At 43.1% G+C, this 57,671-nt stretch carries 41 protein-coding genes and 1 pseudogene (2 of these 42 cut by a window edge); 20 read left to right on the plus strand and 22 right to left on the minus strand.

The features are described from left to right. From DXA54_RS01955 to DXA54_RS01975, 5 genes are all read right to left on the minus strand, one after another. Positions 1 to 1,212, minus strand: partial view of a DUF4980 domain-containing protein gene (locus DXA54_RS01955; RefSeq protein WP_120078871.1) — the 5' portion only. Its footprint begins 624 nt before the window's first position; the window shows 1,212 of its 1,836 coding nt (coding positions 1-1,212); the start codon lies at positions 1,210 to 1,212; its stop codon lies beyond the left edge, outside the window. 100 nt (positions 1,213 to 1,312) lie between these two features. Further along, complete coding sequence (locus DXA54_RS01960; protein WP_165863209.1) at positions 1,313 to 2,881, minus strand: glycoside hydrolase family 32 protein; 1,569 nt, start codon at positions 2,879 to 2,881, stop codon at positions 1,313 to 1,315. Positions 2,882 to 2,898: 17 nt separating this feature from the next. Further along, positions 2,899 to 4,284 (minus strand): DUF4960 domain-containing protein, encoded by a 1,386-nt coding sequence (locus DXA54_RS01965; protein ID WP_120078873.1) that lies wholly within the window; start codon positions 4,282 to 4,284, stop codon positions 2,899 to 2,901. Between the two features lie 26 nt (positions 4,285 to 4,310). Continuing rightward, the gene (locus DXA54_RS01970) at positions 4,311 to 6,023 is read right to left on the minus strand and encodes a RagB/SusD family nutrient uptake outer membrane protein (RefSeq protein ID WP_120078874.1); all 1,713 of its coding nucleotides are present in this window, start codon (positions 6,021 to 6,023) and stop codon (positions 4,311 to 4,313) included. 27 nt (positions 6,024 to 6,050) lie between these two features. Continuing rightward, a complete protein-coding gene (locus DXA54_RS01975; RefSeq protein WP_165863210.1) occupies positions 6,051 to 9,164 on the minus strand; it encodes a SusC/RagA family TonB-linked outer membrane protein in 3,114 nt (1,037 codons plus the stop codon). A 291-nt stretch (positions 9,165 to 9,455) separates the two neighbouring features. On the opposite strand from DXA54_RS01975, the gene DXA54_RS01980 reads away from it, so the two are divergent. Both DXA54_RS01980 and DXA54_RS01985 read left to right on the plus strand, forming a co-directional pair. Further along, the gene (locus DXA54_RS01980; RefSeq protein WP_120078876.1) at positions 9,456 to 10,328 is read left to right on the plus strand and encodes a Bro-N domain-containing protein; all 873 of its coding nucleotides are present in this window, start codon (positions 9,456 to 9,458) and stop codon (positions 10,326 to 10,328) included. Positions 10,329 to 10,356: 28 nt separating this feature from the next. Beyond that, on the plus strand, positions 10,357 to 11,229 hold the full coding sequence (locus DXA54_RS01985; protein WP_120078877.1) for an aldose 1-epimerase family protein: 873 nt from the start codon (positions 10,357 to 10,359) through the stop codon (positions 11,227 to 11,229). A gap of 75 nt (positions 11,230 to 11,304) precedes the next feature. Here DXA54_RS01985 and DXA54_RS01990 read toward each other — a convergent pair whose 3' ends face one another. The 4 genes from DXA54_RS01990 to DXA54_RS02005 form a co-directional block, all read right to left on the minus strand. Beyond that, the gene (locus DXA54_RS01990; RefSeq protein WP_120078878.1) at positions 11,305 to 13,185 is read right to left on the minus strand and encodes a GH32 C-terminal domain-containing protein; all 1,881 of its coding nucleotides are present in this window, start codon (positions 13,183 to 13,185) and stop codon (positions 11,305 to 11,307) included. Positions 13,186 to 13,325: 140 nt separating this feature from the next. Then, positions 13,326 to 14,099 carry a class I SAM-dependent methyltransferase gene (locus DXA54_RS01995; RefSeq protein WP_120078879.1) on the minus strand — a complete coding sequence of 258 codons (774 nt, stop codon included), beginning with the start codon at positions 14,097 to 14,099 and terminating at the stop codon, positions 13,326 to 13,328. Between the two features lie 220 nt (positions 14,100 to 14,319). Then, the gene (locus DXA54_RS02000) at positions 14,320 to 14,958 is read right to left on the minus strand and encodes a carbohydrate-binding protein (protein WP_120078880.1); all 639 of its coding nucleotides are present in this window, start codon (positions 14,956 to 14,958) and stop codon (positions 14,320 to 14,322) included. Then, the gene (locus DXA54_RS02005; protein WP_243647627.1) at positions 14,915 to 17,266 is read right to left on the minus strand and encodes a family 43 glycosylhydrolase; all 2,352 of its coding nucleotides are present in this window, start codon (positions 17,264 to 17,266) and stop codon (positions 14,915 to 14,917) included. Before DXA54_RS02005 ends, DXA54_RS02000 begins: the two co-directional genes overlap by 44 nt. A gap of 255 nt (positions 17,267 to 17,521) precedes the next feature. Between DXA54_RS02005 and DXA54_RS02010 the strand changes: the two genes are divergently transcribed. Further along, a complete protein-coding gene (locus tag DXA54_RS02010) occupies positions 17,522 to 18,544 on the plus strand; it encodes a helix-turn-helix transcriptional regulator (protein ID WP_120078881.1) in 1,023 nt (340 codons plus the stop codon). Here the strand turns inward: DXA54_RS02010 and DXA54_RS02015 are convergent. Further along, positions 18,536 to 19,381, minus strand: a complete 846-nt coding sequence (locus DXA54_RS02015; RefSeq protein ID WP_120078882.1) for a patatin family protein — start codon at positions 19,379 to 19,381, stop codon at positions 18,536 to 18,538. The two genes, DXA54_RS02010 and DXA54_RS02015, sit on opposite strands and share 9 nt — an antisense overlap. 226 nt (positions 19,382 to 19,607) lie before the next feature. Between DXA54_RS02015 and DXA54_RS02020 the strand changes: the two genes are divergently transcribed. Continuing rightward, the gene (locus DXA54_RS02020; protein ID WP_004307123.1) at positions 19,608 to 20,135 is read left to right on the plus strand and encodes a hypothetical protein; all 528 of its coding nucleotides are present in this window, start codon (positions 19,608 to 19,610) and stop codon (positions 20,133 to 20,135) included. A 105-nt stretch (positions 20,136 to 20,240) separates the two neighbouring features. On the opposite strand, the gene DXA54_RS02025 is transcribed toward DXA54_RS02020, so the two are convergent. Both DXA54_RS02025 and DXA54_RS02030 read right to left on the minus strand, forming a co-directional pair. Further along, positions 20,241 to 20,570: a DUF4907 domain-containing protein gene (locus DXA54_RS02025; protein WP_004321609.1), complete on the minus strand. Its 330-nt coding sequence runs from the start codon at positions 20,568 to 20,570 to the stop codon at positions 20,241 to 20,243. After that, the gene (locus tag DXA54_RS02030) at positions 20,551 to 21,609 is read right to left on the minus strand and encodes a Kelch repeat-containing protein (RefSeq protein WP_008651935.1); all 1,059 of its coding nucleotides are present in this window, start codon (positions 21,607 to 21,609) and stop codon (positions 20,551 to 20,553) included. The genes DXA54_RS02025 and DXA54_RS02030 overlap by 20 nt, the downstream gene beginning before the upstream one ends. 191 nt (positions 21,610 to 21,800) lie before the next feature. Between DXA54_RS02030 and DXA54_RS02035 the strand changes: the two genes are divergently transcribed. The 3 genes from DXA54_RS02035 to DXA54_RS02045 all read left to right on the plus strand — a co-directional run bounded on the left by DXA54_RS02035 (position 21,801) and on the right by DXA54_RS02045 (position 25,647). Beyond that, the gene (locus tag DXA54_RS02035) at positions 21,801 to 23,126 is read left to right on the plus strand and encodes a DUF4270 family protein (protein WP_004301005.1); all 1,326 of its coding nucleotides are present in this window, start codon (positions 21,801 to 21,803) and stop codon (positions 23,124 to 23,126) included. Next, positions 23,123 to 24,328, plus strand: a complete 1,206-nt coding sequence (locus tag DXA54_RS02040; protein WP_004307127.1) for a hypothetical protein — start codon at positions 23,123 to 23,125, stop codon at positions 24,326 to 24,328. Before DXA54_RS02035 ends, DXA54_RS02040 begins: the two co-directional genes overlap by 4 nt. Before the next feature lie 134 nt (positions 24,329 to 24,462). After that, entirely contained in the window at positions 24,463 to 25,647 is a 1,185-nt protein-coding gene (locus DXA54_RS02045) for an aminopeptidase C (protein WP_004301007.1), read from the plus strand. A gap of 4 nt (positions 25,648 to 25,651) precedes the next feature. Here the strand turns inward: DXA54_RS02045 and DXA54_RS02050 are convergent, their stop codons facing one another. From DXA54_RS02050 to DXA54_RS02065, 4 genes and pseudogenes are all read right to left on the minus strand, one after another. Next, positions 25,652 to 26,380 (minus strand): LytR/AlgR family response regulator transcription factor, encoded by a 729-nt coding sequence (locus tag DXA54_RS02050; protein WP_120078883.1) that lies wholly within the window; start codon positions 26,378 to 26,380, stop codon positions 25,652 to 25,654. After that, positions 26,377 to 27,591, minus strand: coding sequence for a sensor histidine kinase (locus DXA54_RS02055; protein ID WP_004301009.1), 1,215 nt, complete (start codon positions 27,589 to 27,591; stop codon positions 26,377 to 26,379). Before DXA54_RS02055 ends, DXA54_RS02050 begins: the two co-directional genes overlap by 4 nt. A 98-nt stretch (positions 27,592 to 27,689) precedes the next feature. After that, positions 27,690 to 29,684: a carbohydrate-binding domain-containing protein gene (locus DXA54_RS02060; RefSeq protein WP_120078884.1), complete on the minus strand. Its 1,995-nt coding sequence runs from the start codon at positions 29,682 to 29,684 to the stop codon at positions 27,690 to 27,692. 168 nt (positions 29,685 to 29,852) lie between these two features. Further along, positions 29,853 to 30,182: pseudogene (locus DXA54_RS02065) on the minus strand (VTC domain-containing protein); the annotation flags it as partial. Positions 30,183 to 31,236: 1,054 nt separating this feature from the next. On the opposite strand from DXA54_RS02065, the gene DXA54_RS02080 reads away from it, so the two are divergent. From DXA54_RS02080 to DXA54_RS02140, 13 genes are all read left to right on the plus strand, one after another. Further along, positions 31,237 to 32,439, plus strand: a complete 1,203-nt coding sequence (locus tag DXA54_RS02080) for a DUF4925 domain-containing protein (protein WP_004311756.1) — start codon at positions 31,237 to 31,239, stop codon at positions 32,437 to 32,439. A gap of 30 nt (positions 32,440 to 32,469) precedes the next feature. Further along, positions 32,470 to 33,783, plus strand: coding sequence for a DUF4925 domain-containing protein (locus DXA54_RS02085; protein ID WP_120078885.1), 1,314 nt, complete (start codon positions 32,470 to 32,472; stop codon positions 33,781 to 33,783). An 11-nt stretch (positions 33,784 to 33,794) separates the two neighbouring features. After that, positions 33,795 to 36,641 carry a TonB-dependent receptor gene (locus DXA54_RS02090; protein WP_120078886.1) on the plus strand — a complete coding sequence of 949 codons (2,847 nt, stop codon included), beginning with the start codon at positions 33,795 to 33,797 and terminating at the stop codon, positions 36,639 to 36,641. 136 nt (positions 36,642 to 36,777) lie between these two features. Beyond that, on the plus strand, positions 36,778 to 37,458 hold the full coding sequence (locus DXA54_RS02095) for a hypothetical protein (RefSeq protein ID WP_120078887.1): 681 nt from the start codon (positions 36,778 to 36,780) through the stop codon (positions 37,456 to 37,458). 39 nt (positions 37,459 to 37,497) lie between these two features. Beyond that, positions 37,498 to 39,372 (plus strand): alpha-L-fucosidase, encoded by a 1,875-nt coding sequence (locus DXA54_RS02100; RefSeq protein ID WP_120078888.1) that lies wholly within the window; start codon positions 37,498 to 37,500, stop codon positions 39,370 to 39,372. Positions 39,373 to 39,380: 8 nt separating this feature from the next. Then, positions 39,381 to 39,911 (plus strand): GNAT family N-acetyltransferase, encoded by a 531-nt coding sequence (locus tag DXA54_RS02105; protein WP_004301027.1) that lies wholly within the window; start codon positions 39,381 to 39,383, stop codon positions 39,909 to 39,911. Positions 39,912 to 40,173: 262 nt separating this feature from the next. Further along, positions 40,174 to 41,046, plus strand: coding sequence for an electron transfer flavoprotein subunit beta/FixA family protein (locus tag DXA54_RS02110; protein WP_004301028.1), 873 nt, complete (start codon positions 40,174 to 40,176; stop codon positions 41,044 to 41,046). A 2-nt stretch (positions 41,047 to 41,048) separates the two neighbouring features. Next, the gene (locus DXA54_RS02115; RefSeq protein ID WP_004301029.1) at positions 41,049 to 42,068 is read left to right on the plus strand and encodes an electron transfer flavoprotein subunit alpha/FixB family protein; all 1,020 of its coding nucleotides are present in this window, start codon (positions 41,049 to 41,051) and stop codon (positions 42,066 to 42,068) included. Between the two features lie 6 nt (positions 42,069 to 42,074). Further along, a complete protein-coding gene (locus DXA54_RS02120; protein WP_004301030.1) occupies positions 42,075 to 43,781 on the plus strand; it encodes an acyl-CoA dehydrogenase family protein in 1,707 nt (568 codons plus the stop codon). Between the two features lie 153 nt (positions 43,782 to 43,934). Further along, positions 43,935 to 45,689 carry a rhomboid family intramembrane serine protease gene (locus DXA54_RS02125; protein ID WP_117514598.1) on the plus strand — a complete coding sequence of 585 codons (1,755 nt, stop codon included), beginning with the start codon at positions 43,935 to 43,937 and terminating at the stop codon, positions 45,687 to 45,689. Between the two features lie 7 nt (positions 45,690 to 45,696). Continuing rightward, positions 45,697 to 46,116, plus strand: coding sequence for a hypothetical protein (locus tag DXA54_RS02130; RefSeq protein ID WP_004301032.1), 420 nt, complete (start codon positions 45,697 to 45,699; stop codon positions 46,114 to 46,116). 38 nt (positions 46,117 to 46,154) lie between these two features. Then, a complete protein-coding gene (locus tag DXA54_RS02135) occupies positions 46,155 to 51,215 on the plus strand; it encodes a DUF4132 domain-containing protein (protein ID WP_008651959.1) in 5,061 nt (1,686 codons plus the stop codon). 7 nt (positions 51,216 to 51,222) lie between these two features. Then, positions 51,223 to 51,696: a GAF domain-containing protein gene (locus tag DXA54_RS02140; protein ID WP_120078889.1), complete on the plus strand. Its 474-nt coding sequence runs from the start codon at positions 51,223 to 51,225 to the stop codon at positions 51,694 to 51,696. Positions 51,697 to 51,805: 109 nt separating this feature from the next. Here DXA54_RS02140 and DXA54_RS02145 read toward each other — a convergent pair whose 3' ends face one another. The 6 genes from DXA54_RS02145 to DXA54_RS02170 all read right to left on the minus strand — a co-directional run. Next, entirely contained in the window at positions 51,806 to 52,120 is a 315-nt protein-coding gene (locus DXA54_RS02145; RefSeq protein WP_004307142.1) for a chaperone modulator CbpM, read from the minus strand. Positions 52,121 to 52,134: 14 nt separating this feature from the next. After that, positions 52,135 to 53,100 carry a DnaJ C-terminal domain-containing protein gene (locus tag DXA54_RS02150; RefSeq protein WP_004327076.1) on the minus strand — a complete coding sequence of 322 codons (966 nt, stop codon included), beginning with the start codon at positions 53,098 to 53,100 and terminating at the stop codon, positions 52,135 to 52,137. A gap of 94 nt (positions 53,101 to 53,194) precedes the next feature. Continuing rightward, on the minus strand, positions 53,195 to 54,898 hold the full coding sequence (locus DXA54_RS02155) for a phosphoethanolamine transferase (protein ID WP_004307144.1): 1,704 nt from the start codon (positions 54,896 to 54,898) through the stop codon (positions 53,195 to 53,197). Further along, positions 54,885 to 56,084 (minus strand): BamA/TamA family outer membrane protein, encoded by a 1,200-nt coding sequence (locus DXA54_RS02160; RefSeq protein WP_004301038.1) that lies wholly within the window; start codon positions 56,082 to 56,084, stop codon positions 54,885 to 54,887. The genes DXA54_RS02155 and DXA54_RS02160 overlap by 14 nt, the downstream gene beginning before the upstream one ends. A gap of 148 nt (positions 56,085 to 56,232) precedes the next feature. Then, a complete protein-coding gene (locus tag DXA54_RS02165; protein ID WP_004301039.1) occupies positions 56,233 to 57,141 on the minus strand; it encodes a hypothetical protein in 909 nt (302 codons plus the stop codon). A gap of 10 nt (positions 57,142 to 57,151) precedes the next feature. Next, positions 57,152 to 57,671: the 3' portion of a hypothetical protein gene (locus tag DXA54_RS02170; protein WP_120078890.1), read on the minus strand. The gene runs 491 nt beyond the window's last position; 520 of the gene's 1,011 nt are visible here — the last part of the coding sequence; its start codon lies beyond the right edge, outside the window; the stop codon is at positions 57,152 to 57,154.

Raw genomic sequence — 57,671 nt, forward strand, 5'->3', positions numbered from 1 at the left:
GTCGGGAGCATCACTCCAAGTTACAGTGGCGTAATGGTCTTTTCCCCAGTCCATCCATTTGGTTTTGGAGGGTGATTCATTTACAAATTCTTTTCCGTTGAAGGAGCCTACAAAATATTGAGTAGCCGAGTCACCGAAAGGACCGTCGCCGAGGCTGCAAAGCAGTACCCATTTCTTTTCATTCGTTCCTTCTACCGGGAGTTCGAATAAATCGGGACATTCCCAAACGTTTCCGTGTGCGCCGTGTCCTTTGCCAAAGCTGCTTTCAAATGTCCAGTCTTTCAAGTTGGGGGAAGAGAAGAATTGCATTTCCTGCCCTACTGCCAATACCATGATCCAGCGTTTGGTGCCTTCGTACCAGAATACTTTCGGGTCGCGGAAGTCACGTGCTTCGGATACTAATACAGGATTGTTTTCGTATTTGGTAAAGGTACGTCCGTTGTCGGTGCTGTAAGCAATGCTTTGCACCTGACGGTCGCCGTTTTGTGTATAGATGGCGACGATGGCGCCTGCACCGAAGCCGGCGGTATTATGATGATCTATCACGGCGGATCCACTGAAGATAGTGCCGAATGCATCCGGGGCGATTGCTACGGGGCGATGTTCCCAGTTTACAAGGTCTTTGCTGATGGCATGTCCCCAGTTCATATTTCCCCATTTGGAGCCGTAAGGGTTATATTGGTAGAAAAGGTGGTATTCGCCGTCTTTGTATACCATTCCGTTCGGGTCGTTCATCCATCCGTAGAGGGGAGAAAAGTGATAGGTGGGACGGAACTTTTCACGGTTGCTTGTATCGAACGTATCGGACAATTTCATTTCCTTGCAGCAAGCAGTGTTGTCCGGTGAAAGGTTGACACGCACCGGGTCGTTGGAGTTCATTTTAAATTTGAAAGAGATTAGTTTGCCGGAATAGTCGGAAAGGTCTACCGGAACAAAGTAATCGACTTTATGGATGGCCAGACGGACATCGAAGTTCTTTACCTCTTTATTATTAACAATCATGCTGATACGCACATCGGGCGATGCATCTTCTACGGGCAACAACAGATACTTCTGGTTAGTGTTGACACGTACGAGGCAATGTCCTTCTCCTAAATCTTTAATTAATAGAGGAGAGTTGTCCGCACGGGCGGATAGAGAGATATTCATCACAATCATACAAAATAAAACCGCGAAGGTTTGAATTTGTTTGGAAGAGAGTCTTAAATTCATGCTTTATGGTATTAAGGTTGTTACAGTGCAAAGATAGGCGCTCCGGGATGAAACGCCTATCACTTTTGTTTCAAACACTGTAAAAGATGTTACTTTTCTATTAATAGGTGCTCACTTGAATATCTGATACAGTGATTTCGCCTTTATAACAACAGAGTGACCACGGATTCTTCTGCATTTGATAGATGCGGTTCGTGAAAGATAACTGGTCGTTGATGTAAGTCACACAAACCGACTGATCACTGTAAATCGTCACACGGTATTCATTATCCGCCGGGATATTGAATTTGTTATCAAACAAGTATTTGGCATTGTCACCGTCTTTCTCGAAGTTGGCTTTACCCTCGTCAGCGTTGACGTGGATGCTATACCATGATTTGGAGTCCGTTCCACGGACGAAAGAGATTCCAAAACGATCTGTATTCGAGGATGCTTTTACGGTAAAGGAAATCTTGTTGTGCACTTTCAACCGGTTGAAGATGACGGAAGCTCCTTCGGCCAACGTATAGGTTTTACCGCTTTCTGTTACGTTTCCGTCTTTAGCCATCACTTTTACCTCTTGTGCGGAAGTGTATTTACGGTCGATTGCATCGGGAACTCCAAGGGTTAACGTACCGTCTTCGTGCTGAATGAGGCGTTGTGCCACCAAGTTGCCAGCCCATTCGGGTTCTACATCCCCTACGTTTCCATTATCATTACCGGCACGGGTAGGACACCAGCCCCAGATGTAACGGTTGGTTCCATCAGAAGCAGTCTTGCCTGCATAGAATGCACGGCTGTCCAACATACCTTCCCGATTGTCCGGCCATATTCCGTCATCATTGGCGGTGGTTGCTTTCAGTTCTTCAAGTGTTCTGCCTTTGAAGTATTGTACCTTGCGCATGAAGGAAGCTTGTTCCGAATAGACCAGATACCACCAGTCTCCCATCTTGAATACGTCCGGACATTCATAGAAACGGTCCCACATCATGGTCATAAATGTGCCGGCAGACGCCCACTCTTTCAGGTTAGTAGAGGTGAATTCGGCAATGTGTCCTTTTCCGTTTTTACGGGTGGCAATCAGCATGTGATAAACGCCGTCTTCAGTCTGGAACAGGAACGGATCGCGGAAGTCATTCTTGTCATAGCCGTACGTATCTCCTTTCAGATAGAAAGTGCGGTTCTTGGTCCATGTTTTAAAGTCGGGAGAGGTAGCTACCATAACTACCTGGGCATTCTGGTCGGAAGAAGGTTTGAATTTATTGCCGGTGTAGAAGGTGTAGTAGAGTTTATCAACCGGATTATAGATGGTACCTCCTGTACCGATGGCAGCATCCTGTTCGTCACGACCTCCACACGGAATCAGTTCGCCGAGAGATTCATAAGTAGCACCATCTTTGGTGGCCACCCCGAAAATGGGGTGGTAAGTAGCTTCGGGGTTCGGACGGTAGTCTTGCAGGTACATCACTTTAAAGTCTTTGGCAACCGGATCATAGAATGGCATCGGGTCACCAACAAAGCCTACCTGCGGTTTATAGTACATCGAGAAGCCATGCTCGTCGGTCGATTGGAAGTAAGTGGCTGTACCGTCCCAGTCTCTTTGAGTCAATACGGGATCCATCTCATCACTGCAAGCGCTCATTGAGGCCAACAGCGTGGTGATTGCTATATGTAAGATCATATTTTTCATAATTATTGCTTATTCTTTTATTTACATAAGTAGTTGATTGCATTCAGAGTCATTTGCTCTACGTTGTAGTGGTAGTAGTCGGCAGAAGCGTCTACGCCTTTACCGTACCAGTCGTAACAACCGGAGCCGATACAGATCGTGCGTCCGCTATTGGCGCGCGGCTCGAATTCGGCTATGATTACTGCACCGTCGTCTCCGCATGCCACATCGATTCCTCCTGTCAAGCTACGCCATGCGTTTAGATCCTCATAACCTCCCCAGTCTGTTCCGATATGCCATTGTGCCGTACTATTGGTAGTCGCGTAACCAGCATCAAAGGTATAGACTCTTGTTTTGTCACCATCTTTCCATCTTAAATCCTGAAATAACGGATGCGACTCGTTGCCGACAATTGGAAAGCTCCATGCCCCATCAACGACTTCGGGTGAGTCTTCACTTCTTCCCCAACTGTTGTTGGGTACACGCTCGTCTTTTGCAATGCTAAGGTCCTTAATATAGAAAGTTGCATAGCGGGTCAGCAACAGGTTACCACCGTTTTGATAGTAGACTTTAAATTTCTCTACGGCAGCTTTCGCATCATCCGGCAAAGGAGGATTATCGCCATTGTCTGCATGGAAATGCCACCAGATTGCAGTATATTTACCTAAATCTACTTTTCCGTCTACTACATCTTTGAATGAGATGTATTCGGACATGGATATATTATCCATCATCCACTGGGCAGCGGCTTTTTCTTCAGGACTTGTCAGTTGGCTCACAGAAGAAGCTGTGCCGATAAAGGCAGTCGGAATTACATTTCCTTGAGTAACTGTTACTACATAAGGAGTCACTGCCGAACGGTAAGTTGCCGTATAAGTGACAGGGTTGGTAAAGTCCTGGATGCTGCCGGATGCCGGAGTCACAGTGACTCCATCTGATCCGGTGAATGTACCTTTCAACTGGGTGATATCCACTGTCAGTGGAACAACTACAGAGATTGTTTTTGATAGCTGGTCTACTTTTCCTACATAAGTATCATTCAACTTAAAGGTCAGTATCTTTGCTTCGTCTCTCTTCACGGTAATCGTATAGCTCATCTGTACGTCGCCATTCTTCACGGTCAAAGATACGGGAAGAGAAAAGTCGATTGTTTCACCAATAGCGATGCTCGCCGTAGTACCTTCGGAAAGATTGATTTCACTGACGGCCATCCGGGTAACGTCATAATCGTAAGGTACTCCTACTACGATTGTCTTATTCTGGTAATCGATCGTTCCTGCGTATTCATCCAGTTTGATAGAGTTTACCCATACATCTCCGTCCAGACGAAGATTGGATTTGAAGTCATCGTTACATCCCGCAACTGTCAGGCATGCTACAGTCACCAACAGGATGGTATAGAGTTGTTTTATGATTGATTTCATTTTATTCTTTGTTTTAAGATTGATGATTACCAACCGAAATTCTGTGTATAATTTCCGTTACTGGCACTGATCTGTTCGAATGGAATTGGAAGGTATTCGTTCTTATTTTCCGTAAAACCTGCATTCTTGTAAATAGAACAACGGGCTGCTTCGGTCACATAATAAGCATTGATAACGTCTTTGGCTTCTCCCCATCTTACGAGGTCAAAGAAACGTGAGCTTTCCATACCGAACTCTATACGGCGTTCCCATTTCAGCATTTTCATGGCTTCGTCCTGTGTATATGCTTTCAGTTCATAAGGAGTTACTTTGAAGTTTACTCCGTACTCTTCTTTGTAATTGAAGATCAGCATTGTACTTCCGGCTGCACGGCTGCGTACATCATTGATGAGTGAAATGGCGTCGGCAATACGTCCGTCGTTCAACTGTATCAGGGCCTCGGCACGCATCAGCAATACATCTGCATAACGGATGACGATATGATTCAGGGAACTTGCCCAATAAGAACCTTTCTTCAGGCAGTCACAGTCCGGGTCTACATTCTCTTTGAGCGAAACATAATATCCGTAAAGTCCCTTGCTACGGCTCCAGTCATCATTCTTCTGAATCAGGTAGCCTTCGTTGTATTTATAAGGGAAGCCCGGCATACCTACCGTGTGGAATAAACGGGGGTCTACATTGTCCGTTGTAACCTCGTAGTTTTCGTTATCGTAGGTATTGAACAACGGTTTTCCCTGCGAGTCGGTTTTGAAAGCGTTTACCAGATTCTGGCTCGGTTTGTGGAAATCACAGCAGCCTAGTATCTGCGGAGTTGTCAGTCCCATTCCCCAGTTCAGGTTACCGTTGTATGTTCCGTCGTTGATAGAATATTGAATCGCCCATACAGACTCCGCGCCATTTTCGTATTGAGGCAGGAAGTTCATGCTATAATCATTTTCCAATCCGTAACCAGCTTTAGCCATGATGAGAGGATCGGTATATTTCACTACCTGTTTCAAGTCTTCTTCGTTGATACCGGTAAGATTGTTGTTCGCTCCATCCTGACGGTAAGCCTTATACAGGTAAGTCTTTGCCAGGTAAGCAGCAGCCGCAGCCTGTGTAGGACGTCCTTTTTCTATTTGCACTTCCAGCAGGTTGTCGTAGGCAAACTGAAAGTCGTCTGCTATCTTTTGCCATTGTTCGTTATTGGTATAGGTGGTATTCGAAAGCTTGTTGTAAGCATCCGGTTCCATGTTTTCATCGTCTACTATAACGATCTTCTTAAACAGTTGCTTCAACATGAAGTGAGCATGTCCGCGCAGGAACCTCATTTCAGCAATGCGCTGGTTCTTCAACGGATAAGTCTTTTCATCCATCAGATCGAGTGATTGCAAGGCTGTGTTGGCACGGGTGATGCATTGATACAGTCTTTTCCATATATCGTTGATGTTCCAGTCGGTAGTGTTGATACCTTTAGAAATCTCCAGTGCGTTGAACACACCACCGTCTTCCGTACCGGAACCGCCCTTATAACAATCGTCGGAACGTACGTCATAATTCCAAAGCGAGAAGGAAGAGTTGATGTCGTCACCTGTTGCCCAAATGGCGTAGGCTGAAATTACGAGGTTGTCCACGTATTCGGGAGAAGCGATCTGATCGCCGGTCACAATACCCTGCGGAACCTGACGATCCAAAAAATCGTTGCAACTGCTTGTCAGCAAGGTTAATCCGATGGTTGCTATGTATAGTATCTTTTTCATGATAGTTCGTTTTATAAATGAAGTGAATTAAAATCCGATGTTAAGTCCGAAGGTGATATTCACAGGGATCGGATAAGAGAAGTTCGGGTTTTCGGGGTCTTCTCCCGTAAAGTCTTTACTCTTGATCGTCAGCAGATTTTGTGCGCTGCAATAGAAACGTAAACGTTCCATTCTCAACTTCTTGGAGATTACTGCCGGAACTGTATAGCCTAATTGGATATTACGCAGTTTCAGGAAAGAACCGTTTTCAACAAAGTAAGTGGAGACGCGTTGTTCATTGTTTGTATCGCTGCGGGTCAATGCCGGAATCGTAGAGTTCGGATTAGTAGGCGACCAGGCATTGAGCAGGCGGGTTCCCTTATTCAGGAAGCCGACGTTGGATGCACTCCAGAAGTCACTTTTCTTCTTCACGTCACTGATGATATCTACTCCCTGAACGCCTTGCCAGAACATAGTCAGATCGAAGTTCTTATATTCCAGGTAGATATTCAATCCGTAGCTGAAAGCAGGAGTCGGATCGTAAATCCATTCCTGGTCTTTTTCATCAATCACACCGTTATGGTCGATGTCGCGGTAGCGGATACGGCCAACGGCTGCACCTTCCTGCGTAGCGTGATTATCCACTTCTTCTTGTGATTTGAAGATACCATCGGCAATGTAGCCCACTTGTGAGTTGTATGTATGACCGACTACACTTTTTACTCCATTACCACCAAACTTTCCATTGGCAGCCACTGTCTCCGGCAGTTCAAGAATTTCATTCCGGTAAGTGGAGATGTTTCCGTTCAGGTCGTAAGTCAGTCCGAAGGCAGTCTTATTGCGGTAGCCCAAATTGAATTCAAAACCCTGGTTTTTCATTGCGCCCGAATTAATCCAACGGTTGCCACCTTCTCCCAATACTCCCACACCTGCCATTTCAGTCAGGATATCGGTTGTTTTCTTGTAATAGTATTCCAATGAACCGTACAAGGATTGCTTGAACAGGCTGAAGTCGATACCGACGTTCGTCTGTGTGGTTGTCTCCCACTTGATATTGTCATTACCGATCTGGTTACGTTTGAATCCGGAAGGCAGAGTACCGCCTCCGTTAGAACCTGTAATATCGTATGCCGTACCGTAGCTTTGACCGCCAAATGAATCTGTTGTTCCATAATTAGGAGCGTAGATAGTGTAACGGGCAAGGTTGGAGATTTCCTGATTACCGGTCTGTCCCCATGAAGCACGCAGTTTCAGATCGTCCAACCAAGTCAGTTCCTTCATAAAGCTCTCCTGTGTGATGCGCCATCCCAAAGAAACGGAAGGGAAAGTGGCATAACGATGGTTTTTACCGAAGCGGGAAGAACCGTCACGACGGAGCGTCAATGAAAGCAGATATTTGTCAGCGTAAGAATAGTTCATTTTACCGAAGAAAGAGACAAGCGAGTAACCCTCACCGGCACCGTAAGCCTGTGCTGTGCCGCTACCTGCATCGGGCCACATATAGTCGGGAGTAAGGATAGAGAAATCTTCTTTATAGCCGGAGAAATGACTGTCGTCTTCCCGGTTCAGCTCCATACCTGCCATAACGTCTCCACGATGTTTGCCTATTTCCAACTGGTAAGTGGCAATGGCATTCCACATCCATTTGGTCCAGTGTTCCTGTTTGGCTTCCACTGCACTCTTGCCGTTGTTGGTCTGTGTTCCTTCCTGATAAGGATAGGTGAAGTAACGGGCTTGCTTATTTGCGTAGTCCAGACCAAAAGTAGAACGAACATTGAATCCTTTGAAGAGGCTTAGATTCACATAAGCATCACCGAACATACGCCAGTAAGTGTATCGGTTGTCTTTGTTGTATTCGAGTACGGCGCGAGGATTACGACGGTCCGGCCATCCGCCTACCGGTCCTCCCCATGAACCATCCGAAGCATAAACGGGGATAGCGGAAGGAATGTCCAAAGCAGTTTCAATAATTCCGCCGGGAGCTTGTACTTCCGAAGTACGGTTTAAGGTGAAATGCTGGCCGATAGTCAATATATCATCAATTAATTTATAATCGCTGTTCATACGGGCGGAGAAACGGTCGAAGTCTGTATCTTTGATTACACCCAGGTTTTTGTAATATCCCAGAGAAAAGAAGGAAGAACCTTTCTCCGAACCGTTGCTGACAGAGAGATTGTATTGCTGGATAACACCTGTACGGGTAATTTCATCAAACCAGTCGGTATCTGCCACAGGCATTGTATTCTTCGAATCCAGGTATTTGGAAAGACTCATACCATATAGTACCGGATTTCCGTTGGCATCGTAACCCCAATTGTAGTTATATCCCAAGGCATTGCCGTTCGGGTTCTCACCATCGTTTACATAGGCTTGCCACATGGCACGTCCGTACTGTTCCGTATTCAACACGCCCATCTTACTTTGATACATGGAAGCTGAAACCGAAGCATCAAAATTGATTTTAATCTGGCCTTTCTTTCCTTGTTTGGTAGTAATGACGATAACTCCATTTGCAGCACGCGAACCGTAGATGGATGCTGAAGCAGCATCTTTCAGTACTTGAATGGATTCAATGTCGTTTCCGTTCAATTCGTGCATACCAGCTTTGGTAGGAACTCCATCGATAATATAAAGAGGATCGTTGTTGTTCAGCGTACCGATACCGCGAATACGTACGGTAGCTGATCCGCTCGGATTTCCATCCGCTGTAATGTTCATACCGGGCACGCGGCCTTGAAGTGCTTTCACCGGGTTGTTCTCCCCTTGCTTCTGGATTTCGTCTACTTTCACTACGGAAACAGCACCGGTCAGGTCGGCTTTACGTTGAGTGGTATAACCTGTTACAACCACTTCATCTACCATTTGAGTGTCTTCTTCCAATAATACATTAACGATAGCAGCCGATTTTACGGTCACCGGTTTATAACCAATATACGTAATCTTTAGAGTAGAGTTAGCCGGAACCGAAAGGGTGAAATTACCATCTAAATCAGTAATTGTTCCATTAGCAGTAGCTGTAGCTTCAACAACAGAGGCGCCGATGACCGGCTGTCCGTCCGTTTTAGAAGTAACGTTTCCTTTCACCGTAATGTTTTGCCCCCAAAGGACTGACATGAAAGCAAACAGGAAACAAACGCTGCAAAGAAGTTTTTTGTTCTTCATAATACGATGCATTAGTTTGATGTTATTAAATTAAAAGTACGAATTTTATCTATATCGATAATGCAAATTACGGTTGATTTATATCAAACGACTGAAAAAAATGTTTCAAAGGCTATAACATTTGTTGCATAGAACGCTATTTTATAGGGTTTTATACATGTTTTCTTTCATTACGGGAATTCTTGGATTCATATTCTTTTATAATCGCAGAAAACGCTACCTTTGTATAGTGATATAAGCCCAAAGAAAGAACGACTCTTCATTAAATAATAAACTCTAAAAATAAGATTCATGACTAAGCAACAAGCTTTAAAACTCTTTGAAGAAAGAAGAGTACGTACGGTATGGGATGATGAACAAGAGAAGTGGTATTTTTCAATAGTAGATGTGGTTAGCATCTTAACCGAAAGTACCGATGGACGTAAATATTGGAATAAACTAAAACAGAGACTTAAAGAAGAGGGAAATGAAACGGTGACAAATTGTCACCAGTTGAAAATGCAGGCAGTTGATGGTAAAATGCGCCTTACCGATGTTGCCGATACCGAACAGCTTCTCCGCCTTATCCAATCTATTCCTTCTCCTAAGGCAGAACCTTTCAAACTATGGATGGCTAAAGTTGCCAGCGAACGGCTAAACCAAATACAAGACCCCGAATTATCAATTGACCAGGCTTTAATGGATTATAAACGTATGGGATACTCTGATAGCTGGATTAACCAATGTCTGAAATCAATAGAAATCCGTAAAGACTTGACTGATGAGTGGAAGAAACATGGATTGCAGGAAGGCGTTCAATTCGCTACACTCACAGATATTATTTATCAGACATGGTCAGATATGACATCTAAAGAGTACAAACAATTTAAAGGATTGAAAAAAGAGAACTTACGGGATAACATGACCAATAAAGAATTGGTATTAAATATGCTTGCCGAACTTTCAACTAAAGAAATATCTGAAACCAGCGATCCGGAAACATTCAGTGACCACATAGATATTGCTCAACAAGGAGGAGAAGTAGCCCGTAATGCCCGACTGGAACTAGAAGCTAAAACAGGAAAGAGAGTAATCTCTCCTCTTAATGCCCAAAGTGGTATCCTACTGAAAGGTAAATCTGAAGACAAATCGAAAGAAGGATCGGAAAATGAACTTAAAGATTGACTCTAAAATAATCCAATAAATCAACGATATGAAAACAATCTCCAACAAACAACTTACGATTCAAGTATCTCCTCACGGAGCTGAACTCTGCAGTATCGTCGCCAATGGAAAAGAATATCTGTGGCAAGCCGATCCTGCTTTTTGGAAACGTCACTCTCCTGTCCTATTCCCAATTGTCGGGAGCGTATGGGAAAATGAGTATCGAAATGAAGGGGTTCCCTACACGCTTACTCAACATGGTTTTGCCCGTGACATGGAATTTACGCTTGTTGCTGAAAAAGAGGATGAAGTGCGCTACCGTCTTGTCAGTAATGAAGAGACTTTGCAGAAATATCCGTTTCCATTCTGTCTGGAAATAGGTTATCGTATTCAGGGAAAACAAATTGAGGTTATGTGGGAAGTGACAAATACCGGTGATAAAGAAATGTATTTTCAAATTGGAGCACATCCCGCTTTCTACTGGCCGGAGTTTGATGCAAACTGTTTGGAAAGAGGATTCTTCGGATTTGACCCAAAAGACGGTTTGAAATATATTCTCATTTCAGAAAAAGGATGTGCTGATCTTTCTACAGAATACTCCTTAGAGCTGACAGATGGACTGTTACCACTGGACATACATACTTTTGATAAAGATGCTTTGATACTGGAAAATGAACAGGTTCGTAAAGTTACCTTATATAATAAAGAGAAACAGGCTTATCTAAGTTTACATTTTAATGCTCCGGTAGTTGGTCTTTGGTCTCCACCTGCAAAAAATGCTCCTTTTGTCTGCATCGAACCTTGGTACGGACGTTGCGACCGCGCACATTATACTGGTGAATATAAAGATAAGGACTGGATGCAACAGCTGCAACCGGGAGAGATCTTCCAAGGGGGATATATAATTGAAATTGATGAATAATTGATGAATGAAAGTAGCTGCCGGATCTCACATCTGACAGCTACCAATACCTAATTCTAATCTACAAAACCTAACTTATAAACCTAATCGATATACATTAAATGAATCGACATTAAATGTACCTCCTTTACTATAAAAGCACATACGGTTGTATGGTTCTGATGGGAATATGAGATTGGTCATTGCTATCTTTCCCCCATTCAGGAATATTTCTACAGAACATTTGTCGACAAAAATATCCAAAGCATATTTCTTTTCTTTTCTTATTGGCGCCCAGGTAGCTAACGCAAAATCATCTATATAATTGATGGAAGTCGTCTTTCTGCGGTCGTGAACCTCTATTTCATGAGGTACACTCTTCTTTCCGAAATCCACGATACCACTTTTCGTCCGGTCCATAACCAATCTCTTTTCCGGAAGATTGAAGTAGATATCCACCTTTTCCCCTTTATCATTAAAGAGGCTGAATCCCATAATCTCCGCTTCCCCGGCGGTAATTTCCAATGCCAGTTCATAAGCACCATCATTATCAGCCAATAAAGAATCAATATGATAATCATTGGCAACCGTAAATGCCGGAATCTCTTTCTTTTCTTTTCGCAGAGTCTTTATCTCCAGTATCGGAGCTGCTGAAAGATAAATTTCACCGTCTTGTGTATAAAGACTTAACTCACGCGGCAAAGCGTTAGCACTACGAAATTGCTTTGTCGGAACAATATTACAATATTGCCAGTTACTCATCCAAGGCACAGCAATCACACGATCACCAGTATTCGAGAAACAAACGGTGGCATAGTGATCTTTGCCCCAATCCAACCATTTCGTGACATTTGGCTGATTGTCACAAATAAACTTCGTTCCATCGAAATCTCCTGTGAAGTACTGGGTAGCACTCCCCCCGAAATAACATCCCGGATTTACATTTACTATCAACGCCCATTTCTTACGGTTCGTATCCCCATCTACCGAAAGTTCTACCATGTCCGGACATTCAAACTGACAAGGCTGCACTCCGTATCCTTCTCCGAAGCTGCTCATATAGTTCCAGTCCTTCAGATTCTTAGAATCATAGAAACGCATTTCTTTATCGGCAGAAACAATCATAACCCATTTATCTTCCGGTTCATACCGGAAAACTTTCGGATCACGGAAGTCTTTCAAACCGTCAGAAGAACGCAGAATGGGGTTCTTCTCATATTTAGTAAATGTCCGCCCGTTATCCTTGCTAAAAGCAAGACATTGTATCTGCCCGTTTTTGTCACTGGCAGAAGTATAAAAAGCCAGAATACTCCCTGCTCCGTAACCGGCTACATTCTCCTGATCGACAATCGAGCTGCCCGAAAAGATATGTCCCAATGTGTCACGGGCAATAGCTGGTTCCAGATGTTCCCAATGCATCAGGTCTTTACTGACAGAATGTCCCCAATGCATATTTCCCCATTTGGAACCATAAGGGTTATATTGAAAATACAAATGATATTCTCCATCTTTATACACCAACCCGTTAGCATCATTCATCCAGCCATAAAGGGGAGTATGATGATAAACAGGACGAAACTTTTCTGTATTGGTAGTATCAAATGTATCAGATAATTTGATTTCTTTCCAACAAAGTGCGTCTTTTGATTTATTACGGACACGTACGGTTACATTGCTCGTTCCGGCAGGCAAAGCAAAGGGAACAAAATAATCCACTTGATCCTGTGCCAAACGAATATCCATATCGGTACCGGCAGCTTCTCCTGTATGGAAGAAAACCTGACTTTCCGATGCTTCCTCTTCTATAGGAAGCAATATATAATTAGTCGGATTGGTGATATGGATGACAGTCAAGCTATCACCTTGCTGTTCCAAGGTCAATTTGCTTTTAGTTGTATGGCAATGAGTCAGTCCATAAGAGACTGTTAATGCAAGTGCTACACCTTTACATAGTTTCATCCAGGGGGTTGTTTTCATGGCAACAAAGTATTCCTAGTTTATACAATCTTTAATCTAAAAATAGACGAAGGCAAAGATAGGGGATATCTTCACCTTCGTCTATAAACTTTGTTTCAAGAGGTATCAATTTTGATACATCTATCTATTCATGTTCTACCTCAATACGGACAATCGGATTTGTACTGACAGACAAATACTTGTTTTCCCGAATTATCATTAAATACTTCTTCTTCAAATCCTCCATACTTATGCATAATATCAAAACCACTCCATTCCAAATATGAATCTAATTCTTGAGGAAAAAACATTCTCATATCCAAGTTCTGAATAGAATTGAATTCACCATTGATAAAATAATGCCATTCTATACGATTTATCTGAGTTTTACTTTCATATCGCATGGTCTGCTTTATCAATACCTCTCTACCATCGTCAGTGGTATATGCAGCTATTTCCTTCGGTTCTTTTTCACCTTCAACTATATATTGAATATTCGGATTAAAGCAATCTAACAGAAATAAACCTCCTTCTTTGAGATGATTTTTAACGACATTAAATGCCCTAAACAAATCTTCATTCTTATATAAATGATGGATTGAATTAAATGGAATAAAGACAAGATCGTATTTGTCCTGCAAATTTAAAGTTCTAATATCTGCCTCAATAAACCTTATTTCTAATCCTGCTTCAGAAGCCTTGATCTTCGCTTGGTCGAGCATTGAAGACGTATAATCAACGCCACTAATATTATATCCATCCTTTGCAATTGGAAGAGTAAGCCTGCCTGTTCCACAGCAAAGTTCAAGTATTCGGGCATCCTTACTTTTGGGTAGCCACCGCTTATAAAAATGCAAATCAGCCAGATCGGTATTCATCCCATCATAAATATTTGCATCATAAATTAAATCGCCAACTTGATAATTACTATTCATTCATGTCCTCCAATCTCTTTTTATTATCACTCTACTCGAAACCAATATCCTTTGCATCCGGCCTCAAATGACCAGTAACTCCTCAATCAGCCCTAAAAGTTACTGGTCGTTCGCAAATTTAGCAAATATCTGTAAGCCAACTATGATTATCTTTTAAAACCTTCATTTTAATGATCTTCAATTCTAATAGAAGCCTGATATGGAATATTGTTGATATAGTCTACCGAAATTCAAACCAATCAATATTCATCGGACTAAGTATGTGAATCTTCATTGTATGTGTACCGGCTGATAATTGCAGGTTCGATACTGTAAAATCATTGTAAGTAGTCCAATTTCCCGTAGTTGTGGCCACAGGATTCAACTGTGCTCCTCCATCAAAAGAAAGGGCAAACTTTCCATCCTTCTCCGCTGCTGCACGAACCTTGACTGTAGAAACCTTCTCCTGAACATTAAATGTATATTGAATCCAATCGCCACCGGAAGTATTACTTATATGAACAATATTATTACTTGCACTAATCACTACTCCCTGATCGCTCCGGTAAGACTTAAAGTTGCCGGATGAAGCATTCTTAAAGCTATATTGTCCGTCATCAAAATCTTCCGCCTGAATGATACCGGGCACTTGACTGTGTCCTGCCCCAAACTTAATCCAATCGATATCAATATCCCCACTCTTTATACGAAAATCAATATATTGTTCGCCTGTTTCCAACTCTATTGGATACACTAAAGTCTCATTCCATACTCCGGCAGAACCGCTTAATACTATTTCACCAGTCTTATAAACTCCATTCACAGCAATACGGAATTTACCCCCCCGAACGCTTCTGAAACATTCTGCAAGTAATACCATAACGTCCAGCCTCTTTGACGTTGATTGAATAACGCACCCACTCTCCCGATTTCATACCTTTAAGATAAGTGATTCCGTTTTGCGTTTCCTGTTGCATTCCTCTCTCCAACGGATTTTTATGGTATCCATAATGTTCACCGCCTGTATTGTAGTTTTCAGCCTGTATTACTACAGATGGCGTCATCCTCACTTCTACAGCCCGACCACTACGGGGACTCCCCCAGTTTTGTACCATCTTCAATTTATTATTCTGATCATACTCGATCGGATCGACACAAACCGAACGCAATGCTCCTTTTCCCGAATAATTAGCCGTATGATAAAAAGAATACCACCGACCTTTATACTCTACAATAGAGCCATGAGCCGTTTCTTCACCATGAGGATACATATATGCGCCGCATGGAGTGAATGGTCCCAAAGGATTGTTCGACATAGAATACTGCATCCGGTTACCTCCCTGACTACCCGCATGATTATCCGAATGGCTCAAATAATAGTTGCCTTTGTACTTATGTACCCAAGGTGCCTCATGAAAATCAGTAAAACCACTCAAAGGACTCATTACTCCATCCAGTTTAGTCCAGTCATCCTTGCGCAATTTAGCACCCCAACAGCCTTTGCCGGCACCGCTGGTATAAATATAAGGTTGTCCGTCATCGTCTACAAATACACAAGGATCAATCGTAGAAGGAATACCGTCAATCACTCCTTTCACCCTAAACTTTGCCGCAGGCTCCTTACTGGTTGCTACAAAGATGCGCCACGTATTAGCGTCAATCTTATGAGGAAAATAAAAATAGTAAGTGCCGTTTTTATAAGCACAATCCGGAGCCCACATAAATCCTCCTTCTTTGCGTCCCCATGGCACCTGATCGGAGCTTAATATCTCTCCATGACCCGTCCATGTCACCATATCATCGGTTGAAAACACATGATAACGATCCATCAAATCACAACCTCGCGGAGGTGCTATATCATGGGAAGCATATACGTACAAACGTCCGTCTTCCCAAACATGAGCCGAAGGGTCTGCTGTGTACATATGCCGGATGAAAGGATTCGGAGTTGCCGGATTCAGGCTGGTATTAAAAGCTATCGCCTTTTCTTTGCGCAGAACCTTAGCGGCTTCACCAACCAGTTTCAGATAATGGTCACTTTCTACTCCTTCCTCGATAGGAACGAATGTACTTTTTCCTGTCGGAACTTCCTTTGCACATTTAAAGATAGCCGTCCCCTCATCAATTTCGTCAAACATAGCTACATAAATCATTTCGGCACCCGCCCGGATAGCTCCCATCATCTGTTTCCAAAGAAAAGAGCCTTTATTGCGGGGGATAAATGAATTATGATCTTTACCTTTCATATTCCCCCAGGAGAAACCCGGAAAAACCAACGGTACATAATCAACCTGATTCTTTTTCGCCCACTGGATATCTTCTTCCACCAACTTCTGATATTTCGGATAAGTGGTTTCATTGTAACGTCCCACGAACCAAGGCATCACAATATCGCATTTTCTGATAAGCTCATGCAACCTGGGATCTGATTCCGTATCCCCTTTCAGCTCCCGCCATTGAGTAGGTACTCCAAGCATCACACTAAATCCCTGTGATTTTAAGCCGTCGATAATATGTGCAGCTTCTTTCAATCCATAACGGCGATTATCATTAAATCCCACACCCCATACTGTCACCAGCGGTTTGCCATTGTGATACAGATAAGAAGGGTTTTTCGCATGATTTTTTAAAGAATGGCGTTGCGCAATTTCCGCAATGTCTTTGAGCAACAGTTTTTCTTCTCCAGGCTGCATCCCGCTCAAGTCATACATCACACAAATAGCCCGTTCATATTTATTAGCAGCTTTCATTGCCGAGTTCAATACTTTATTAAAATGCTTCAATCCGCTTTCATTCCGGATTTCTGCGATAAAACGCTGCATGAACACTCCATCCAGTCCATACTCTTTCATCCATCTGAAATGAACATTGACAGTCGACTCGTCATAAGAAGAAAAGACGGATGCAGGCTTACCATCCGCAAAAGTAAAATCCGTTTTATAGAGCTTCTTATACTCCGATACCTCCGGCCAAAGATCTACGGAACACGATCCCGGACGAAATCCTTCACGACCATTGTAATGATGCCATCCACGGCCGGAACCGTCACCAGGGGTGTTGAACCACCCCTGATAACCAGCCATAACCAATCCTTTGTAAGAATTGTACTGTTTCCTGCCGCCGGACTGTGCCATTATCCCTATTGAAAACAATAAATAGACCAATAACCAATTCAACCTTTTTACCATGTTATTTCTTTGTTTTTCATGTTATACCATTAAGTCCTTAAAACTATTTTCAGCAAAGTAAAGAGGCACCCCTTAATAAATTCCACAAAAGTGAATTAATAATGACTTAAAATCGAATTAATCGAGGAAAAAAAAGATAAAGTAGTAGAAATAGATACCTAATTAGGAAAATATTATGGAAATAAAGACCTGTAACCTCTTTGTTTTCCTGAATTTATTTTTCTACTTTTGAAGCAAATCTTTATTCTTCTACTTATGCCAGCAAATAGAAATGCCTTAATCCGTTATAAAACAATTGATAACTGTCTGCGTAATCCTTATCGACGCTGGACGTTGGAAGATTTGGTAGATGCTTGCTCGGATGCTCTTTATGAATACGAAGGCATTGATAAAGGCATAAGCAAACGTACGGTACAAATGGATATACAGATGATGCGTAGCGAGAAGCTGGGTTATAACGCTCCGATTGTGGTGTACGAAAATAAATACTATAAATACGAAGATCCGGAATACAGCATTACACAAACCCCGCTGAATGAACAAGACCTGAAAACGATGTCGGAAGCAGTGGAAGTGTTACGGCAATTTAAGGGTTTCTCCTATTTCACGGAAATGAGCGATATTATCAACCGCCTGGAAGACCATGTCGCTTCTGCCCGGATGAAAACCACTCCTGTCATTGACTTTGAAAAGAATGAATCATTGAAAGGACTGGATTATCTGGATACGATCTATCACGCGATTGTAAACGAGCATCCGATACAGCTCAAATATCGTTCGTTCAAGGCACGTTCCGCCAACAGCTTTATTTTTTATCCTTATCTATTAAAAGAATATCGCAACCGGTGGTTCGTTTATGGAGTCAGAGGAAACGGACGAATATTGCAAAATTTAGCTTTGGACAGAATACAATCATTGGAAGTTCTGCCACAAGAACACTATATCAAAAATACATTCTTCGATCCGAATACGTTCTTCGACGACTTGGTAGGTGTCACCAAAAACTCCGGAAGCATAGCAGAGAAAGTTGGTTTCAAAGTAGCGGCAGCCGAAGCACCTTACATCATAACCAAGCCTATACATCGCAGTCAACAACTGGTGGAAAGGCTACCCGACGGAAGCGTCATACTGGAAATTGAAGTCGTAATCAACCATGAGTTAGAACGGGTATTCTTCGGATATGTCGACGGAATAGAAATTCTTTATCCCAAGACATTGGTAGAATTAATGAGTCGGAAATTGGAAAAGGCTGCCAAGCAATATACAAAGTCAAAATGAAAATAAAGCTTTCGCACATTCGTACCCTTCCTTATAAAACTCTGTCAGCTTTTGCACATCTTTCTCTATACGGTCTACAGCTACAGGTTTCAAAGGACGGATAACGACAATCTTTCCCTCATCCTCCATGCGTTCCACCATTTCCAGCTGTTCATTATAAACAGCACACCGGCAACTTAACGCTTCACGCAACTTCGGATATTTCCGGTATACAAACGAAGGGATACGAATATCTTTCGAATCTTTCCGATATCCCCGGTTACGGGTAAGTATCACGACATTTCTCGTACAGCCATCCGCAATAGCTCTTTGCAGAGGTATGGAATCTACGATTCCCCCATCAAGCATAGGAATCTCATCCACATAAGTGATAGGACACACAAAAGGGAGACTGCTGGATGCACGGACAATATCGATCACCCTGCGCCTGTCTTTTTTCTCTTCGAAATAATTGGCTTCTCCCGTGATGCAATTAGTAGTCACCATCACGAAACGTTCCGGTGAAGCAAAATATGTTTCATAATCATAAGGAAGAATGTGTTCGGGGAACTCATTGAACAATAGATCGAAATCCAAAATATTACGCTTTTTGAGCAAATATTTCAGACCGATATAATTGTACTTCTCCAACAAGTCGATATTGCTGTACTTGGCACGTCCCCGTTGCCGTGATGCATACGACAATCCGTTGCACGCACCGGCAGACACTCCTATCACATAGGGAAACCGGATATCATGATCCATAAAATAATCAAGTACGCCGCAGGTGAATACTCCACGCATTCCCCCGCCTTCCAACACTAAACCGGTAGATCCATCTATCTGTAAGTTCTTCATTTTTTCTCCTATCTTCTAATTTCCATTCTCTTTTATACATGCTCTCTCTGTATTTACTATTCATGCATATTTATAACAAAAACAAACGGAAAAGGTAGTTCATTCAGCAAAAATAGTAAATATTTCAACAAAATCTTGTTTTTTTGCTTCAATCTATGTAACTTTAGGCTAACTTAATTGTTTAAGGAGGAAAAAAATTAAAAAGTCCTGCCCGCAGGCAAGCACCATGAGAATACAGTTTGAGATTAAAGAAAATTTGCCGGAAATTATCGAAGAGATCTTACACTCTGATAAGTGGCAAACTTCCGTGAAGGAAGAACTTAGCGGTCGGACGACCGTTGTGATCCGTGACCAAGCGTATGGTTCAGAAGCTACCATTGAAATTTATGCTACATCTATTGAAATCAAAACTGCCTGGTCTAAGTACTCCTATCGTATATTTGTAGCCAACGATATCGTATGGTGCGAATATAACGGTGCCTATCGTGGTCTGTTGGAACAAGTGCTCCTACCTACTATCACTCCTAAAGAAAACCTGCTCAATTCTGACGTAACTGAAAGTTCGCTTTATGGAAATGAGCATAAGAAATTGAGGGAGTATGCAGAAGATAATTTGAAACTGAAACAATTCCGCCGGGAAAACTTCAATGAGCAGAAGAATGGAACCGCACCATTCGATCATCCCAAGCGGGTGTATGATGAGTTTATCAAAGAAGATTATGTAGTTGCACCCAAAGAAGAAGAGAAGAAATAATCTGTACTTAATGCTTTAGTTTGTGCCATCGTATTGGCACAACAGTGCCACCATGTTGACACTATCGTGCCAATGAGGTGGCATGACTGTGCCAACATGGTGGCATTAATACACTACTCCCAAGTTATCCAGGTCAGCCTTTGATATGGCAAATTCATTTCCGGCTTTAATTCGTTCCAGCACTAAATTTCCGATACATTGGGCATCTTGCACCGATTGAAAAGGCCTTTTCCCGGATACAACCGGGATAAAAGGCTGAACGATTATCAAACGCTCTCTCTCATAAATCTTATAACCGTATCCACTACCTTCAATCTGGGTTACTTCCAGCCGATATATGTTTATCGAATGCATATACCCATATATGATTCCCACTAAAAGCAGCAAGACAAAGCAACTAATACCTATTATTTTTTTATTTCTCTTCATATTCATAAGGCTTCAACTCCCAAGTATCATCGTAATAATAAGTAGAAGCTCCTCCCGTAGCTATAATTCCCCGTTTTCCAGTAGAAAAGCATACGGCTTTCGAGCGTGTACTTCCTTCGAAATCTGTCAAATCTTCCCCATCCCAGAGGTCTGTCAGAGGGTCGTAAATCCAATAATTGGAACGATAACTACCACCAGCAGTCTGCCCCGCAGCAATGTATCCTTTACCGTCGATCACGAAAGCACAAGCATAAGAACGGACGATAGAAGTGTAATCGTCGTCATAATCATCATCACTCTTATCGTAAAGTTCGCGCAATTCTTTCCAAGTACCCGTTGCCGGATTAAAACACCAGAAATCCGTCACATCCGAACCGTTATTTTCACCGCCGCAGATATAAGCTATATCATCTATGACGAAGGCCATACCGCCCATTCTCTTCTGTCCGCCAAATCCACTCATGGCTGTCCATTCTCCTTTATCTCCCACCGACGGGTCGAACTTCCAGAAATCCTTTTGATAATTATCGTTGTAACCTGTACCCAGATACCCATACTGACCAATGCCGAAAGAAAGCGCATAATACCGTTTACCATAGATATTAGTTCCATCAGTTCCATCCGGAATAGAAGCCATCTCCTTCCAGGAATTCGTGGCAGGATCATACTGCCAGCAATCATTCAGATAATCCTTTTTTGTCGCATCGTAACCGGTAGCAATATATCCTTTGGTACCTACTGCAAAACCTGTAGCTGCATTCCGGGCTGGAGCTGCATCGGGCATTGATGTACACTGTGTCCACGAATTAGCCTCAATGTCATACGCCCAACAATCTTTCAAACGGTCTTTGGTACTCCCCCGGTATCCGGTGCAGAGGTACCCTATGTTACCAATCGTAAAACCAGCTGCGTCCGTACGCGCCACACCATCAAAATCAGAACGGCGATACCACACACCTGCCGTATATTCAGTATCATCCGTACATGCCGCCAATGAAAGCAGCACCACCATCATGCAAAGTAATTTATTCATTTTCGTATTCATAAATATGTCGTTGATTACAACCGCAAATGTAGGCGGCAACGGGCACGCATAAAAAAACTATCGACAAATAAAGACATTCTATCTACCAACAAAATTCAGGTCGACAAATACAGAGATTTAGTCGATAGTTTTTTGGAGGACTGTTTAAAACCTCTTCTTTTGCCGGTACAAAACCAATTTCATTTTACTACATGAAGTCAATCATACTACTTTTTTCATTCTTTATATCTCTTTCTTTTTTCGCTTGTGTAGACGATTCATCGTCCATAGGAGCGAAATGGGTACAAAGTTCATTCCTCAACGAACAGATGGATACTTGTACGGTATTACTTAGTACAGTATTAAGCGACTCCATAGCCACTTCGGGAGATACGGTTTGCCAGATAGGATACCGTGACGACAACTTATGGGGGAAAATTACCGCCTCTTTTTACGCAGAGTATGAAGTACCTTCCTATTCTTTTGATGAAAACATCCAATATGAGTTCGACTCGATCACCATACGCCTGTATTCTTCGGGCAATTACCTGGGAGATACACTAAAAACCCAACGCATTCATCTGCATGAACTGACAAAGAATATAGAACTGGACGATAGAGGGTACCTATACAACACTACTACTGCCTATTACAACGAAACTCCACTGGCATCTTTCGACTTTCGTCCTACTCCGGGCTCACCGAGCGAAGAACTGGAAATACGATTGCCGGATGCATGGGGAGAAGAATGGTTCAACTTGATGCTGAATGATGGCCGATGGGTGCAATCCCAGGATTTCTTCCATGATTATTTCAAGGGAATTGCTTTTATACCCGATGCAAATGACGCTTGTATCAGCGGATTTCAAGTCAACGACTCCAGTATGTGCATCACGGTCTACTATCACCAGATTACGGAAACACTGAACGAAAAAACACTGGTTTTCAATACAAGCAACACACTGACTTACAACAAAATAGAGCAAGACCGCTCAAACATCCCGATAGCCAACCTGCAAAGTGGGGACGGCAATGAATACTCTTCCGGAAAAAGCGAGCATCAGGTCTACCTGCAGGGAATGACAGGTATGTATGTCACCATCGACTTCCCACATTTAAATAATCTCTGCGAAAAAGGAGAGCTTGTGACTATCGAGAGCGCAACGTTACAGTTATATCCGGTAAAAGGAACTTATGACGGCATGTACCCGTTGCCCAAAAGCCTGGCTCTCTACACCGCCAACAATGAAAATGTGACGCAAAGTGTAATCACCGACCTCACCGGGAGTTCCGTACAAAGCGGAAATCTAGTAGTCGACGAGATGTCTTATGAGGAGACTTATTACTCTTTTGACATCACCTCTTTCCTGCAAACAAACCTGGGAACTACCGGATATGATCGTCAGAAACTACAATTATTTCTTCCGGACAACTTGTTCTATACCACACTTCAAGGCGTTATTTTCGGCGACGGAGAACATACCGCCAATAAAAAGAATACCAAACTTATCATACTTTACAAAACTTATCAACAATGAAAAAGATTTTGTTTTGCCTTCTGGCATTCTATACTCCTGTCTCTATAGTTATTGCACAAAATACAACGAACTCCCCTACTTCCATGTTCGGACTGGGAGAACTTTCTACCGGGGAAGGCGGGCAATATGCCGGACTGGGCGGCACAGGCATTGCATTGCGAGGAAATAATTTCCTTAACAATGCCAATCCGGCTTCACTCACAGAGTTGACCGAACAACGCTTCCAGATCGATGCCGGTATCATGGGAGCATACCAGATTTATTCACAACGAGGAGCAAGTAACCGTTCCGTCACCGGAAATCTGAATAACCTAAGTATCGGCTGCCGGATTATGCCACGCTGGTATGGAGCAATTTTCATGGCTCCCGTCAGCAGTGTGGGATATGCCATCACGCTGGATGAAGAAGTGGCAGGCACCAATGGAGGTACTATCTCTTCTCTCTTTCAGGGTGAAGGAGGACTTTCCAAGATGGGTATCAGCACGGCTTACCTTTTCGGAAAAAGATTTTCTGTCGGCACCAATCTTTCTTATGTGACGGGGACCATCACACAAACGGAGACGCAAGGTACTGCCACAGAAGAAACCAGCTCCTACAAACATACTTTTTATGCGGATTTCGGTGTACAGTATAAATGGGCTATAGACCGCGAACGTTCTTTCGTTGCCGGTGCCGTATATGGTTACTCGCAGGATTTTAAGCAGGATAATAACTTATACGTTAGTAGCAGTTCGGGAGGAGATGATATTGAAAAAAGCCTGAAACGCTATCGCCAATGTCTTCCTCAATTCTTTGGGCTCGGAGCTTCCTACAACACTCTACGTTGGATGGCAACCATCGACTACAAATATGTGGACTGGAGCCGGATGCAATCTTCCCAATCCAATGTCAGTTTTGAGAATCAACACCGGTTATCAGTCGGTGGAAGATATACATTGGGCAATGTCTATCGTAATCCGGTCAGCATCCTATTGGGAACAGGTATTAATAATTCCTATATCGTCATTCAAAAGAAAAAGGCAACCGAATATTACGTCAGTACCGGACTTAACTTCGGATTGCGCAATAACAACGTCCTTTCTATCGGATTGAAATATAAAGGCCAGATGAAAATTCCTAACGGTATGCAAAAAGAAAACAGCCTTTCCCTGTTCCTGAATATTACTTTCTCCGAGCGAACTTACCGCGCCAAGATACAATAAAATGTCATTAAACGGAAGTCATTAAGATAGCTGTCCATTTGAAAAAAGAGAAAACTTTGTGAAACTCTGTGTTACTCTGTGGTGAAACTTTCCTATATTTGTAGCCAAAACAATTTAATATTAATTTCATAGGAATGAAAAAGACAATCCTTATTGCTGCTTTAGGCCTGTTCAGCCTAAGTGTTATGGCACAAGATGCAAAACCTGAAGAAGGTTTTGTTTTCACGACAGTGAAAGAAAATCCGATAACTTCTATCAAGAACCAAAATCGTTCGAGTACTTGCTGGAGTTTCTCAACTCTCGGATTTGTTGAATCAGAACTACTTCGTTTAGGTAAAGGTGAATACGACCTGTCTGAAATGTTTGTTGTACACAAAACGATGCAGGATCGCGGAGTAAACTATGTACGTTATCACGGTGACAGTTCTTTCTCTCCGGGTGGAAGTTTTTATGATGTAATGTATTGCATCAAGAATTATGGTATCGTTCCGCAAGAAGTGATGCCGGGTATTATGTATGGTGATACGCTGCCGGTACATAATGAGCTGGATGCTGTTGCTTCCGGTTATATCAATGCGATTGCAAAAGGTAAATTAAGCAAACTGACTCCGGTATGGAAAAACGGACTAAGTGCCATTTATGACACTTACCTAGGAGCATGTCCGGAGAAGTTCACCTACAAAGGCAAAGAATATACTCCGAAGACTTTTGCCGAATCACTGGGATTGAACTATAACGACTATGTATCACTGACTTCTTATACACACCATCCGTTCTATTCTCAATTCGCCATCGAAATTCAGGATAACTGGCGTAATGGTCTGTCTTACAACCTGCCTATCGAAGAACTGATGGCTGTTATGGACAATGCTGTAAAGAAAGGCTATACCTTTGCATGGGGTAGCGATGTCAGCGAACAAGGATTCTCACGTGACGGTATCGCCGTAATGCCAGATGCAGCCAAAGAATCTGAACTGTCCGGTTCAGACATGGCCCGTTGGACAGGATTGACTGCCGCCGACAAACGCAGAGAACTATTCACCAAACCTTTCCCTGAAAAGGATATTACCCAGGAAATGCGTCAAGTTGCTTTTGACAACTGGGAAACAACAGACGACCACGGAATGGTAATCTACGGCATCGCTAAAGACCAGAACGGAAAAGAATACTTCATGGTGAAAAACTCTTGGGGTAAATCAGGCAAATATGATGGTATCTGGTATGCTTCCAAAGCATTCGTTGCCTACAAGACAATGAATATCCTGGTGCATAAAGATGCACTTCCTAAAGAAATTGCCAAAAAACTGGGAATTAAATAATTATTTAAGAAAGGCTTAATTTCCCAATGTATTCCGTAAATTTCTCCTTATAATTATCACCGACAGGAATATAAGTATTCTTATCAAAGATAATGCGAAGACGGGAAACTTCGGTAATCTTGCGAAGATTGACAATATAAGAACGGTGGACCCGCATGAAATGCGTGGGAAGCCGTTCTTCCATTTTCTGGAGGCTGGCAAGCGTTATTACAGGCTTGTCCTCTCCTTCCACAAAGATACGCACATACTCACTCATCCCCTCAATATAGCGGATATTCTTCACATCGATGCGAACCACTCTGTAATCGCTCTTCACGAATAATGAATCTCCTTTTATCTGCGAAGCATTTCCTATTTCACCCTGTTGTTCCAACAAACGATATTCAAATTGCCTGCGGGCTTTATCCGCCGCTTTCAATAAATCCTGGAACTCAAACGGTTTCAGCAGATAATCTATGGCATCCAGTTTGAAACCCTCTACCGCATATTCAGAATAAGCAGTAGTGAAAATCACCAACGGACGGTTCACCAAAGAACGTATGAAATCCAATCCGTTCAAATCGGGCATATTAATATCCACAAAGATCAAATCAACCTCCTCTTCGGACAATATCTTCATTGCCTCGAACGCATCCTGGCATGACTTTACCAAAGACAAAAAAGGTACCTGGGATATATAATCCGACAACTGCGTCAATGCTAACGGCTCATCATCTATTGCTATACATTTCATTCTAATAAAGGTATAATAAGTAAGACATCAAATTTATGTTCCTCTTCGGTAATGGAAAGCGTATAATCATTGCCAAATAAAAGCCTCAACCGCTTACGGATATTCTCGAGTCCGATGCCATGATGCTGTTCGTCAGCCGAACCATTATTGCTGTTGGAACAACGGAATGAAAGCCGGTTGCCCTCATCCAACTGCATCAAGACATGAATAAAAGACTCGCTCCGATAACTGACTCCATGCTTAAAAGCATTTTCCACAAAAGAGACAAAAAGCAAAGGAGGAATCTGCACTTCGGGCACTTCGGCCGGAAAATCCATCTGAATAGATACTTTGTTGGTATAGCGCAAACTCATCAGGGCAATGTAATTTTTAAGAAACTGAACCTCACGTGAAAGCAAAATCGTTTTATTACTCGCTTCATAAAGCACATAACGCATCAGTTTAGAAAGTTCCACAATCGTACTTTTCGCTTTCCCCGTATCAATATCCACCAACGCATGAATATTATTGAGCGTATTCATGAAGAAATGAGGATTAATCTGATATTTCAAATACTGCAGTTCCGACTGCAAACGTTGATGTTCCAGTTCCTTCAGCATTTCTTCATCACGGAAAGATTTAAAGAAAAGTTTGATGGCGATATTGAACCCTACCATCAAAAAGGCAATGATGAAATGAATAAGATAGCGGAGCACAAAAGGAGGATAAGGAAAAGGAGTCGGTTTTGGAAATCTTCCGGGACCATTTGGATCTCCCATTCCCCTAGGACGTTGTTCGGGATTGGATTCATGCCAATGCACATCCCCTTCCTCCCTCGCCTTTTCTCTCGTCTTAATAATCTGGTCCCTCCGGTTCTCCTTCATACGAAGAGGCAACTCTCCTCGCTTGAAATCTTTGGGGAAATGATTGGCAGAAGGAAACGGAGAAAGCCAACAAATCATTCCTATTACAAAAATCAACGAAACAGTATATTGCCAGTACCTTTTCTTAAAAAGAAAATAGGGAACCAGCCCATAATTATTCAACAGGAAAAGCACAAAAAAAGGAAGGATACTCAACCATGATTCGCGGATCACCATACGGGTTTCCTCCCGTTCAAGTCCTCCACTCATGGCAAAGTATCCGCCTATCAGCGGAAGAAGAAATATTACGATCCAGATAGCTCCGTAAATACTCTGCTCTAGCACGTGTTGTTTACGCAGTCTTTTCATGCCTCATTGCTTCTGATTATCGAAACAAAGATAAAACCGAACCTGTTTTATCACAAATAGAATCGACCAAAGAACGGATTTCGACGGTAAACTGCTGTTTACCATCCCCATCCGCCAGGGCCATGTCCGCCGCCTCCACCACCGGGCTGGCCACCGCCGGAAGTGCTGCCAACTTGTGTCACCATCGAACTGGCGGTAAACGTTGCTGCCTGTGTGCCACCGGAATAAGTGGCTCCCGTATATAATCCGAAGAACTCGGAACCACCGGAAACCGCCCCTCCTTTTGAGATGATATAACTACCGCCCGAAGTCAGATTCGGACTGCTGAACAATACCGTCATTTGAGAATAAGCACGGGGAATCTGATAAGTCAGTACATTGGTTCCGTCGGCTGACTGGATATTCAGTATTTCTCCGTTACTTCCCGAACCACCATAGATCACACTGCGTTGCGTACATACACTTGATGTAGGTGTACTTGTTCCTCCTCCAATACCCAGAACAATCCCCCCGGTAATCTTAAAGGTATTCTGATCGCAATCGAATCCGTCTTCGGGAGAAGTAGTACCCGAAGATACGATCACTCCCCCCGTAATGGTCAGCGTACCATTAGAATCAATGCCGTCATTTCCGGAACTATAACAATAAATATTGCCACCATTAAGAACAATGCTGTTGCTTGCATTCATACAGTCATCGTAACAAAGGGCGGCAACCGTACCCTCATTGACAGTCAACACACTTTTACTCTCGATACCTTCACTGCCTTTCCCACCGGTAGCCTTCACAAGCACCGTTCCTCCATTGATTGTCAACGCACCGTTCGCTTTGATTCCTTTTGCCGACGAGTCGAGCTTGCCATACACACACTGCGTACCGGTAGTTATCACTTTCACCGTGCCGTCATTGATGGTAATCGAACCGTCACAGTTGATACCTTTACCGGCTCCACCTGTACTCTGTATGGCGATCTCCCCTCCTGTAATCAGGATATTTCCGTCACATTTAATTCCTGCACACGAACTCAAATCATTGTCTTCATAAAGTGCGGTTTGAGAAGTGAATGCAGTCAGCTTTCCTCCGGAGATGGTCAGGTTACCATCACAGGATATTCCTTTGGAGGCTGCTCCCGCCACTTGTGCCTGAATAGCACCGCCACTGATTACCACATCCAGACAAGATTTCAACCCATGCGCTTTATTGTCCGTTGTAGAGAGTTTGGCAAATCCTCCGGTCATCGTAATTCCTCCCTCTTCACACTGAATAGCATCGCCGTCAGAAGATATATTCAGTATTCCGCCGCCGATAATCACAGATTCATTAGTATGGATTCCGTCTTTTTTGGCCGAAGCTACCGTAATATTACACCCGCTACGGAAACGCACATAATCATCGCTTGTGATGGCATGTTTATAATTTCCGGTAACTGTAAGCGAACCACCACCACTAAAAATAAGCTGTCCCTCACTGAACAGGCAGGCTTTCATATCCTCTCCATCAGTAGTTGCCGTATAAGAAGAACCATCTGTCAACACATTCGTTGTTCCGTCTGCACATACCACGAACACACGTTTGGAAGACTGGATATTAATGGCAGCACCTACCGGATTGAGTATAGACACCCCTGCCAGTGATAATTTGAATTTCTTTTCGCTATATACCTTGAACGAGCCATTCGTAGTAGTCCCGCTCAACACATATTCTACTCCGCTGACTGTAGAATTAACCACGACATGCGCCCCATTGGAAGACACTTCCACTCCTGAAACACCATTGCTTACCGCAGCAGTCGTTCCATTATAGATAATCGTCACCACAGAGGCGAATTGGGAGTTCTCTATAAAATCATCATCGGAAGTAACCGTTTCCGACATGCTTCCATACGCCGTTTTATCACTTTCATCAAAAGCGATTGTAAATCCCAATAAATCTTCCGATCCCTCGGGAATCGTCGGGTTGGGCTGACTGCTTCCTCCACCTCCCGAACCTCCGACCAATATTCCTTCCTGATCGCCGAAATCGAATGATTCCGTCGTACAGTTCACCAACAACAGCAATAAAAGCGGTATCCAAAACAACACAATCCTTTTCATAATTTCTTGTTTTATCTATTAAAACTTAAATGAATATCCTGCAGACGCTTTCAGCCAACGAAACATCTTATAGGAAACACCTGCCGAACCCGACCAGCATTCCACCGTCTGCAATCCGTCCCTTGTACGAAATTCACCTTCCAGAGAAGCATCGAAACCGGAGAATATCTTTTTCTTCACTTCCAGAAAAGTCAGACCGGAAGAGACATATGTCCTTACACGGATCTTCTCACGGATCACTCTTCCGTTTTGATGAGCCAGATACATGGTGTAATCGGGAGTGTCGAGATAGGTAGTGTGATAAGCTATATTTCGCTCCCCCTGCACCTCTTGCACACGATAACAATTACTTGCCCGTTGCAATACGTCCATCAGGGCAGAGAGCGAAACGATATACTTCGTGTCCGTACGGTTCATCAAACGGATGGTACTCATCTCTTCCAAAGAAATGGAGGAGAAAGCGGAAAGTGCGGTGGTTACATTACATGCCTCGTTCATATTCATAAGGGATTAGAGTAGCAAGTGTTACAATACTGTAACAAATGTATGACAGAGAAGCAGAAAAAGGAAAAAAAATCAATGAACGGGGGATTCTTATCGGTGAATCGACTGTATTACAGCAATAAACTGTTCTGTTCTATTCTTAAGATTCTATTATTCAACAGTGGCTATGAATCGAATCAAATAGAAAATAAAATGCATAATCTAGTGCAAGAATATGCATATCACGCCCCTTATTATGCATAAATAAAGGGTAAACAGACCGTTTTTCATTGTATGAAAACGTCCGTTCTTTAAATGCAAGGTATCCTTGGTCGGTGAGGAACGCCTCCTTGCTCACCGACCAAGCTACCGTTCATCGGTGAGGAAGGAGGCGTTGATTGAAATAAGAGTCGTTTCCAAGCTATGTCACTTCTAACTTCGTTAATTTTCAATATAACAAATAGCTATAACATCAGAAAAAAAATATTGATTTATTTCGAATCTGGTAGCAAACAAATACAAACAGCAAGGATTTACTATCAAATCACTGTCTTTTGGGAGAATCCAAAAAGACATTTAAGCTCCTATTTATTTGCTATCCTCATATAGGTTCTAATTAAAGCAAAGAAAATGTATAAAACATCCTATTTTTATGTATAACCCTATTTTAAGCAAACATAGATTTATTTCTTGTAATATTCCAGCGGATTCCTCTTCACTTTTTTACGGAAGTATTTATTGAAAGTTGTAAAGATGAATATTACATTCTAAACTTTCCGCAAGAGTCAGAAATAGAGAAGAAAAAAAATGAACGGTTTCTCACCTGTGAAAAATAGGAGGAAAACCATTTGCTTTTTTAGAGACCTCTTCATTCTCTTTTTACAGCCATTCTTAAAAGAAGAACAATCGATATTAAAAATAGAACACATTTATTTTTTCATTTTAGGTACTTTTACCGCATACGATTAAAAATAGAACATTAAAATAAAAAAACAGACCTTGACAATAAAGAATTGTTAGTCGAACTTTGCAAAGTTTTATTAAATACGCAATAAAAACAAAAAGCAAAATGAGAAACTTACGAAAACTATCTTATGTCGCTTGCGCAGTATTTTTCTTTACATCATGCGAAGAAACTTACAATGACAAGCTATTTTGGCCAGGAGAAATTAGTCAGGAATATGGCTCGTATATTAAACCATATACGCTAGACCTAACCTACAGCGGAGAGAAATTAATTGGAAAAACTGTCAGCTTCAAGACAGAAGATAGCGAAACGGGAACACTGACGCTGAATAATATAATCCCGGGAGAAAAGGAAACTCCTATCAGTCGCATCCAACTTTATGAGAATGAAAAGAAAGGATATTATACTTTCAGCGGGACCAATATCACAATGGGAGGAGCTACGGTGAAATATGAAGGAATAATAACTCCGAAAAACATGCAACTATCACTGAACGTAACAATGGCTTATGCCAACTCCATTGCAAACACATATACATTTCCTGCATACTCCCACACAACAGATGGAGAAAGTATCATCCGTAATAGCGGAGCCAGCTACGTGAATATTACTACAAAAGCAGGAGGAGAATCTCTCCAGCCGGTGATTTTACAAATACAGCAAATGGCAACTAATATATTAGATGTGATTTTTCCTTATGTATTGAAGGATATTACATTTGAGAAAAATGGAATTGTCACTGCCAGCTATACTACGAGCCCTGTAGACATGAATGAAATTATGGAAGTTGCCAATTCGGGCAAAACTGACGCTGAATTCAAAAGTCTGATCAACAAACGCACTTATGAGTCATCTCCCAAAGGATTGGCCTACTGGAATCAAACAGGCAACAAAGCATTTGTCGTACAACTAAATATCCCTGCCATTGTGTCTCTCATAGCACAAAACAACGGAAAGCAAATTGACTATCAGCTTATCGCAGGAATCAGTGAAGCACTTCTAAAATCTGACCCGGCACGTTTAAAATTAACGTTAAGTGCCATCAATATGATTTTAAACAATGAAATAATCACCTATATTCTTCAATTGGATGATGATACTTTTGCAACTCTGCTCACATGGATGAAAGACGGAATACCAATGGGCATCAACTCAACAAAAGAACATACTTATATCTATTTCAACAAAGAAACTCTCATGCCGTTCATCAGCATCATCGGTAGTTTGCTGGAAACAAATTTAATTGAAGTTGCAGCCCTTTTCGATAAAATGGAAATCGGTATTGACCTCACAGCTAAGAAATAATTCATTTTAATTATCTAATATAAAAAAACAATGAAAAAAATATCTATCCTATTAATAAGCTGCCTTGCCGTAGCGTCTGCATTTTTAACTTCTTGTGATAATGATCACTACGGACCAGAGCCTATAGATGTAACAGCCAATTATTCAAATAAACTATCAAACCCCAATCCGAATCTAATTCTTACCTATAATGGTGAAACAATGATCGGAAAATCAGTAGACTTTAGCACTGTAACAGGAGAAACCGCTATTATTAACTTATATGATATTTTACCAGGAGAAAAAGAAGTAAAAATTATGTCTATCCCCCTTTCTGGAGATGGGCAAGGATATTCTTTTTCAGGAAATAGTATGGGAAATGAGACTTTAAGCTCTTTTAGATACGAAGGACGCGTAATAAAAGGACAGTTAACATTAAATATATCCAATATCAAAATGGGCAATGCAGAATTATGGGCAAATACTTATAAACTACCCACAGTTATTAATGGCATCAAAACGATTGTAGTTGGAGACATGTGGGGAGAAGAATATACATGGCAAGATGTTGACGGACAAGTACTAAATGCATCATGCTATTTTTATGCAGACATAGAAGCTTCAGAAAGTGGAGCCACAACTCAAACATGGGGTAGTGCCATTCAAAACATATTAAGTTATATTTTGCCACAAGTTCTACAAGAAATTACTTTAGGAGCGGACGGGAATGTAACGGCTTCTTATTCAAATGAACCATTGACAGGAGTAGACATGGATATCATTTTTGGATTTCTAGAAAATCCATTAACACAGGATATGATTACTCCTAACATTGTTAACCGTAATTATATTCCATCTCCAAAAAGATTTGCTAATTGGTTCCAAAAAGACGGTAAGTTAATATTAAAATTAAACTTAGCTAATATTATTGCCTCAATATCCAGCGGCAATCAATATATGGATGTCAATATAACCAATGCTATCATTGAAGCTATATCCCAAATGGATGCTATGAAAGTGAAAGAATTGCTAACCACGCTCAATCAAAGTCTAAAAAATGAAACACTTGGATTCCTGCTCAATGTCAATGACACTTCTTTCAAAGCTATTTTCAATTGGTTAACTACCGGAATCCCGATGCAAGTTATTTCAAAAGATGGACATACTTTTATTTACTTAGACAAAGAAGGTTTTACTCCCATAGCCAAATTACTACCAGATCTTAGTCCGCTAATAGTCAGTCTGCTTCCAGAAGATATGCAATCACTGGGAGGAATCATCTCTATATTTTTGAACGGTATATCAGACGCTTTTCTATCACCTGAAAAAATAGAATTTGGTTTGGAAATTGTTCCAAATAAATAAAACAAAAAACAATGAAGAAATTATATATCCTAACAATCCTGTTATGCCTTAGCGGTTTCGGAAGCATCTTTGCCCAAACCCTGAAAGGACATATATATGATGCCAAGACCAATGAGCCATTGGTCGGAGCCACCGTCACCTACAAACTTCATGGTAATCAGGGAGTAGTATCTAACATTAACGGAGAATATGAAATCAAACTTCCCGAAGGTGGAGTTGACCTTGTATTCAGCTATGTTGGCTATGATGATGTCTTGATGCCCATCGTTATCAACAAGCGTGAAGTAGTCACCAAAGACGTTTACATGAAAGAAAGCACCAAGCTGCTGGAAGAAGTCGTAGTCAGTGCCGGACGCTTTGAACAGAAGTTGAGTGATGTCACTGTCTCCATGGACGTTGTTAAATCCGGAGATATTGCCCGTCAGGCACCCACGGATATTTCTTCCACTCTCCGCACACTTCCCGGTGTAGACATTGTAGACAAACAACCTTCTATGCGCGGAGGTAGCGGATGGACTTACGGAGTAGGTGCACGCAGCCAAATTCTTGTGGACGGAATGAGCACACTGAATCCGAAAACAGGAGAAATCAACTGGAACACTGTTCCTTTAGAGAACGTAGAACAGGTGGAAGTGATTAAAGGAGCATCTTCCGTACTATATGGCTCATCAGCTTTGAATGGTATTATCAATATCCGTACCGCACGTCCGGGACTGACACCGAAAACACGATTCAGCGCCTATATCGGTGTATATGGTGATGCGGAAAACGACGAATACCAATGGAGCGACAAGAGTTTCTGGAAAGATGATAAATATTCTGTTAAACCGATCCTGCGCGGAAGTCTTCTTAGCGGTATACGGAATCCTATTTACGAAGGATTCGACCTCTCCCATTCCCGCCGTATCGGTAATTTCGATGTCAGCGGAGGAATCAATCTTTTCACTGATGAAGGATACCGCCAACAGGGATACAACAAACGTTTCCGTATGGGAGGGAGCCTCACTTATCATCAGCCCGATATGGGAATGAAACTGTTGAACTATGGTTTCAATGTCGATTTCCTTTCCAATCAATACGGCGACTTCTTCATCTGGCGTTCACCAACGGAAGTGTACAAACCGTCTCCTTTCACCAACATGGGACGTGAAGAGAATAATTTCCATATCGATCCGTTCATCAACTATGTGAATCCGGAAAACGGTACGTCACATAAGATTAAAGGACGTTTCTATTACAGCGCCGACAATATCGTACGCCCTACCCAAGGAACTTCCATCACTGATATTCTGGGAAATATGGGAACTGATGCCAAAACGATACAGAATATAGCCGGTGGCGATTACAGTTCACTCTATCCTGCATTGGTAGGTATCGGTTCCGGACTTGTCAACGGTAATCTGGAAGATGCCATGAACGGAGTGTTCACCTCATTAGGCAATATTTTCCCGAATGCGACGACTGCCGATTATTGCGATCTGATCTCCTGGGTAATGGACAACGGAGTGCCGAGTGACTTGGGAGGACTTGCGAACGGACAGTTACCGAGTGATCTGATTCCGTGGTTATCAAATGTTATCAATCCGTCACGAAACACTCCCAAAACACAGACTGATAAGAACTTCGATTACTATCTCGACTACCAGTTCAATAAGAAATGGGAAGGTGGTGCACAAATCACTACCGGAGTAACCCTGGAACATATCCGCTATGACTCCGCTGTAATGGATGAGGTATACAAAAGTGATAATGTAGCTGCTTTCCTTCAGTACGATCAGCGCTTTTGGGATCGTTTGAGTGTGTCTGCCGGTGTACGTGCCGAATATTATCGGGTGAATAATCATCACCGTGAAGCCGAAACCAAAATTTTCGGAACCAAGGTTCCGTTCCGTCCGGTCTTCCGTGCAGGGTTAAATTATCAGCTGGCTGATTACAGTTTTATCCGTGCCAGCTTCGGACAGGGTTATCGTAATCCGTCTATCAATGAAAAATACCTGCGCAAGGATATTGGTGGGGTTGGCGTCTATCCTAATCTGGACATCAAACCGGAGAAAGGATTTAATGCGGAATTAGGAATTAAGCAAGGATATAAGGTCGGCAATTTCCAGGGTTTTGTGGATGTTGCAGGATTCTATACACAGTATAAAGACATGGTTGAATTCCAGTTCGGACTGTTCAACAATGCCAATTACACAATGATTAATAGCATAGGCGATGCATTTCAGATGCTGACAGATGGCAAAGGTTTCGGCATCGGAGCCCAGTTCCACAATGTATCGAAAGCCCAGATTTACGGAGTAGAAATTTCAACGAACGGCGTGTATAATTTCAATAAGAATACGAAGTTGTTCTATAACTTAGGATATGTATACACGGAGCCACGCGATGCTGACTATCAGGAACGTAATGCAGTAGAGGGGCTTTATACCGATCCTCTTCAGATGAAAGAGAAATCGAACACAGGTAAGTATCTTAAATATCGCCCGAAGCACAGCTTTAAAGCTACAGTAGATTTCCAGTGGAAACGTATCAATGTCGGTGCCAATGTAGCATGGAAGAGCAAAATTCTGGCAGTTGACTATCTGATGTTGGACGAACGCGAGAAACAGCAGAAAGACCTGATGGATTATGTACGTGGCATCCTTTTCGGTTATTCAAAAGGAGAAACACTGGCTACTTACTGGAAAAAACATAATACAGACTATGCTACTGTCGACGTACGCTTCGGAGTAAAAGCCACAAAAGAAGTAGCTTTCCAGTTTATGGTGAACAACCTGTTGAATAAAGAATACAGCTACCGCCCAATGGCAGTTGCCGCCCCACGTACTTTCGTGCTGAAAATGGACGTCACTTTCTAACTAACTTTCAAGATTCACTATTACTTAAGAAACGGCTGCTCAATACAGCCGTTTTCTTTTTTCTCCTCATCTGTCATCATTTATCTATATATTGTGTATCTTTATCCCCCGAAAACAAGAAGAAATAACCGATAAAATGAAAAAACGAATCCTACTTATTGTCATCCTGTTTTGTACAGCCTTTGCACAGGCACAAGAAGTTTTTGTAACTGCTGATTTTGTAAGCAGTTATATCTGGCGCGGTATAGATAGCGGTAATGCAAGTGTGCAGCCTTCACTCGGCCTCAACTGGAAAGGACTGACTGTTTACGCATGGGGCTCTACCGAATTTCGCGAAAAGAACAATGAAATAGATTTATCACTAGAGTACGAATACAAAAACCTGACTCTTTACGCCAATAACTATTTTACCCAGACAGAAGAGGAACCTTTTAAATACTTCAATTACAGTTCGCACTCTACCGGGCACACTTTCGAGGTAGGAGCCGGCTATATGCTTAGCGAAAAGTTCCCATTGTCAGTAAGCTGGTACACGACCTTTGCCGGAAACGATTACCGGGAAAACGGGAAACGTGCCTGGTCCAGTTACTGCGAGTTGAGTTACCCGTTCAGCGTGAAGGATGTAAATATGAATATCGAAGCAGGTTTCACTCCTTGGGAAAGTATGTACTCCGACAAATTCAATGTAGTCAATATCGGATTATCTGCAACAAAAGATATTAAAATAACGTCCAATTTCTCTTTACCCATCTTCGGAAAGCTAATAGCCAACCCTTATGAAGAGCAACTTTATTTTGTAGTTGGAATTACATTGTAGATGATTCTTACATTCAATTATTAACTAATAAACACCCCCATGAAAAAACACTTTCTTATCTTCGCAACAGGTCTTTTTCTACTAAGTGCCTGTAATTCGGTAAAAGCACCGGAAGCTATCTTACCCATTCCCGAAGCCAAACAGGTGGAATGGCAAAAAATGGAAACGTATGCGTTTGTACACTTCGGACTTAACACATTCAACGACCGTGAATGGGGATATGGAGACTCCGATCCTAAAACATTCAACCCTACCCGTCTGGACTGTGAGCAATGGGTACAGACATTTGTCAAATCCGGCATGAAAGGAGTGATCCTGACAGCGAAACATCACGATGGATTCTGTCTGTGGCCTACGCAACTGACAGAGTACTGTATCCGCAACACTCCGTACAAAGACGGAAAAGGAGACATTGTCCGCGAACTGTCGGATGCCTGCAAAAAGTATGGCATTAAATTCGCAGTCTATCTCTCGCCCTGGGACAGGCATCAGGCCAATTATGGTTCTCCCGAATATGTAGAATACTTCTATAAACAACTCAACGAACTGCTGACCAACTACGGTGACGTATTTGAAATCTGGTTTGATGGTGCCAACGGTGGAGACGGCTGGTATGGCGGAGCAAAAGACAGCCGTACAATCGACCGCAAGACTTATTATAACTATCCGCGAGCTTACAAGATGATTGATGAGTTACAGCCACAAGCTGTTATCTTCTCGGATGGAGGTCCGGGCTGTCGTTGGGTAGGCAACGAACACGGATTTGCCGGAGCTACTAACTGGTCTTTTCTTCGTGCAGGAGAAGTTTATCCGGGCTATCCCAAGTATCGTGAACTGCAATATGGTCATGCCGATGGTAACCTATGGGTAGCTGCCGAGTGTGATGTTTCCATCCGTCCGGGATGGTTTTATCATCCGGAAGAAGACGACCGTGTGAAAACAGTAGACGAACTGACTGATTTATATTACCGCAGCGTAGGACATAACGCAACGCTATTATTAAACTTCCCGGTAGACCGTGACGGATTGATTCACCCTACTGACTCTGTCAATGCCGTAAACTTCCACCAGAATGTACAAAAACAACTGGCACACAATCTGCTGGCGGGACTCTCTCCCAAAGCATCGGACGAACGTGGAAGAACATTCTCCGCCAAAGCTGTGACCGACGGTGATTATGATACTTATTGGGCTACCAATGATGATGTCACTTCAGCCACTATCGAATTCGATTTACCTCAGGCAGAAAAGATCAACCGTATGATGTTGCAGGAATATATTCCTCTCGGACAACGTGTCAAATCATTCGTTGTAGAATATAACCAGGCAGGCGAATGGCTCCCAGTAAAGCTCAATGAGGAGACTACCACTATCGGATATAAACGGCTCCTTCGTTTCGAAACAATCACTACGGATAAGATTCGTGTCCGCTTCACGGATTCACGGGCTTGTCTCTGTATTAATAACATTGAAGCATATTATGCAGGAGAGACTTCGGATACATACACAGCAAAAGCTGCAGAACTGAAAAGTTACCCGTTCACTCTTGTTGGAGTAGATGTAGAGGAAGCACAGAAAGGCATGGATAAAAACGACCAGACCACCTGTTTCATCAATGGAAATACACTATTGATTGACTTGGGAGAAGAACGAACGATTACCTCATTCCACTATCTCCCCGACCAAAGTGAATATAATAAAGGGTTGATCGCAGCCTACGAAATATCTGTAGGTACGGACAGTAATGCGGTCAACCAGATAGTAGCCAAAGATGAATTTTCCAATATAAAGAGCAATCCGATTTTGCAATCGGTTTACTTTACTCCGGTCAAGGCTCGCTACATTCAGTTGAAAGCAACACGGATGATACATGACGGTGAACCGATGGGGTTAGCTGAAATTGGGATACAATAATAGATGATATGGTACAAAAAACAGGAATTATTGTGCAGAAGAAAAACTATACTCTCCGTACCTGGCAAACCGAAGATGTAGCATCATTAGCCCAATATCTCAATAACAAGAATATTTGGGATAACTGTCGTGACGGTCTCCCCTATCCTTATAGCCAGGAGGATGCTAACGTTTTTCTCTCTATGGTACAAGCGAAAGAAAACATTCAAGATTTCTGCATTGAGGTAAACGGAGAAGCAGTCGGAAGTATCGGTTTTGTACCCGCTACGGATGTAGAACGTTTTAGTACAGAAGTAGGCTACTGGATTGGAGAACCTTTCTGGAACCAGGGAATCGTTACTGACGCCCTGAAAGAAGCCATCAACTATTATTTCGAACACACTGATAAGGTACGTGTATTCGCAGTCGTATTTGAGCATAACTCCCCATCCATGCGGGTATTAGAGAAAGTGGGATTCACGAAAGTAGGAATTATGCAAAAGGCTATTTTCAAGAATGATAATTTCACGAATGCACATTATTACGAACTTATCAAATAATCCGGAATTCATCAACAGTCTGCCGGACAATCCGGCAGACTGCCCATAAACGCTTTGTCAACCCTGAATTAAATCTATAAAAACCCTCCTCTTTTGCTCAAAAATCTTAAACCTGTGCATTTTTTACTCGGATTTCTTGTCAGAACCAAGCGTTTGAGTAAATTTGCACGCTGATAGTTAACCGGATAGTTTGGATAGCAAGATATTACTACTTGACTACTGGCTGCTAACTTGTAGAAATACTAATACTAAAATTTATAGCATGAGTTTGAAAATTGTTGTATTGGCAAAACAAGTTCCTGACACACGTAATGTTGGGAAAGATGCCATGAAAGCCGACGGGACGATTAACCGCGCGGCACTTCCCGCTATCTTCAACCCCGAAGACCTGAATGCTCTCGAGCAAGCTCTTCGACTGAAAGATGCTCATCCAGGCTCTACCGTAACCATCCTGACCATGGGACCGGGACGGGCAGCCGACATTATTCGTGAAGGACTTTTCCGTGGCGCAGATAACGGTTACTTGCTGACCGACCGTGCTTTCGCTGGTGCAGATACACTGGCTACGTCTTACGCACTGGCTACTGCCATCCGCAAAATCGGTGATTGCGACATTATCATTGGTGGTCGTCAGGCTATCGACGGTGACACGGCACAAGTAGGTCCGCAGGTAGCAGAGAAGCTAGGATTGACGCAAATCACATACGCAGAAGAAATTCTGGAAGTGGGCGATGGTAAAATCAAGGTGAAACGTCATATCGACGGTGGTGTAGAAACTGTAGAGGGTCCGCTGCCTATCGTGATTACCGTAAACGGTTCTGCCGCTCCTTGCCGTCCGCGCAATGCGAAACTGGTTCAGAAATACAAACACGCCAAAACAGTTACCGAAAAACAACAAGGTAACCTTGATTATACCGATTTGTATGACAAGCGTGATTATTTGAATCTGGTAGAATGGAGTGTAGCCGACGTAAACGGTGACCTTGCACAATGCGGTCTGTCCGGTTCGCCGACAAAAGTGAAAGCCATCCAGAACATCGTGTTCCAGGCTAAAGAGAGCAAAACCATCAGCGGTAGCGACCGTGACGTGGAAGACCTGATTGTTGAACTATTAGCTAACCACACCATCGGATAATCATGAATAACTTATTTGTATATTGCGAAATAGAAGAAGGTAACGTTGCAGACGTTAGCCTCGAACTTCTAACCAAAGGTCGTTCGTTAGCCAACCAGTTGAACTGTCAGCTCGAAGCTGTAGTTGCCGGAAGCGGCCTCAAAGATATTGAAAAACAAATCCTTCCTTACGGAGTAGATAAACTTCACGTTTTCGACGGTGAAGGCCTTTACCCTTATACATCACTTCCTCACACAGCTATCCTGGTAAACCTCTTCAAAGAAGAGCAACCGCAAATCTGTTTGATGGGTGCTACCGTTATCGGTCGTGACCTCGGTCCGCGCGTTTCTTCTGCTCTGACCAGCGGATTGACTGCCGACTGTACTTCACTTGAAATCGGTGACCACGAAGACAAAAAAGAAGGTAAGACTTATAAGAACCTGTTATATCAAATCCGTCCGGCATTCGGTGGTAACATCGTTGCTACGATTGTGAACCCGGAACACCGCCCGCAGATGGCAACCGTTCGCGAAGGTGTGATGAAGAAAGAAATCCTCTCTCCGACTTATCAGGGAGAAGTAATCCGTCACGACGTGAAAAAGTATGTAGCCGACACGGACTATGTAGTGAAAGTCATCGAACGCCATGTAGAAAAGGCAAAGAACAACCTGAAAGGTTCTCCGATCATCATAGCCGGTGGTTACGGTGTAGGTTCGAAAGAAAACTTCAACCTATTGTTCGACCTCGCTAAAGAACTTCACGCAGAAGTAGGTGCCAGCCGTGCTGCTGTTGACGCTGGTTTCGCAGACCATGATCGTCAGATCGGTCAGACTGGTGTTACGGTTCGTCCAAAACTCTACATCGCTTGCGGTATCTCCGGACAGATTCAGCATATCGCCGGTATGCAGGAAAGTGGTATCATCATCTCCATTAACAACGATCCGGATGCTCCGATCAATACGATTGCCGATTACGTAATCAACGGAAGTATCGAAGAAGTTGTGCCGAAGATGATTAAGTATTATAAACAAAATAGCAAGTAAGGAAAGATGGCTAATTATTATACAGACATACCGGAACTCAAGTTTCACTTGAACAATCCGATGATGAAACGTATTTGCGAACTCAAAGAACGCAATTACAGAGATAAAGATGAATTCGACTACGCTCCGCTGGACTTCGAAGATGCTGTAGACTCTTACGACAAAGTATTGGAGATTACAGGAGAAATCACAGGAGAAATCATTGCTGCTAACGCAGAAGGTGTAGACGAAGAAGGTCCTCACTGTGCTAACGGTCGCGTAGAATATGCTTCCGGAACCAAACAGAACCTGGACGCTATGGTGAAAGCCGGCCTGAACGGTATGACCATGCCACGCAGATTCGGCGGTTTGAACTTCCCGATCACTCCGTACACCATGTGTGCAGAAATCGTGGCTGCTGCCGACGCCGGTTTCGGAAATATCTGGTCTTTGCAGGACTGTATTGAAACACTGTACGAATTCGGTAACGCTGACCAACACAGCCGTTTCATTCCTCGCGTATGCCAAGGTGAAACGATGTCTATGGACTTGACCGAACCGGATGCAGGTTCCGACTTACAGGCAGTTATGCTGAAAGCAACTTATAGCGAAAAAGACGGTTGCTGGTTGCTGAACGGTGTAAAACGTTTTATTACAAACGGTGATGCTAATCTTCACTTGGTATTGGCTCGTTCGGAAGAAGGTACAAGAGACGGTCGTGGTCTTTCTATGTTCATCTATGACAAGAATGAGGGTGGTGTGAACGTACGTCGTATCGAAAACAAACTCGGTATCCACGGTTCTCCTACTTGCGAACTGGTGTACAAGAATGCTAAAGCTGAACTTTGCGGTGACCGCAAACTCGGTTTGATTAAATACGTTATGGCTTTAATGAACGGTGCCCGTCTGGGTATTGCTGCGCAGTCCGTAGGATTGAGCCAAGCTGCTTACAATGAGGGATTGGCTTATGCTAAAGACCGTAAGCAATTCGGTAAAGCAATCATCGAATTCCCGGCAGTATACGATATGCTGGCTATCATGAAAGGTAAGTTGGATGCCGGACGTGCTTTGCTGTATCAAACAGCTCGCTACGTAGACATTTACAAAGCATTGGATGATATTTCCCGCGAACGTAAACTGACTCCGGAAGAACGTCAGGAACAGAAAAAATACGCCAAACTAGCAGACAGCTTTACTCCGCTGGCTAAGGGTATGAACTCTGAATATGCTAACCAGAACGCTTATGACTGTATCCAGATTCACGGTGGTTCAGGATTCATGATGGAATATGCTTGCCAACGCATCTATCGCGACGCACGTATCACCAGCATCTACGAAGGAACTACCCAGTTGCAGACTGTAGCCGCTATCCGTTACGTGACTAATGGTTCTTACATCGCTACTATCCGCGAGTTTGAGGCCATTCCTTGTTCACCGGAAATGGAACCGCTGATGTCTCGCCTGAAGAAGATGGCTGACAAATTTGAAGCAAGTACCAACGCTGTGAAAGAAGTACAGGATCAGGAATTGCTTGACTTCACCGCTCGCAAACTGGTGGAAATGGCTGCTGATATTATCATGTGTCACTTACTGATTCAAGATGCCAGCAAGTCTTCTGAACTGTTCTCCAAATCTGCACACGTATATTTGAACTATGCAGAAGCGGAAGTAGAAAAGCATACAAATTTCATCGAAAACTTCGACAAAGAAGATTTGGCTTTCTACAAAAAGTAACAAATAATCGACTAAATCTGATAAAAGCATCCTTTCTTACGAAATGGATGCTTTTTTTATTTGTCACATTCTATTATTTTCCATTATTATTCTATACATTTGTCAGTGAGATAAGTAATTTTTTAATTGATGAATGTAGATAGAGATAGAAATATGGCACTCAAACCTTCATATAATGACAAACTGTATTTGCCAGGTTTATCAAACACGGAAATCCTTATATTGGCTCTCGAAGCCTCTCAAAAACTTGAGTGGAATATCGAGGAAGTAACTCCGGAAGGAATCCGGTTTGAAGTCCCGTTCAGTATACGCTCCCATGGAGAGGCAATAACCTTTACCATAGAAAAGGGAAGTGACGGGGAAGTATCCGTTCGCAGTCAGTCTTCTTCCGTACAATTTGTTGATTATGGAAAGAACAGAAAAAATATCCAGAAGTTACGGGAAACAATGGAAGAAATAAAAGCCTCACTCACTCCGGAAGAACTAGCCCAAAGGGCCAAAGATTTCGAAGAAGAGTTCAACCGCCCGCTCACAGAAGAAGAAAAAGCCTACATAGAGGAAGAAAAGAAGAGGAACTCTTTCCTGTCTTTCTTCATTCCCCGCAAAGGATTTATAGCAACTCCCATCCTGATAGACATCAATATTCTTGTATTCATTGTAATGATTGCTTCCGGAGTGGGTATTATGTCTCCTTCCACTCTGTCACTACTGAAATGGGGAGCCGACTTCGGACCGCTGACTCTGACCGGTGACTGGTGGCGCACAGTGACTTGCAACTTCATACATATCGGAGCTTTCCATCTCCTGATGAACATGTATGCTTTCATGTATGTAGGACTTCTGTTGGAAGAACTGATAGGAGGACGCCGTATGTTCGTTTCATACCTGCTAACCGGATTATGTTCGGCTGCATTCAGCCTGTATATGCACGGTGAGACAATCAGCGCCGGAGCTTCCGGATCTATCTTCGGACTTTACGGTATATTCCTTGCATTCCTCCTCTTTCATCGCATCGCCAAAGAACAACGAAAGGCATTGTTAACCAGCATCCTCATTTTTGTGGGGTATAATCTGGTTTACGGGATGAAAGCCGGCATTGATAATGCCGCCCATATTGGCGGGTTGTTAAGCGGGTTTGTTCTGGGAATTATATACGTGGTCGGCTACAAGTTCGAGAAACCCGATGCACAGCGGACTGTCTCCATCATCGGGGAGCTTGGTATATTCTGTATATTCCTGTTCAGCTTCATGATCCTGTGCAAAAACGTTCCTCCTCTTTACCCGGAGATACGCAATGAATGGGAAAGCGGCATTGTGGAAGCCTATCTGAATGGTGAACTGGAAGAGGAAAACGAGAACAGTAATCATTCCGCTGTGAATGCTACGGACAATCTTTCCAGCAGGAAAGTTCCGGCATATACGCCTGTCGGCAATGACGATACGTGGCTATCTTATTATGATGCAGCCACCAAATTCAGTTGCCAGTATCCTACCAACTGGATAAAAATAGCAGGAGCAAAAGGAATTATTGATGGTGCGGAACCTCCATTACTCATGCTGGTCAACGGAGGGAATCAATTAACGATTACCGCCCTCACCTACGACACGCAGAAGGAGTTTGAACACATGAAAGAGTTATCACTCACTCTCCCAAGAAATGCACAAGGGGAACCGTCAGAAGATTACCAACTAAGCAATGTCAACATCAACGGACTCCCCATGACAAAGATCACGAATCCCCTGCACATCGGGGCTCCTGATGAACCGGGAGAGGATGTAAAACAAATAGCGTTGCATTACTTTCAAGAGAGCAAGAAACGATCTTTTGCTATTGTCATGCTTGTCTATGACGAAGAAGCTGAAACCGATCTGAATGCCATTACATCAAGTATCCAGATCACCCAATAAAGAGAATATGAGAGTATATATCCAAATCAAACAGTTAGGAAAGCGAAAGTGCAGTATCGAAAAGATTCCTATCGATTTTCCTGTTCCGCCTGTCAATGTACAGGGGTTGATCGAAGCCATCGTCAGTTGGCAAGTCTGCGAATACAATGAACGCTTGCAACAGAGCGAAGTGCTGAAATACCTCACACAGGAAGAAGTGGAAAATAAAACAGCTTCCGGCAAAGTAGGGTTTGCAGTAAACTATAATGGCAAACCTGCCGCAGAAGTCGAAGCCATCACCAATGCTTTGCAATCCTATGAGGACGGAATTTTCCGTATCTTCATGGATGATACGGAAACCGGAGACCTATCCTCTCCCATCCAACTTAAAGAAGAATCTACCTTAACCTTCATCCGGCTCGCTATGCTGTCGGGAAGATTATGGTAATCATTATCCTATAAAACACATTTAAAACGAAAAGAATCATGAGACTGATTTACAATGACGCATTAAATAAACGGATTGCTCCGTACCTGGAAAGGTTAACGAAAAAGAGAACCAGTTTAGACAAAGAGACAATGGCACTGTTGGATGTATTTATGCAATACTTCAACATGGATACCCGGTATGGTGCATACAGCGATAAATTAGAGCCTTGCATCATCTATATTATCCAAGAAGAGAAGATTAAAAGCGTTGCCAATCTTTTCGATGGTAAATTGAACAAGCTACTCCGCTATCTATTGGGAGACGAGTACGCCCACCTGTTCCACACCTATCTGAAGCTCAAAGCACGGTGCCCGTACACTCACGGATACTCGCGCCGGTCACAACGGTCGGCAAATCCTCTTCTGCATATCGGCCACGTTATAGATGCACTGACCCAGTTTCTGAAACTGCGCGCCACCGGATTTACGGTTCAAGCCATACTGAACGGAGGAAACACTCCGGAAGAAATAGAAGCATACAAGGATTCGATGAACTGCCAAAACTGGATGGCCGCCCAAATAGCAGAAGGCAACCAGACTGTCATTGAATACCTCAACAATGTGCTGACCAGTGAGAATAACGCCAACCGCCTCAACCAGGGACATCTCCAGGCTATCGCAGTAAGTGGATACCGCCCCTTGCTGGAACTGGAAGGGAAGTTACTTCTGGCAGCCAAGTTACAGGAGGGTCTCCGCCAAGCTATCGTGGAAACGATGGACGAAGGTTGTCCCGAAAGTTATCTCCATCTTTTCTCGGTCATCTGCGACAACGGCCTGCAACGATTTGCTTCCGTGAAACGCGGTATTGCAGTCAGTACGGGTATCGGAGAACAAGACAGCAGCGAACGTATCACCAATAAATATGTAGAACTGATCTATCGTTTTCTGAACGACCGGAAACAAGCACACAGTGCTCTTCAAAGCAAAGATACAATCGAACTCTATCTGGCTTTATGGAGCATCGGATTCTATAATACGGAAGAGATTCAGACGCTCGTACCGGAAATTATCAAGAAAGGTGCTAAATACCAGGTACAGACATTACTTTATTTCTTACGCTGTACGCAATACTCCGGCATGAACCACCGCATCAGTAAAAATGCCTTTGAAAGATGGTATAAGGAACCGTCGGTGGTGGCGGCTATCTTACCGTTGTATCTGTCCGGTCTCTATCTTAGCCGGTACGGAGGGCACAAAGACGCCCCGTCACTCCACGACTATTTTGATAGCAAAGAAGAGGCGGTCCGCCATTATGAATATCTGAAGCAAATCTATCAGTCCATCTCTGCCAAAGAGATTTATTCTCCTTATGTATTCCCTTGGGAAAGCACAGAACTCACCCGTTCGGAAATCGTTCTCAAAATGGCATATATCACCTGGATGACTAATAATTCTGCATTGAAAGACGATCTTTGCAGCTATCTGCCCTCTCTGGATACTTATATGCGGGCAGGCTATATCGGTGTTGTATTAGCTCCACCGACCAGTCCGCTACAGGAAGAATATGTACTGCAATCACTGGGAGACCGTTCGCAAGATGTGCGTGAAGAAGCATATAAAGCATTGTCCGAGATGACCTTATCGCCCGAACAAAACCAGAAAGTAGAAGAGTTACTGCGCTTCAAATACAGCGAAATGCGTATCCATGCTATCAATCTGCTGATGAAACAGCCCAAAGAACAGCTAGCCGACAGCATCCGCCGCTTGCTAACAGACAAGGTTGCCGAACGCCGCCTGGCAGGATTGGACATGATGAAGACCATACACAATGTAGAATTCCTGCAAGATATCTATCAGGAATTGATCCCGACAGTTAAAGAGATTCAGAAGCCGAACCCGAAAGAAAAAGTATTGATAGAATCTCTGATTGGCGATGGAACAGAAGAGAGCGTCACACAACATTATACCAAAGATAACGGTTTCGGTCTGTACGATCCGTCTCTTGAAGTCAGTCTGCCGGAAATTACCCAGGACAAAGGATTCAACGTTAAAAAAGCATTCGAATTCATCTGCTTTGGAAGGGCCAAACTCGTTTTCAAAAAACTAAGCAAATACATCGAAACCTACAAGAATGAAGAATTCAAAAATGGTTACGGAGAAGCACGTCTGGTAGGTAACAGTGTCCTGATAAACTGGAGCAACTACGGAGGATTGAGCGGACTCGGATTCCCGGAATTGTGGAAAGCCTTCTACGAAGAAGAAATAGGAAGCTACGACAAATTGCTGATGATGAGTTTCATGCTTGCATCGACAGGTACCGCTAAAGACGAAGACGACTCCGACGAGGAAGATGAAGAAGACATCAAGGCAGACCAGAAATCAAGTAATACTTTTGAGCCGCTTGTCAACCGGATGTATGCCGGCATCACTTACCGCGGATTGCAGAAAGACCTCCGCAAGATGCCGTACTATGAACAGATGAGTGACATCATCGAAGCACTGGCATACGAATACAAAGATGAAGCCGTCTATCAACGCCTGGCCGTCAATATGCTGCTCCAACTATTGCCTTTGCTAAATACCAAAAACATCTTCCGCCAGTACACCAGTAAGCATGCATGGCTTCGGGACAAACTGGAATACGGAGAAAAACAGGTCGTTTATCCGATACATAACAACAAATTCGTGAACTTCTGGCTCGAAATGCCTCAAAAGCCCATGAATGATGATCTATTTATCCGTTACTTCACAGTGCGCTATCAGCTTTATAAGCTCACCAACTACATGGAGCACACCCCCGAACTAGAGGAAACAGACTCTTATCTTCATGCCACAGACTTCGCCCGTGCCTGGATGCTGGGAATCATCCCGACAGAGGAAGTATACCGTGAAATGATGGGACGCATCAGCTCTCCCAGCCAGATCAAAGCAATCACCATGGTATTGAACGACAACGTTCGTTTCAACAAGGAAAAAGAAAGATACGCCGATATCAAAAACATCGACTTCTCCCTCTTCCGTTCCCTCGCCCAAAAGGTGGTAGACCGGATTCTTGAAATTGAATTAAAACGTGGAGACTCCGAGACACAAGTCACCTCCCTTGCAGAAGAACTAAGCTACGTCTATGGAGCTGAAACATTTATCCGTATTCTGCAAGCATTCGGCAAAGATACTTTCATACGTGACAGTTACAACTGGGGCAGCACCAAACGGGGTGTATTGAGCAGTCTGCTCCATGCTTGTCATCCCCTGCCTACGGACACCAGCGAGAATCTGAAGAAACTGGCGAAACAAGCCGAAATCAGCGACGAGCGACTGGTAGAAGCCGCCATGTTCGCCCCACAATGGATTGAACTGACTGAAAAGGCAATAGGCTGGAAAGGACTGACAAGTGCAGCCTATTATTTCCACGCCCACACCAATGAAACGTGTGACGACAAGAAGAAAGCGATTATCGCCCGCTACACCCCCATCGACGTAGATGACCTGCGGGAAGGTGCTTTTGACATCGACTGGTTCAAAGATGCATTTAAGACAATTGGCAAGCAACGCTTCGAAGTGGTCTACAATGCCGCCAAATATATTTCATGCAGCAACAGCCATACCCGTGCCCGTAAGTTTGCCGATGCTACCAACGGTGCAGTGAAGGCGGCAGATATAAAGAAAGAAATAATAGCCAAGCGCAACAAAGACTTATTGATGAGCTACGGCCTCATCCCATTGGGACGGAAGCCGGATAAAGAACTGCTGGATCGTTATCAATACCTGCAAAAGTTCCTGAAAGAGAGCAAGGAATTCGGTGCTCAAAGACAGGAAAGCGAAAAGAAAGCGGTAAACATCGCTCTGCAAAACCTGGCACGCAACTCCGGTTACGGAGACGTTACCCGCCTGACCTGGAGCATGGAAACCGAACTGATTAAAGAACTTCTTCCCTACCTGTCCCCCAAAGAGATAGACGGCGTAGAAGTGTATGTACAAATCAACGAGGAAGGTAAATCGGAGATTAAGCAAATCAAAGACGGCAAAGAGCTCAACAGCATGCCTGCCAAGCTGAAAAAGCATCCGTATATAGAAGAACTGAAAGCAGTACACAAAAAGCTGAAAGACCAGTACACCCGTTCGCGCATCATGCTGGAACAGGCGATGGAAGACTGCACCCATTTTGAAGAAAACGAATTGCGCAAGCTGATGCAGAATCCTGTTATCTGGCCATTACTGAAACATCTCGTCTTCATCTGCAACGGACAGACGGGCTTCTACACCGATGGATTGCTGATTACAGTGAATGCCGTTTGCCTCCCGTTAAAACCGAAAGACGAGTTACGCATCGCGCACCCCACAGACCTGTATACAAGCGGAGACTGGCATGCTTATCAAAAATTCCTGTTCGATAAATCAATCCGCCAACCTTTCAAACAGGTATTCCGCGAACTTTACGTTCCGACTCCGGAAGAAATAGAAGCCACTCAATCCCGCCGCTATGCCGGCAATCAGATTCAACCGCAGAAAACGGTTGCCGTACTGAAAGGGCGCCGTTGGGTAGCCGATTATGAAGACGGCCTTCAAAAGATATATTACAAAGAGAATATCATCGCCACCATCTATGCCATGGCAGACTGGTTCTCTCCTGCCGATATCGAAGCTCCGACATTGGAATATGTCTGCTTCCATAGCCGCAAAGACTACAAGTTGATGAAAATCTCGGAGATTCCTCCTGTCATCTTCTCCGAAGTAATGAGAGACGTAGACCTGGCAGTAAGCGTAGCCCATGCCGGAAGCGTTGACCCGGAAACCAGCCACTCTACCATCGAGATGCGCAGCGTACTGGTGGAACTGACGATGCCGTTGTTTCATTTCAAGAACGTGACAATAAAAGGAAGTTTTGCTCACATTGAAGGCAAACTGGGTAAGTACAATATTCATCTGGGCAGCGGTGTGATCCATCAGGAAGGTGGTGCACAGATAGCCGTTCTTCCGGTACATTCGCAAAATCGCGGACGCCTGTTCCTGCCTTTCGTAGATGAAGATCCGAAGACTGCCGAGATACTGACTAAGATTATCTTCTTTGCAGAAGACGATAAGATAAAAGATCCGAGCATTCTGAACCAAATCAAATAGTAAAGAGATGGCAGAAAATTTAATCATCCACACAGGAAGCAAGGAAGAAAAGTATCGGGAGTTACTTCTGCAACTGCATGCTTTGGTAAGTACGGAAGCAGATCTCATTGCCAATCTTGCCAACATGGCAGCAGCCTTAAAGCAGACTTTCGGTTTCTTCTGGGTAGGCTTTTACCTTGTGAAAGAAGAAGAACTCGTACTGGGTCCGTTTCAAGGCCCCATTGCCTGCACTCGCATCCGCTTTGGCAGAGGAGTTTGCGGAACCGCTTGGAAAGAAGCCCGTACACTGATTGTTCCTGATGTAGAGCAGTTTCCCGGACACATAGCCTGTAGTTCGGACTCGAAATCGGAAATAGTAGTACCAATCCTCAAGCAGGGGAAAGTTGTCGGGGTGCTGGATATCGACAGTGATACATTGGATAGCTTCGACACTATCGACGCACGCTATCTGGAAGAGATTTGCACGTATATTGTATTATAAAATAACGGCATAAACATCCTGAAAAAACGGAGGCTCTGATTGAATGAATCAGAGCCTCCGTTTACTATAAATAGAGCCTCTGTTCGAATCAAACAGAGGCTCTATTTTTTTACCAGTCCATATCTTCTATTTCCCGTTCCCGGTACAGCAAAAGTTGTTTGCGAAGCGAACGCATTTCGTGCCTCATATCTTCCATCCTTTCCAGCAAATGATGAATGGCATCGATACCTTCCATGTTGATGGATAAGTCATAGTACATTCTGCTATAACGTTCCACGTTCGGGAGTTCCGACAAAAGCAGATAATGTTCACCGCCTTCGGTATGCACGTTAATCAAACCGCCCTCTTCCAACATTTCGATGAATGAAGGCTCAATATGACATTTGTGACAGTATTCACTGACAATTATTAATTCGGTCTGCATAGTACTCATTCATTTTAGTTCATACTCTGTAATTGACGGAACAACTCTTTCTGTTTGTCGGTCAAGTTCGTAGGAATCTTGACAGAATAGGTCACAATCAAGTCACCGAATTGTCCTTCCTTCTTATAAACCGGGAATCCTTTACCTTTCAGACGGACTTTCGTACCGTTCTGCGTTTCCGGTTTTATCTTCAGTTTCACTTTACCGTCCAGCGTGTCGACTACTTTCTCGCCTCCCAATACGGCAGAGTAAAGATCTACCTCCACATCTACGTACAGATCGTCGCCCAGGCGTTTGAACACCGGGTCTTCGGCTATAACGAACGTAATGTATAAGTCGCCCGCAGGTCCTCCGTTGACACCTTCGGCTCCGTAGCCTTTCAGTTTAATAACCTGTCCGTCGGCTACACCGGCAGGGATAGTGATACGTACCTGTTTACCATTTACAGTCAATATCTGCTTATGCGTTTGAGCAGCATCACGAAGGGAAAGATGAAGTTCGGCATTAAAGTCCTGTCCGCGGAATCCCGCAGAACCTTGTCCTCTTCCTCCCCGATGTCCGAACATTGATTCGAAGAAATCGGAAAATCCACTAGCGTTGCCACCGGAAAATCCTTCTCCATCGGAACTATACCAATAGGTTCCGTTACCGTCGGAGAAACCCTGACCCGCACCGCCGAATCCGCCGAAACCTCCTGCACCGCCAAAGCCTCCGGCTTGTTGCTGTGCACGTTTCTGCGCTTCGAATTCATCGGCATGCTTCCAATGTTCTCCGTACTCATCATACTTTTTACGTTTCTCGGGGTCACTCAGTACTTCATTGGCTTCGTTGATTTCCTGAAATTTATCCTTTGCACTAGGGTCATTAGGATTCAAATCAGGGTGATATTTCCGGGCCAACTTACGAAAAGCCTTTTTGATATCATCCTGAGAAGCACTTTTGTCTACTCCAAGAATCTTGTAATAATCTATATAGGCCATGTTTTATGAATTTAATCGTTCATACATCATACGGCAAATAACACGCCAATCCCATTTTTGGATGCAAAAATTAACAAGGATTAATACCTAATACTTAATACTTGATATTCCTCTTTTCCAGCATCTGGAAGTCTTGCTTCTTCATGCCCAAATCATCCAACGGACGGGGATCATTGTGATCGTTCAGATAAACCCTCGGTTTCAGGACGTAGTGCGAAGCCGTCACAGCCTGCGAATCATCCCGGTAAGGAGTTTCTATTCCGCCTAAAGACAGCATGGTCGGGAAGAAAGAGCTGCTGGAAGAAACATTCTTATCCTTATTTTCAATAGCAGTATTCCAACGTTCGGGATACGTTTCGCGGTAGTCATCGGACATCCAAATCAGGAATGGCACATGAAGCTGATAATAAGAAGGTACGGGAGAAGCGTGGAGGAACAGATGACGGGAATCGTCGAAAATGTCCTCTCCATGATCGGAAGTGTAGAGCATGGCGGCATCTACCTGCTGTTTTTCCAACATACGGATAAGTCGTGACAGAAAATCATCCGTGTAACGAATAGAGTTGTCATAGGCATTCACCAGGTTATCCCGGTATTTTCTCTCTGCTTCCATCGGATAATCGGGCGTAAAGAAAGCATCTTCCGACGGGTAACGTTCGCGATAGTTAAAGTGGGAACCGTAGGTGTGAAGTACGATGAATTGTTTCGTTGCACCTTTCGCCAGTTCCTCCTCCACCAATTTCAGAAGTTCGTCGTCAGAAGGATTATAGGTAGAACTGACCGAATCTTCTTTTATAAAATCATACGTATCGGCTTCCATTCCGAAGAAGTCGATAAATGAATGGTTGTAACGTTGGTTGGAGAAAAAAGCCGTCCGGAATCCTGCCTCTTTGAAAGCGGTGATGATTCCTTTTTGATGGTAGATAGAGTCGTAGTTGCAGGCAGTAGCATCCGACATCAGCATGGGGACACTTTTATGTGTCGTATTCGACTCTGTCAACACTTTTGGGAAAGCAATCAGACCCGTTTGCCGGGATAAGAGCGGGTTCGTTTCACGTTCGTAACCATACAATTGCCAGTTCAGGGCACGAGAGGTTTCTCCTATGACCATTACATATACTTCCCGTTTTCCCTCCGGATGAGTAGGCCGGGCATGGAAAGTAAAGTCTTTGGATGTACGGTGGTAATCCTGTGTCAGAGCTGTTCTTTGAAAGGCAAGACCTACATTGTAGCATACGTTTAGCGGGTATAAATCAGATTTCAACTCATATCCCGAATCCTGCACATAGGCTCCGACAAGACTAAGGAGGGAGATTCCAAAGACCAGGAAGGCTCTCTTCCGTTCCCTGCGAATGAACTCTACCGTAAGTTTCCGTTTACGTATAATTGAAATCGTCCCTAATATCAGGGCAGGTACATAGAGTATGATTACAGCAATAATGGCAGGTGTGAGATTATCGAGCAGTTCCAATGCCTCACTCGAATTGGTGGTGACCAGATTCAGAAACATATCGACAGCGATAATGGACTGGCCGAATAAATAAAGCAACACGATCTGAAAGGCTCCGAAGAACAGGAACAGGAATAAAATCCACAGCATCTTGCCGCAATTCCTCGACAAAGTCATCAACAGGTAATAGCAACCGAAAGGTAACAACACATTGGCGACTTTTGCCATAAATGGTAAAGGTTCTGTAAAACAGAGTACCATATTAGGTACTATCAAGATAAACAGGAACAGATAAAACAGATGTTCCTGATTTTCCAACCAATTCTTTATATTTTTAAAAAGCTTCATTGATGTTAAAAATAAATCCGGTCTGGTGTTTGCCAAACCCTAAATCCAAACGTACATTTACTCTCTTCTTAAATTCCCAACGATACCCGAAGCCATAATTAGGCAGAATGTGTTTCGGGGTGAACTCGGAAAGTCGTGGAAAAATCGTTCCCGCTCCTACCCATACAGCTACTCCATTCCGTTTCCAGACGTGTTGCCGGAGTTCTATTTGCGCGTCCATTGCTCCCTTGTCCCGATAGCGTCCTTCGTAATATCCGCGCATGGAGTAAGAACTTCCCAACGTTGCCATCAATCCCCAAGGGGTATCGCCATAGGTAAGCAATGTGTGGAATTGCCCTGCCAGCACTCCACCTTTCCATACCGGCTGATAATAACTGGTAGTCAGTTCTGTACTGCTAAACGCATATTTATTGCCGAGAAAAGCCGGACTGAACCGCTGGTCTATCCGCAAATAATAGCCATGATATGCATTTGTCAGGAAATCACGTGAATCGTAAAGGAGGGAAAGTCCCAGGCTGGTATTAGTGGTTCGCGCGGCCATTCCTTCCCATAGTTCCGGTTTCTCAAAGTTCCGTCCGTCGATATAATCGAATACGGCCATCGGGCCGATGTAGAAGTTCTTTGCCAGCCGAAACATAAAATCGACTTTCACCTGTGCCTGAAAACGTTTATAATCGCTTTCGTTATCAGAGTTCGCTCCATTGTCATATCCCCGTCCCCAATACAGACTGGGAAAAGAATAGAAATAGAGATTGTAATTCAAGCGGTATTTATCTTTTGGAAACAGATGATTTCCGCGGACTCCCAACAGATAGAAGCCGACAGTCGACACATCTCCGTAAAGAGAGACATTGGAGGGAGGAAGAAGCGTATCAATCCGATCGGTTCGATATAGTCCGGCTGCCACCAGTCCGAGTCCGAACTTGGTGTCACTGGAATAATGTGGGCCGCCTATCACACTGAAATCAAACTTTTTATTCTTTTTTTCCTTATTGGCGTCATTGAAGTAATCAAGAAACTTTTTAAAGAAACTGCGCTTTGCCGGAATGGAATCTTCCATGGTTGCAGATATAGAATCCTCCGGCAGTTCAATTTTAGTAGAATGCAGCTGTGCGCCCAACGGGGTTTGTGTCAACAACAAAAGCGCGAATATGATTAGCCTGTTCTGTCTAGTATTCATAATCATAAGAAGTAGAAAACTTTGCGGACAAAGTTAGTTTCAAACTTCCTATTACAACAGAGTTTCAGAGGCTTTTGTTGTCCTGAATTTCCTTTTTAACGTTTCAAAATTCCGATTTTTCTTCTGTTTATATAGTACTCAAAGTATAGAACAATTATTCGGAAAGAAAATCTTTCCGAGGATATCGGGTTGTATGATGCTTAATAGTATAATTACGGGCATTACACCAATGCTCTGCAGCCTTCACCAGTCTTCTATCTGAACAATTCAACATATCGTCAACCAATTCGTCCGGCACATTAAGAATCAAGAAGAGTTTCATGTCCTTCACCTCAATGAATGAATTGCGATGTATTTGTTTGAGAATATATTCCATTTTATCAATAGGGAGTTCTAAGGTTATAGAAAGATTTATCAGTTGATGCAGTTCTTCCATACACACACTTTTCCCGTATTTTAAATCTAACAAATGAGACACAAAATCATTTTTGTGATATGACAAATAGAAATCATTACTATCAACGCGGTTCCATAAAAGTTGTTTCACCTGCCGGCTTACTTCTTTTCCTGTCAATAAAGGTAGTATTAGAACTTCGGTCAAAGTCTCAAGAGTGTACAGTTTGAGCAGGAAATTAATCAGTTTCTCCATAGAAGATGCCCTAAGCAAAAAGCAAATCTCCAACATACCATCAAGCGACAGCATATTCATTGCAACTTGCGTTAATACAGTCTGCCCCTCAAACCGACCTTTGGCAGCTATAAACTCTTTATAAAATTCATCATGCCCGGTGCCGAGCCTGGATATAGCCTTAACCTTTATATCCGCATAGTTGCAATCATTGATGATTCTTTGCAGATGTACATCGGAAGCTATTCTTTTCAGTGCCAGATTACGGACCCGGCTCCGGGCATTATTCTGTACTATCTTTAGCAGGAGGTCCGCATCTGTAATGGCAGCCACACGCCTGCGCCCACAATAAACCATATCAAATGCCGTGTTGTTACAATCTGATATGGAAAAGTCCGCTATCCATGCCTTTATTTTACGTCGTATATCAAACATAAGCTATAAATCATCTATACCCACGCAACATTTTTTCCGACTGATAATAACGAATCTTTCTCTCTTCACGCCAGACCGGTTGCTCTTTCGGATGCTCATCCGTCTGCCAAAACACATTACGTGATAACCAGTTTCCTTTTTCATCCATCGGAGAATCATACTCATAGCGATATTGCCAATAACCTTCTTTAGGCATAGCAGGAACTTCGTTAGTTGACAGACTGTCAATAAGCATATACTCCCCGCTACTCACCTCCACTCTCTGAAAGTCCTCTCTTTCCATCACAAGCCGGCCTAATTTATCATAAGTAAATCGCTTTCGGGAAGTTTCCTCACCTTTGGCGTCATAACGATGTTCCGAATCCAGTTTCTCATTCTGATAAACCCGCACAATGCGCAACTGCGGCATAATATCTTTAAATAAGTTCGTTCTGACAAAACTGTCTTCCTTATGGACTTCGTAATAATATTCAACCTGTATATTCTTAGCACTTTGATAACTTGCCAACAAGAGATCATTTTTCATCATT

This window comes from Bacteroides sp. OF03-11BH, from assembly GCF_003604005.1.
GTDB classification, from domain to species: domain Bacteria; phylum Bacteroidota; class Bacteroidia; order Bacteroidales; family Bacteroidaceae; genus Bacteroides; species Bacteroides ovatus.

What these genes read in the sequence shown, in the direction of transcription:
- DXA54_RS02125 (WP_117514598.1), top strand. Translation starts at nt 43,935, where the DNA reads ATGGCACTCAAACCTTCATATAATGACAAACTGTATTTGCCAGGTTTA.
- DXA54_RS02100 (WP_120078888.1), top strand. Translation starts at nt 37,498, where the DNA reads ATGAAAAAACACTTTCTTATCTTCGCAACAGGTCTTTTTCTACTAAGT.
- DXA54_RS02110 (WP_004301028.1), top strand. Translation starts at nt 40,174, where the DNA reads ATGAGTTTGAAAATTGTTGTATTGGCAAAACAAGTTCCTGACACACGT.
- DXA54_RS02000 (WP_120078880.1), bottom strand. Translation starts at nt 14,958, where the DNA reads ATGGTATTACTTGCAGAATGTTTCAGAAGCGTTCGGGGGGGTAAATTC.
- DXA54_RS02015 (WP_120078882.1), bottom strand. Translation starts at nt 19,381, where the DNA reads ATGAAGAACTTACAGATAGATGGATCTACCGGTTTAGTGTTGGAAGGC.
- DXA54_RS02095 (WP_120078887.1), top strand. Translation starts at nt 36,778, where the DNA reads ATGAAAAAACGAATCCTACTTATTGTCATCCTGTTTTGTACAGCCTTT.
- DXA54_RS01970 (WP_120078874.1), bottom strand. Translation starts at nt 6,023, where the DNA reads ATGAAAAAGATACTATACATAGCAACCATCGGATTAACCTTGCTGACA.
- DXA54_RS02160 (WP_004301038.1), bottom strand. Translation starts at nt 56,084, where the DNA reads ATGATTATGAATACTAGACAGAACAGGCTAATCATATTCGCGCTTTTG.
- DXA54_RS01980 (WP_120078876.1), top strand. Translation starts at nt 9,456, where the DNA reads ATGACTAAGCAACAAGCTTTAAAACTCTTTGAAGAAAGAAGAGTACGT.
- DXA54_RS02060 (WP_120078884.1), bottom strand. Translation starts at nt 29,684, where the DNA reads ATGAAAAGGATTGTGTTGTTTTGGATACCGCTTTTATTGCTGTTGTTG.
- DXA54_RS01995 (WP_120078879.1), bottom strand. Translation starts at nt 14,099, where the DNA reads ATGAATAGTAATTATCAAGTTGGCGATTTAATTTATGATGCAAATATT.
- DXA54_RS02010 (WP_120078881.1), top strand. Translation starts at nt 17,522, where the DNA reads ATGCCAGCAAATAGAAATGCCTTAATCCGTTATAAAACAATTGATAAC.
- DXA54_RS02040 (WP_004307127.1), top strand. Translation starts at nt 23,123, where the DNA reads ATGAAAAAGATTTTGTTTTGCCTTCTGGCATTCTATACTCCTGTCTCT.
- DXA54_RS02025 (WP_004321609.1), bottom strand. Translation starts at nt 20,570, where the DNA reads ATGAATATGAAGAGAAATAAAAAAATAATAGGTATTAGTTGCTTTGTC.
- DXA54_RS02005 (WP_243647627.1), bottom strand. Translation starts at nt 17,266, where the DNA reads ATGGTAAAAAGGTTGAATTGGTTATTGGTCTATTTATTGTTTTCAATA.
- DXA54_RS01990 (WP_120078878.1), bottom strand. Translation starts at nt 13,185, where the DNA reads ATGAAAACAACCCCCTGGATGAAACTATGTAAAGGTGTAGCACTTGCA.
- DXA54_RS02030 (WP_008651935.1), bottom strand. Translation starts at nt 21,609, where the DNA reads ATGAATACGAAAATGAATAAATTACTTTGCATGATGGTGGTGCTGCTT.
- DXA54_RS02035 (WP_004301005.1), top strand. Translation starts at nt 21,801, where the DNA reads ATGAAGTCAATCATACTACTTTTTTCATTCTTTATATCTCTTTCTTTT.
- DXA54_RS01985 (WP_120078877.1), top strand. Translation starts at nt 10,357, where the DNA reads ATGAAAACAATCTCCAACAAACAACTTACGATTCAAGTATCTCCTCAC.
- DXA54_RS02105 (WP_004301027.1), top strand. Translation starts at nt 39,381, where the DNA reads ATGGTACAAAAAACAGGAATTATTGTGCAGAAGAAAAACTATACTCTC.
- DXA54_RS02120 (WP_004301030.1), top strand. Translation starts at nt 42,075, where the DNA reads ATGGCTAATTATTATACAGACATACCGGAACTCAAGTTTCACTTGAAC.
- DXA54_RS01965 (WP_120078873.1), bottom strand. Translation starts at nt 4,284, where the DNA reads ATGAAATCAATCATAAAACAACTCTATACCATCCTGTTGGTGACTGTA.
- DXA54_RS02085 (WP_120078885.1), top strand. Translation starts at nt 32,470, where the DNA reads ATGAAAAAAATATCTATCCTATTAATAAGCTGCCTTGCCGTAGCGTCT.
- DXA54_RS02165 (WP_004301039.1), bottom strand. Translation starts at nt 57,141, where the DNA reads ATGTTTGATATACGACGTAAAATAAAGGCATGGATAGCGGACTTTTCC.
- DXA54_RS02155 (WP_004307144.1), bottom strand. Translation starts at nt 54,898, where the DNA reads ATGAAGCTTTTTAAAAATATAAAGAATTGGTTGGAAAATCAGGAACAT.
- DXA54_RS02090 (WP_120078886.1), top strand. Translation starts at nt 33,795, where the DNA reads ATGAAGAAATTATATATCCTAACAATCCTGTTATGCCTTAGCGGTTTC.
- DXA54_RS02150 (WP_004327076.1), bottom strand. Translation starts at nt 53,100, where the DNA reads ATGGCCTATATAGATTATTACAAGATTCTTGGAGTAGACAAAAGTGCT.
- DXA54_RS02135 (WP_008651959.1), top strand. Translation starts at nt 46,155, where the DNA reads ATGAGACTGATTTACAATGACGCATTAAATAAACGGATTGCTCCGTAC.
- DXA54_RS02020 (WP_004307123.1), top strand. Translation starts at nt 19,608, where the DNA reads ATGAGAATACAGTTTGAGATTAAAGAAAATTTGCCGGAAATTATCGAA.
- DXA54_RS02050 (WP_120078883.1), bottom strand. Translation starts at nt 26,380, where the DNA reads ATGAAATGTATAGCAATAGATGATGAGCCGTTAGCATTGACGCAGTTG.
- DXA54_RS01975 (WP_165863210.1), bottom strand. Translation starts at nt 9,164, where the DNA reads ATGAAGAACAAAAAACTTCTTTGCAGCGTTTGTTTCCTGTTTGCTTTC.
- DXA54_RS01960 (WP_165863209.1), bottom strand. Translation starts at nt 2,881, where the DNA reads ATGAAAAATATGATCTTACATATAGCAATCACCACGCTGTTGGCCTCA.
- DXA54_RS02080 (WP_004311756.1), top strand. Translation starts at nt 31,237, where the DNA reads ATGAGAAACTTACGAAAACTATCTTATGTCGCTTGCGCAGTATTTTTC.
- DXA54_RS02130 (WP_004301032.1), top strand. Translation starts at nt 45,697, where the DNA reads ATGAGAGTATATATCCAAATCAAACAGTTAGGAAAGCGAAAGTGCAGT.
- DXA54_RS02145 (WP_004307142.1), bottom strand. Translation starts at nt 52,120, where the DNA reads ATGCAGACCGAATTAATAATTGTCAGTGAATACTGTCACAAATGTCAT.
- DXA54_RS02045 (WP_004301007.1), top strand. Translation starts at nt 24,463, where the DNA reads ATGAAAAAGACAATCCTTATTGCTGCTTTAGGCCTGTTCAGCCTAAGT.
- DXA54_RS02140 (WP_120078889.1), top strand. Translation starts at nt 51,223, where the DNA reads ATGGCAGAAAATTTAATCATCCACACAGGAAGCAAGGAAGAAAAGTAT.
- DXA54_RS02055 (WP_004301009.1), bottom strand. Translation starts at nt 27,591, where the DNA reads ATGAAAAGACTGCGTAAACAACACGTGCTAGAGCAGAGTATTTACGGA.
- DXA54_RS02115 (WP_004301029.1), top strand. Translation starts at nt 41,049, where the DNA reads ATGAATAACTTATTTGTATATTGCGAAATAGAAGAAGGTAACGTTGCA.